This window comes from Pseudomonas sp. H2_A10 (assembly GCF_054680085.1).
Genome location: NZ_CP162821.1, coordinates 3,268,137 through 3,324,122 on the forward strand (window position 1 = coordinate 3,268,137; position 55,986 = coordinate 3,324,122).

General features: G+C 60.6%; 52 protein-coding genes, 1 tRNA gene and 2 pseudogenes (2 of these 55 running past the window's edge). 39 read left to right on the forward strand and 16 right to left on the reverse strand.

Features of this window, described 5'->3' with window-relative positions; all coding sequences use genetic code 11:
* Positions 1-1,444: the 5' portion of a response regulator gene (locus AB4O23_RS15195; RefSeq protein ID WP_065877403.1), read on the reverse strand. The gene continues 1,310 nt to the left of window position 1, outside the view; only the first 1,444 of its 2,754 coding nucleotides appear in the window; it begins with the start codon at positions 1,442-1,444; its stop codon lies off the left edge, out of view.
* A 204-nt stretch (positions 1,445-1,648) separates the two neighbouring features.
* Between AB4O23_RS15195 and AB4O23_RS15200 the strand changes: the two genes are divergently transcribed.
* Together AB4O23_RS15200 and AB4O23_RS15205 are read left to right on the forward strand one after the other, a co-directional pair.
* The gene (locus AB4O23_RS15200) at positions 1,649-2,377 is read left to right on the forward strand and encodes a response regulator transcription factor (RefSeq protein WP_065877401.1); all 729 of its coding nucleotides are present in this window, start codon (positions 1,649-1,651) and stop codon (positions 2,375-2,377) included.
* Entirely contained in the window at positions 2,361-3,734 is a 1,374-nt protein-coding gene (locus AB4O23_RS15205; RefSeq protein ID WP_460069565.1) for a histidine kinase sensor domain-containing protein, read from the forward strand. Before AB4O23_RS15200 ends, AB4O23_RS15205 begins: the two co-directional genes overlap by 17 nt.
* Positions 3,735-3,737: 3 nt before the next feature.
* Here AB4O23_RS15205 and AB4O23_RS15210 read toward each other — a convergent pair whose 3' ends face one another.
* Positions 3,738-4,253: a DUF2062 domain-containing protein gene (locus AB4O23_RS15210; protein WP_017527221.1), complete on the reverse strand. Its 516-nt coding sequence runs from the start codon at positions 4,251-4,253 to the stop codon at positions 3,738-3,740.
* A 135-nt stretch (positions 4,254-4,388) separates the two neighbouring features.
* On the opposite strand from AB4O23_RS15210, the gene AB4O23_RS15215 reads away from it, so the two are divergent.
* The 8 genes and pseudogenes from AB4O23_RS15215 (at position 4,389) to murB (ending at position 11,246) form a co-directional block, all read left to right on the forward strand.
* The gene (locus tag AB4O23_RS15215; protein WP_460063826.1) at positions 4,389-6,614 is read left to right on the forward strand and encodes a DNA internalization-related competence protein ComEC/Rec2; all 2,226 of its coding nucleotides are present in this window, start codon (positions 4,389-4,391) and stop codon (positions 6,612-6,614) included.
* Positions 6,615-6,723: 109 nt separating this feature from the next.
* Positions 6,724-7,359, forward strand: coding sequence for a MotA/TolQ/ExbB proton channel family protein (locus AB4O23_RS15220; RefSeq protein WP_017527223.1), 636 nt, complete (start codon positions 6,724-6,726; stop codon positions 7,357-7,359).
* The gene (locus tag AB4O23_RS15225; protein WP_017527224.1) at positions 7,356-7,784 is read left to right on the forward strand and encodes an ExbD/TolR family protein; all 429 of its coding nucleotides are present in this window, start codon (positions 7,356-7,358) and stop codon (positions 7,782-7,784) included. The genes AB4O23_RS15220 and AB4O23_RS15225 overlap by 4 nt, the downstream gene beginning before the upstream one ends.
* Positions 7,784-8,794: a tetraacyldisaccharide 4'-kinase gene (lpxK, locus tag AB4O23_RS15230; RefSeq protein ID WP_460150188.1), complete on the forward strand. Its 1,011-nt coding sequence runs from the start codon at positions 7,784-7,786 to the stop codon at positions 8,792-8,794. The genes AB4O23_RS15225 and lpxK overlap by 1 nt, the downstream gene beginning before the upstream one ends.
* Positions 8,795-8,818: 24 nt before the next feature.
* Positions 8,819-9,004 (forward strand): Trm112 family protein, encoded by a 186-nt coding sequence (locus tag AB4O23_RS15235; protein WP_003174668.1) that lies wholly within the window; start codon positions 8,819-8,821, stop codon positions 9,002-9,004.
* Positions 9,001-9,762: pseudogene (kdsB, locus tag AB4O23_RS15240) on the forward strand (3-deoxy-manno-octulosonate cytidylyltransferase); the annotation flags it as partial. The gene AB4O23_RS15235 and the pseudogene kdsB, both read left to right, overlap by 4 nt.
* A 3-nt stretch (positions 9,763-9,765) precedes the next feature.
* Positions 9,766-10,230 carry a low molecular weight protein-tyrosine-phosphatase gene (locus tag AB4O23_RS15245; RefSeq protein ID WP_017527227.1) on the forward strand — a complete coding sequence of 155 codons (465 nt, stop codon included), beginning with the start codon at positions 9,766-9,768 and terminating at the stop codon, positions 10,228-10,230.
* Entirely contained in the window at positions 10,227-11,246 is a 1,020-nt protein-coding gene (gene murB / locus AB4O23_RS15250) for a UDP-N-acetylmuramate dehydrogenase (protein WP_065877393.1), read from the forward strand. Before AB4O23_RS15245 ends, murB begins: the two co-directional genes overlap by 4 nt.
* A gap of 67 nt (positions 11,247-11,313) precedes the next feature.
* Here the strand turns inward: murB and AB4O23_RS15255 are convergent, their stop codons facing one another.
* A complete protein-coding gene (locus AB4O23_RS15255) occupies positions 11,314-11,985 on the reverse strand; it encodes a Bax inhibitor-1/YccA family protein (protein WP_017527229.1) in 672 nt (223 codons plus the stop codon).
* A 152-nt stretch (positions 11,986-12,137) separates the two neighbouring features.
* Between AB4O23_RS15255 and AB4O23_RS15260 the strand changes: the two genes are divergently transcribed.
* The 3 genes from AB4O23_RS15260 (at position 12,138) to AB4O23_RS15270 (ending at position 14,763) form a co-directional block, all read left to right on the forward strand.
* A tRNA-Ser gene (locus tag AB4O23_RS15260) sits at positions 12,138-12,228 on the forward strand.
* A gap of 161 nt (positions 12,229-12,389) precedes the next feature.
* Positions 12,390-13,022, forward strand: coding sequence for an ABC transporter permease (locus tag AB4O23_RS15265; RefSeq protein ID WP_065877392.1), 633 nt, complete (start codon positions 12,390-12,392; stop codon positions 13,020-13,022).
* A 724-nt stretch (positions 13,023-13,746) separates the two neighbouring features.
* Positions 13,747-14,763 carry a hypothetical protein gene (locus tag AB4O23_RS15270; protein WP_065877390.1) on the forward strand — a complete coding sequence of 339 codons (1,017 nt, stop codon included), beginning with the start codon at positions 13,747-13,749 and terminating at the stop codon, positions 14,761-14,763.
* Between the two features lie 119 nt (positions 14,764-14,882).
* Here AB4O23_RS15270 and AB4O23_RS15275 read toward each other — a convergent pair whose 3' ends face one another.
* Positions 14,883-15,128 carry a hypothetical protein gene (locus tag AB4O23_RS15275; protein ID WP_017527230.1) on the reverse strand — a complete coding sequence of 82 codons (246 nt, stop codon included), beginning with the start codon at positions 15,126-15,128 and terminating at the stop codon, positions 14,883-14,885.
* Between the two features lie 394 nt (positions 15,129-15,522).
* Here AB4O23_RS15275 and AB4O23_RS15280 point away from each other — a divergent pair, with 394 nt between their 5' ends.
* The 7 genes from AB4O23_RS15280 to AB4O23_RS15310 all read left to right on the forward strand — a co-directional run bounded on the left by AB4O23_RS15280 (position 15,523) and on the right by AB4O23_RS15310 (position 23,054).
* Positions 15,523-16,152, forward strand: coding sequence for a hypothetical protein (locus AB4O23_RS15280; protein ID WP_017527231.1), 630 nt, complete (start codon positions 15,523-15,525; stop codon positions 16,150-16,152).
* Positions 16,153-16,552: 400 nt separating this feature from the next.
* On the forward strand, positions 16,553-17,302 hold the full coding sequence (locus tag AB4O23_RS15285) for a hypothetical protein (RefSeq protein WP_065877388.1): 750 nt from the start codon (positions 16,553-16,555) through the stop codon (positions 17,300-17,302).
* 155 nt (positions 17,303-17,457) lie between these two features.
* On the forward strand, positions 17,458-17,724 hold the full coding sequence (locus tag AB4O23_RS15290; RefSeq protein WP_068937023.1) for a hypothetical protein: 267 nt from the start codon (positions 17,458-17,460) through the stop codon (positions 17,722-17,724).
* Positions 17,725-17,832: 108 nt separating this feature from the next.
* Positions 17,833-19,146: a methyl-accepting chemotaxis protein gene (locus AB4O23_RS15295; RefSeq protein WP_068937022.1), complete on the forward strand. Its 1,314-nt coding sequence runs from the start codon at positions 17,833-17,835 to the stop codon at positions 19,144-19,146.
* Positions 19,147-19,391: 245 nt separating this feature from the next.
* Positions 19,392-21,503: a TonB-dependent receptor family protein gene (locus AB4O23_RS15300; protein ID WP_460089802.1), complete on the forward strand. Its 2,112-nt coding sequence runs from the start codon at positions 19,392-19,394 to the stop codon at positions 21,501-21,503.
* Positions 21,504-21,582: 79 nt separating this feature from the next.
* Positions 21,583-22,122 carry a sigma-70 family RNA polymerase sigma factor gene (locus AB4O23_RS15305; RefSeq protein WP_116077882.1) on the forward strand — a complete coding sequence of 180 codons (540 nt, stop codon included), beginning with the start codon at positions 21,583-21,585 and terminating at the stop codon, positions 22,120-22,122.
* On the forward strand, positions 22,122-23,054 hold the full coding sequence (locus AB4O23_RS15310) for a FecR family protein (protein ID WP_065877378.1): 933 nt from the start codon (positions 22,122-22,124) through the stop codon (positions 23,052-23,054). The genes AB4O23_RS15305 and AB4O23_RS15310 overlap by 1 nt, the downstream gene beginning before the upstream one ends.
* Here the strand turns inward: AB4O23_RS15310 and AB4O23_RS15315 are convergent.
* The gene (locus tag AB4O23_RS15315) at positions 23,051-24,862 is read right to left on the reverse strand and encodes a sigma-54-dependent Fis family transcriptional regulator (RefSeq protein WP_137219756.1); all 1,812 of its coding nucleotides are present in this window, start codon (positions 24,860-24,862) and stop codon (positions 23,051-23,053) included. The two genes, AB4O23_RS15310 and AB4O23_RS15315, sit on opposite strands and share 4 nt — an antisense overlap.
* A 269-nt stretch (positions 24,863-25,131) precedes the next feature.
* Between AB4O23_RS15315 and AB4O23_RS15320 the strand changes: the two genes are divergently transcribed.
* The 8 genes and pseudogenes from AB4O23_RS15320 to AB4O23_RS15355 all read left to right on the forward strand — a co-directional run bounded on the left by AB4O23_RS15320 (position 25,132) and on the right by AB4O23_RS15355 (position 33,102).
* Positions 25,132-26,226, forward strand: a complete 1,095-nt coding sequence (locus AB4O23_RS15320) for an ABC transporter ATP-binding protein (RefSeq protein WP_065877376.1) — start codon at positions 25,132-25,134, stop codon at positions 26,224-26,226.
* Positions 26,226-27,323, forward strand: a complete 1,098-nt coding sequence (locus AB4O23_RS15325; RefSeq protein WP_460063837.1) for an ABC transporter ATP-binding protein — start codon at positions 26,226-26,228, stop codon at positions 27,321-27,323. Before AB4O23_RS15320 ends, AB4O23_RS15325 begins: the two co-directional genes overlap by 1 nt.
* Positions 27,320-28,186, forward strand: a complete 867-nt coding sequence (locus tag AB4O23_RS15330) for a carbohydrate ABC transporter permease (RefSeq protein ID WP_017527241.1) — start codon at positions 27,320-27,322, stop codon at positions 28,184-28,186. Before AB4O23_RS15325 ends, AB4O23_RS15330 begins: the two co-directional genes overlap by 4 nt.
* 10 nt (positions 28,187-28,196) lie before the next feature.
* On the forward strand, positions 28,197-28,997 hold the full coding sequence (locus AB4O23_RS15335; protein ID WP_017527242.1) for a carbohydrate ABC transporter permease: 801 nt from the start codon (positions 28,197-28,199) through the stop codon (positions 28,995-28,997).
* Positions 28,998-29,007: 10 nt separating this feature from the next.
* Positions 29,008-29,280: a DUF2160 domain-containing protein gene (locus AB4O23_RS15340; protein ID WP_003232363.1), complete on the forward strand. Its 273-nt coding sequence runs from the start codon at positions 29,008-29,010 to the stop codon at positions 29,278-29,280.
* A gap of 32 nt (positions 29,281-29,312) precedes the next feature.
* Positions 29,313-31,055, forward strand: a complete 1,743-nt coding sequence (locus AB4O23_RS15345) for an ABC transporter substrate-binding protein (RefSeq protein ID WP_065877374.1) — start codon at positions 29,313-29,315, stop codon at positions 31,053-31,055.
* A gap of 624 nt (positions 31,056-31,679) precedes the next feature.
* A pseudogene (locus AB4O23_RS15350) lies at positions 31,680-31,979 on the forward strand (isocitrate lyase/phosphoenolpyruvate mutase family protein); the annotation flags it as partial.
* A gap of 31 nt (positions 31,980-32,010) precedes the next feature.
* Positions 32,011-33,102 (forward strand): bifunctional transcriptional activator/DNA repair enzyme AdaA, encoded by a 1,092-nt coding sequence (locus AB4O23_RS15355; RefSeq protein ID WP_026067219.1) that lies wholly within the window; start codon positions 32,011-32,013, stop codon positions 33,100-33,102.
* A 301-nt stretch (positions 33,103-33,403) separates the two neighbouring features.
* Here AB4O23_RS15355 and AB4O23_RS15360 read toward each other — a convergent pair whose 3' ends face one another.
* A complete protein-coding gene (locus AB4O23_RS15360) occupies positions 33,404-33,898 on the reverse strand; it encodes a DUF6622 family protein (protein WP_080598133.1) in 495 nt (164 codons plus the stop codon).
* Between the two features lie 817 nt (positions 33,899-34,715).
* Here AB4O23_RS15360 and AB4O23_RS15365 point away from each other — a divergent pair.
* The 4 genes from AB4O23_RS15365 to AB4O23_RS15380 all read left to right on the forward strand — a co-directional run bounded on the left by AB4O23_RS15365 (position 34,716) and on the right by AB4O23_RS15380 (position 39,509).
* Complete coding sequence (locus tag AB4O23_RS15365; protein WP_017527247.1) at positions 34,716-36,095, forward strand: iron-containing redox enzyme family protein; 1,380 nt, start codon at positions 34,716-34,718, stop codon at positions 36,093-36,095.
* An 11-nt stretch (positions 36,096-36,106) separates the two neighbouring features.
* A complete protein-coding gene (locus tag AB4O23_RS15370; RefSeq protein WP_017527248.1) occupies positions 36,107-37,051 on the forward strand; it encodes a methyltransferase in 945 nt (314 codons plus the stop codon).
* Between the two features lie 6 nt (positions 37,052-37,057).
* A complete protein-coding gene (locus AB4O23_RS15375) occupies positions 37,058-38,176 on the forward strand; it encodes a carboxylate-amine ligase (protein WP_068935779.1) in 1,119 nt (372 codons plus the stop codon).
* An 85-nt stretch (positions 38,177-38,261) separates the two neighbouring features.
* Positions 38,262-39,509, forward strand: a complete 1,248-nt coding sequence (locus AB4O23_RS15380) for a zinc-dependent alcohol dehydrogenase (protein ID WP_137219754.1) — start codon at positions 38,262-38,264, stop codon at positions 39,507-39,509.
* Positions 39,510-39,560: 51 nt separating this feature from the next.
* Here the strand turns inward: AB4O23_RS15380 and AB4O23_RS15385 are convergent, their stop codons facing one another.
* Together AB4O23_RS15385 and AB4O23_RS15390 are read right to left on the reverse strand one after the other, a co-directional pair.
* Positions 39,561-39,992: a hypothetical protein gene (locus AB4O23_RS15385; protein WP_135196997.1), complete on the reverse strand. Its 432-nt coding sequence runs from the start codon at positions 39,990-39,992 to the stop codon at positions 39,561-39,563.
* Positions 39,993-40,178: 186 nt separating this feature from the next.
* Complete coding sequence (locus AB4O23_RS15390; RefSeq protein WP_017527252.1) at positions 40,179-40,967, reverse strand: AraC family transcriptional regulator; 789 nt, start codon at positions 40,965-40,967, stop codon at positions 40,179-40,181.
* Between the two features lie 85 nt (positions 40,968-41,052).
* Between AB4O23_RS15390 and AB4O23_RS15395 the strand changes: the two genes are divergently transcribed.
* From AB4O23_RS15395 to AB4O23_RS15410, 4 genes are all read left to right on the forward strand, one after another.
* Positions 41,053-42,051: a bile acid:sodium symporter family protein gene (locus AB4O23_RS15395; RefSeq protein ID WP_017527253.1), complete on the forward strand. Its 999-nt coding sequence runs from the start codon at positions 41,053-41,055 to the stop codon at positions 42,049-42,051.
* Between the two features lie 87 nt (positions 42,052-42,138).
* Positions 42,139-43,323, forward strand: coding sequence for a sugar transporter (locus AB4O23_RS15400; protein WP_460106048.1), 1,185 nt, complete (start codon positions 42,139-42,141; stop codon positions 43,321-43,323).
* 76 nt (positions 43,324-43,399) lie between these two features.
* The gene (locus tag AB4O23_RS15405) at positions 43,400-43,864 is read left to right on the forward strand and encodes a hypothetical protein (RefSeq protein WP_460084785.1); all 465 of its coding nucleotides are present in this window, start codon (positions 43,400-43,402) and stop codon (positions 43,862-43,864) included.
* A complete protein-coding gene (locus tag AB4O23_RS15410; protein ID WP_460084782.1) occupies positions 43,854-44,369 on the forward strand; it encodes a hypothetical protein in 516 nt (171 codons plus the stop codon). Before AB4O23_RS15405 ends, AB4O23_RS15410 begins: the two co-directional genes overlap by 11 nt.
* On the opposite strand, the gene tal is transcribed toward AB4O23_RS15410, so the two are convergent.
* From tal to AB4O23_RS15445, 7 genes are all read right to left on the reverse strand, one after another.
* Positions 44,366-45,289, reverse strand: coding sequence for a transaldolase (gene tal / locus AB4O23_RS15415; protein WP_017527256.1), 924 nt, complete (start codon positions 45,287-45,289; stop codon positions 44,366-44,368). The two genes, AB4O23_RS15410 and tal, sit on opposite strands and share 4 nt — an antisense overlap.
* Positions 45,290-45,311: 22 nt before the next feature.
* Complete coding sequence (locus AB4O23_RS15420) at positions 45,312-46,265, reverse strand: sugar-binding transcriptional regulator (protein ID WP_017527257.1); 954 nt, start codon at positions 46,263-46,265, stop codon at positions 45,312-45,314.
* 45 nt (positions 46,266-46,310) lie between these two features.
* Entirely contained in the window at positions 46,311-47,111 is an 801-nt protein-coding gene (locus AB4O23_RS15425; RefSeq protein ID WP_017527258.1) for an SDR family oxidoreductase, read from the reverse strand.
* Between the two features lie 9 nt (positions 47,112-47,120).
* Entirely contained in the window at positions 47,121-47,885 is a 765-nt protein-coding gene (locus AB4O23_RS15430; protein WP_065878695.1) for an SDR family oxidoreductase, read from the reverse strand.
* Positions 47,886-48,033: 148 nt separating this feature from the next.
* Positions 48,034-49,542: a sugar ABC transporter ATP-binding protein gene (locus tag AB4O23_RS15435; RefSeq protein ID WP_017527260.1), complete on the reverse strand. Its 1,509-nt coding sequence runs from the start codon at positions 49,540-49,542 to the stop codon at positions 48,034-48,036.
* A 15-nt stretch (positions 49,543-49,557) separates the two neighbouring features.
* The gene (locus AB4O23_RS15440; protein WP_460063848.1) at positions 49,558-50,490 is read right to left on the reverse strand and encodes a substrate-binding domain-containing protein; all 933 of its coding nucleotides are present in this window, start codon (positions 50,488-50,490) and stop codon (positions 49,558-49,560) included.
* A gap of 50 nt (positions 50,491-50,540) precedes the next feature.
* Positions 50,541-51,548 (reverse strand): ABC transporter permease, encoded by a 1,008-nt coding sequence (locus tag AB4O23_RS15445; RefSeq protein WP_017527262.1) that lies wholly within the window; start codon positions 51,546-51,548, stop codon positions 50,541-50,543.
* 361 nt (positions 51,549-51,909) lie between these two features.
* On the opposite strand from AB4O23_RS15445, the gene AB4O23_RS15450 reads away from it, so the two are divergent.
* From AB4O23_RS15450 to AB4O23_RS15460, 3 genes are read left to right on the forward strand one after another with little or no spacing between them, the layout of a single operon-like run.
* Entirely contained in the window at positions 51,910-52,746 is an 837-nt protein-coding gene (locus AB4O23_RS15450; RefSeq protein ID WP_116077891.1) for a transketolase, read from the forward strand.
* Positions 52,736-53,668: a transketolase family protein gene (locus AB4O23_RS15455; RefSeq protein WP_460063852.1), complete on the forward strand. Its 933-nt coding sequence runs from the start codon at positions 52,736-52,738 to the stop codon at positions 53,666-53,668. The genes AB4O23_RS15450 and AB4O23_RS15455 overlap by 11 nt, the downstream gene beginning before the upstream one ends.
* A 4-nt stretch (positions 53,669-53,672) precedes the next feature.
* The gene (locus tag AB4O23_RS15460) at positions 53,673-55,148 is read left to right on the forward strand and encodes an FGGY family carbohydrate kinase (RefSeq protein ID WP_017527265.1); all 1,476 of its coding nucleotides are present in this window, start codon (positions 53,673-53,675) and stop codon (positions 55,146-55,148) included.
* Positions 55,149-55,177: 29 nt separating this feature from the next.
* Here the strand turns inward: AB4O23_RS15460 and AB4O23_RS15465 are convergent, their stop codons facing one another.
* Positions 55,178-55,986, reverse strand: the 3' portion of a protein-coding gene (locus tag AB4O23_RS15465; RefSeq protein ID WP_065878824.1) for an aliphatic sulfonate ABC transporter substrate-binding protein. Its footprint extends 136 nt past the window's final position; 809 of the gene's 945 nt are visible here — the last part of the coding sequence; its start codon lies beyond the right edge, outside the window; the stop codon is at positions 55,178-55,180.

Sequence of the window (55,986 nt, forward strand, 5' to 3'; positions counted from 1 at the left end):
TGGAAATCACCAGGCCCAGCCCGGTGCCGCCCGGCTGGCGCGACAGCGAGTTGTCGGCCTGGCTGAATGCCTGGAACAGCGCGCGCACGTCCTGGCTGGACAGGCCGATGCCCGTGTCCTGCACGCTGATGCGCAGTTGTACGCTGTCTTCCTGTTGGTCCTCGATCATCGCGCGGGCCACGATAGTGCCCTCGCGGGTGAACTTGATCGCATTGCTGATCAGGTTGGTGAGGATCTGCTTGAGCCGCAGCGGGTCGCCCACCAAGGCCAGCGGCGTGTCGCGGTAGACCAGGCTCACCAGTTCCAACTGCTTGGCGTGCGCGGCGGGGGCGAGGATGGTCAGGGTGTCTTGCAACAAATCGCGCAGGTTGAACGGGATGCTGTCGAGCACCAGCTTGCCGGCCTCGATCTTCGAGAAGTCGAGGATCTCGTTGATGATGCCTAGCAGGTTATCGGCGGATTTTTCGATGGTGCCCAGGTAGTCGAGTTGGCGCGGTGTGAGTTCGCTTTTTTGCAGCAAGTGGGTAAAGCCCAGGATGCCGTTGAGCGGTGTGCGGATTTCGTGGCTCATATTGGCCAGGAACTCCGATTTGATACGGCTGGCCTCCAGGGCCTCCTTGCGTGCCAGGTCCAGCTCGATGTTTTGGATTTCGATGGTTTCCAGGTTCTGGCGCACGTCTTCGGTGGCCTGGTCGACGCTGTGTTGCAGTTCTTCCCGGGCGTTTTGCAGGGTTTCGGCCATGCGGTTGATGCCCGAAGCGAGTTGATCCAGCTCCTGGCTGCCCAAGGCGGGCAAGCGGGTTTCCAGGTTGCCGTCCTTGAGTTGAGCCACGGCTTGTTTGATCAAGCCAAGCGGCGAGTTGATGGTGCGGCTGATACGCAACGCCAGGGCCGCGGTAAAAATCAGGCCGATGGCAATCAGCAACAGGCTGGCGAACAGGCTGCGATAGCCGCGCAGCAACATGCCGTTATGGGACAGCTCCACCTCGACCCAGCCCAGCAGGCGGTCGGCCTCATCGGGAATCCAGTCGCCCGCCAGGTTGCGGTGGCGGCCAAATACCGGCATGAGATAGCGAGTGGCGTCGTTGCCGGTGCGCTGCAACAGATGCGCACTGTTGCCGACCGGCGGCTGGTTGAGCATGGTCGGGCCGGCGTGGGCGAGGGGCGCGCGGTCTGGCGCAAGGAAGGACACGGCGCGTACGTCCGGTTGTTCCAGCGATTGGGTGGCGATGCGCTCCAGCAGGTCGGTGTTTTTGCTGCTCAAGGCAGGCGCCACCAGGGGCGCCAATTGCTCGGCGATCATTTCGCCACGTTGCAGCAGTTGGGTCTGCAACTCCGAGAGCTGCATCCAGGTGAAATACCCGCCCAACAGCAAGGCCATCAGGCTGGTCGGTAATAAGGTCAGCAACAGTACGCGGCCTTTTATCCCCATTCTTCTAAGCACGCCACTCTCCTGCTACGACACTGATATCAATCTTCCGCGCCGGCATCCGGCCCGCGCCACCTGCGCAGTGTAGCCATTTGCACGGGGTGGAATCTTGCAAATTAACGACCGAGCGCAATCTTCGGGCACTCGGTGCCCGGCAGCGATTGCCTGCGGCGGGGTAATCTTGAATAATCAGCGATTGAGAATGACTTGCAGACGCTAATGAATCCCGCAGCCGTTGGCCTACCCAGTATCCTGACCATTGAAGATGACCCTGTGCTGGGCGCGTATGTGCACGAGCACCTTGGGCGCTGCGGCTTTCAGGTGACGTGGTGCCAAAACGGCCAACAAGGCCTGGAGATGGCACGCGCGCAGGCTTTCGACGTGGTGTTGATGGATATCCTGCTGCCGGGGCTGGATGGCTTGTCGGTCCTCACCCATTTGCGCCGCAGTCATTCGATCCCGGTGATCCTTATGTCGGCCCTGGGCGCCGAGGCCGACCGCATCAGCGGTTTTCGCCTGGGGGCCGATGATTACCTGCCCAAACCCTTCAGCATGGTCGAGCTGCGCGTGCGCATCGAGGCCATCCTGCGTCGGGTGGCCCTGGATCGCCGCCCCGCGCCGACCCTGGCACCGCTACGTGAGGATGCGCACAGCCTGCGTTTGGACGATGAACAGTGGGATGTGTTTTATCAGGAGCGCTGGGCCGGCCTGACCCGCAGCGAATATCGTCTGCTGGAAACCCTGCATCGCAATGCCGAAGAAGTCCTCAGCAAGGCTTTTCTTTATCAACAGGTGCTGCAACGTGGTTATGCACCCCATGACCGCAGCCTCGACATGCATGTCAGCCAGATCCGTCGCAAGCTCAAGGCCATCGGCTATAGCGAGCGCGAAGTGCGCACGGTGTGGGGCAAGGGCTATGTGTTGAGCGGTCATGACGACGGGCTTTAAGGCTTCGCTCAAACGGCTGCCGGGCAAGCACTCGTTATTCTGGAAGCTGGCCTGCCTGTTGATCGCCTTCTGTTTGCTGATGATTTGGCTCAGTTGGTCCTGGGGCCGGTACATGGAGCAACAGAACGCGTACCTGTCCGACGAGGCGAGGGTCACTTTGAGTGGTTATGCCGTCGGCGCCGAACAGGCCTGGAACCGTGACGGCAACGCCGGCGTTGACGCGTGGTTGCAGGCGATGCGCCAGCGTGAAAGCACCTGGGTGGGCGTGATCGGCAATGACTTGCAGTCGTTGAGCAGCTATCCACTGAGCGACACCGAAAGCCAGCGCCTGACATTCCTGCGCGGCCTGGATTGGCCGGTGAGTCGTCACATAAAGGGCTTGCCGTGGTTGAAGATCCCATTTGCGGTCGACCCAGGTGTCGGCTCGCTTGTGATCGAATTGCCGCAGCGCTTTATGCCCGGGCGTTACCAAGTGTTCTGGCGCGTCGTAACCAACGGCGTGATTCCCGGCCTGTTTACCTTGCTGCTGTGCATTGGCTTGTATCGGTTGCTGATCATGCCCCTCAATCAGTTGCGCGAGCAGGTCAATGCCTGGCGTGCCGATCAGTTGAACACGCGGCTGTCCCATGACGCGACCAGTCGCCAGGATGAATTGGGTGAGCTTGGTCGGGCCTTTGACCATATGTCCGAGCGCTTGCAGGGGACGATGGTTTTGCAGCAGCAGTTGCTGCGCGACATGTCCCATGAACTGCGCACGCCATTGAGCCGCCTGCGCGTGGCGTGTGACAGTGAGCAGGACCTGACGCAACTGCGCGACCGGCTGGGGCGGGAGATAGACGCCATGCAACGCCTGGTGGAAGACAGCCTGCAACTGGCTTGGCTGGATGCCGAGCGGGCACCGCTGCCCAAGGAGGATATTCAACTACAGGCCCTGTGGGACATGCTGCGCGAGAACGCGTGTTACGAAAGTGATTGGCCTGCGTCACGCCTGCCGTGCCTATTGGCCACTGACTGTTGGGTGCGGGGCAACCTGAATGCCCTGGCCCAGGCCCTGGAAAATATCCTGCGCAACGCTATCCGCCATTCCCCGGACGGCGGCGTCGTGTGCCTGGATGGACGGCGCGATGGCGCGTATTGGCACCTGTGGCTGGAAGACCAGGGTGCAGGGATCGATGAGCGGGATCTTGAGCGGATCTTTGCGCCGTTTACTCGCTTGGATGGCTCGCGGCCCGGCCACGGAGGGTTTGGGTTGGGGCTGAGCATTGCACGCAACGCGGTGCAGCGTCAGGACGGCAGCCTATGGGCGGAAAATACCGGCCAAGGCCTGCGGGTGCACCTGCGGTTACCGGCACGCTAGGCGTCAACCGCGACGCTGCTTGCGTTTCTTCCACTGGTGCGCGACCCACCAGCGCCAGTAACCCATGGTCAGGCAGTAGGCCAGTGCGCCCAGCACCAGCCCCAATACCACGGAGCCGAGGAGGAAGGGCTGCCACAACGTACTCAACTGGCCGCTGATCCATTCCCAGGTCAGGTCATCGGGCAGGCTGCGCGGCGGTACATTCATCAGCCAGGCGCCGGTCATATAGGTGCAGATAAACACTACCGGCATGGTGATCGGGTTGGTCAGCCAGACCAGGCTGATCGCGATGGGCATATTGCCACGTACCGTAATCGCCAATATTGCCGCCAGTAACATCTGCAACGGAATCGGGATAAACGCCGCGAACAGCCCCACTGCCATGGCGCGCGCCACTGAGTGCCGGTTCAGGTGCCAGAGGTTAGGGTCATGCAGCAACGTACCCAGAAACTGTAATGACTTGTGTTCCCTGATACTGGTGGGGTCGGGCATGTACCGTTTGAATAAGCGCCGGGGCATAAGGGGTCCAGGTCAGTTCGAGGGGCAAGTATGCGCGCATTCTATAAACAGAAAATTCAGACTTTGTGACAAAACATCATTGGGCGCGCTGAACCCCCCGCTATGACTGAATGGGTCACTTGAAAAGGATGATCCATGAAAACAGGGATGTTTACGTTGGCGCTGGGGCTACTTGCCTTACGTTTCCTGCCGGCGCTGCCGTCAGTGGGGTGGCTTATAGCCATGTTGGTGTTGGCGTTGATGTTGCTGCCTTTTCGCACCTTTGCACTGGCGTTTTTCCTGCTGGGGCTGAGCTGGGCGTGCATCAGCGCGCAGTGGGCATTGAATGATCGCCTGCAGCCTGCGCTCGATGGTCAGACGCGTTGGCTCGAAGGGCGTGTGATCGGCTTGCCGCAGCAGACCGCTACGGGAGTGCGTTTCGACTTGGCCGACAGCCGGTCGCGCAATGCGCGGCTACCTTCGCGTATCCGGGTGTCCTGGCACGGCGGGCCAGCGGTGCGCAGCGGGGAGCGCTGGCGCCTGGCGGTGACACTCAGGCGACCGTCGGGGCTGCTTAATTTTCACGGGTTTGATCATGAAGCCTGGCTGCTGGCCCAACGCATCGGTGCCACCGGGTCGGTCAAGGACGGCGAACGCCTGACGCCGGCGCGCCATGCCTGGCGCGACACGGTGCGCCAACGCCTGCTGGCGGTGGATGCCCAGGGGCGCGAAGCCGGTCTGGCGGCGTTGGTGCTGGGAGATGGTTCCGGGCTGGAGGCCAAGGACTGGCAGGTGTTGCAGGATACCGGCACGGTGCATTTGCTGGTGATTTCCGGCCAACACATCGGCTTGCTGGCAGGGTTGATCTACGGGCTGGTCGCGCTGCTTGCGCGCTACGGTTGCTGGCCCCGCGCCTGGCCATGGCTGCCGTGGGCGTGCGGCCTGGCATTTGCGGCGGCACTGGGCTATGGCGTGTTGGCGGGGTTCGGCGTGCCGGTGCAGCGGGCCTGCGTCATGGTGGGGTTGGTGTTGTTGTGGCGTTTGCGCTTTCGTCATCTGGGGTTCTGGTGGCCGCTGTTGCTGGCGCTGGTCGCGGTGCTGATCCTTGAACCATTGGCCAGCCTGCAAGCCGGGTTCTGGTTGTCCTTTGCGGCCGTCGCTGTGCTGGTGCTGGCATTCGGGGGCCGCCTGGGGCCTTGGAGTGTCTGGCAGGCCTGGACGCGACCGCAATGTTTGATTGCCATCGGTTTGTTTCCGGCGCTGCTGGTGTTGGGGTTGCCGATCAGCGTCAGTGCGCCGCTGGCCAATTTGGTGGCTGTGCCGTGGATCAGCTTGGTGGTGTTGCCTCTGGCGTTGCTGGGGAGCGTGCTGTTAGGAGTGCCCCTTGCAGGAGAGTGGCTGCTGTGGCTGGCGGGTGGGGCGCTGGATGGGTTGTTCAGAGGTTTGGCATGGCTTGCGGGGCACGTGCCTGCGTGGATACCGGCTGAGGTGCCCCTGGTTTGTTGGTGGGTGAGCCTGGCGGGCGCGGTGCTGTTGCTGCTGCCCAAGGGCGTACCGTTTCGGGTGTTGGGTTGGCCGATGCTGCTGTTGGCGGTATTTCCCCCGCGCGAGCAGGTACCCCATGGACGGGTGGACGTGTTGCAGTTGGATGTGGGGCAGGGGCAGGCGTTGATCCTGCGCACGCGCCATCACACCTTGCTCTACGATGCGGGCCCGCGCTCGGGGGCGATGGACCTGGGCGCGCGCGTGGTGGTGCCGGCATTGAAAAAGCTTGGTGTAGGTGCGTTGGACATGATGCTGCTCAGTCATGCCGATGCCGACCACGCCGGTGGCGCGGCGGCCGTGGCCCGCGCACTGCCGGTCAAGCGTGTCGTGGGCGGCGAAACCGGGGGGCTACCGGCATTGCTCGACACCCAACCCTGTAGCAGCGGCGAGCAGTGGACCTGGGACGGCGTGATCTTCGAACTTTGGCAATGGCCTGATGCCACTGCCGGAAACCCCAAATCCTGCGTGTTGCAGGTGCAGGCCAATGGTGAGCGGTTACTGCTGACGGGGGATATCGATCGTGCCGCTGAGCGGGCGTTTCTCGACTCTCCCTTGGCGCTGCGCACCGATTGGCTGCAAGCCCCTCACCATGGCAGCCGCAGTTCATCGTCGTGGCCTTTTCTTCAGCGGCTGGCGCCTGGGTCGGTGTTGATTTCCCGGGGGCGTGGCAACGCGTTCGGTCATCCTCACCAGCAGGTCATGCAGCGCTATAAGGCCTTGGGCAGTCGGGTATACGACAGCGCCGAACAGGGGGCCGTGCGCCTGCAATTGGGGGCCTTCGCACCCCCGGTTGTTGCGCGCGGTCAACGCCGTTTCTGGCGTGAAGCGTTACCCTGATCCAGCGTTAACCGGCGCTGGAGCCTGCGACAGGCGGCGCCATGGCCGACAGACCCCGCTGCCAAACCTATATGGTAAAGTGGCGCACTTTTTCGAGGGGACATTCACTGTGTGGGAATTGGTCAAATCCGGCGGCTGGATGATGTTGCCGATCATCTTGAGTTCCGTCGCCGCACTCGGCATCGTTGCCGAACGCCTGTGGACTCTGCGCGCCAGCCGCGTCACCCCCGAGCATCTGCTGGGGCAGGTCTGGGGCTGGATCAAGAACAAGCAGTTGGACAAGGAAAAACTCAAGGCCCTGCGCGCCGACTCGCCGCTGGGTGAAATCCTCGCAGCGGGCCTGGCCAACTCCAAGCATGGCCGCGAGATCATGAAGGAATGCATCGAAGAGGCCGCCGCCCGGGTTATCCATGAGCTGGAGCGCTACATCAACGCCCTCGGCACCATCGCCGCCATGGCCCCGCTGCTCGGTTTGCTGGGTACGGTACTGGGCATGATCGATATTTTCAGCTCGTTCATGGGTTCGGGCATGAGTACCAACGCCGCTGTGCTGGCCGGTGGTATTTCCAAGGCGCTGATCACCACGGCGGCGGGCCTGATGGTCGGTATTCCTTCGGTGTTTTTCCATCGTTTCCTGCAACGGCGCATCGATGAACTGGTGGTCGGCATGGAGCAGGAAGCCATCAAGTTGGTGGAAGTGGTTCAGGGCGACCGTGACGTGGACCTCGTCGGGGGCACAGCGTGAAATTTCGCCGCAAGCAACGGGAAAACGTTGATATCAACCTCGCGTCGCTGATCGACGTGGTGTTTATCCTGCTGCTGTTTTTTGTCGTCACCACCACCTTCACCCGGCAGACCGAGCTGCGTGTCGACTTGCCGGAAGCGGTGAGCGGTTCGCCGGCCGAAGACCAGGAGGTCAAGCAGATTGACATCGCCATCAGCGCCGACGGCGTGTTCTCGGTGAATAACCAGGTGCTGGAGAAAAACGACCTCGCCAGCCTGATGGTCGCCTTGGAAAAAGAGTCCGGGGGCGATACCAAGATGCCGTTGTCCATCAGTGCCGATGGCAAGACCCAGCATCAGGCCGTGATCACCGCGATGGATGCCGCCGGCAAGCTGGGTTTCAGCCACCTGCGCATGAGCACCGTCGAGGCGGCGAGCCAACCCTGATGGCCATGTCCGATCGTTTGCTCAAGACCTGGTACGAGGGGCATCCGGCGCTCACCCTGTTGCGGCCGCTGGAGTCACTGTATCGCCGTATTGTGGCGCGCAAGCGCGCGCGGTTCGTGGCGGGCGAGGGCGATATTTATCAGTCGCCGGTGCCGGTGGTGGTGGTCGGTAACATTACCGTGGGGGGCACCGGCAAGACGCCGTTGATCCTGTGGTTGATCGAACACTGCCGGCGCAGCGGCGTACGCGTGGGCGTGGTGAGCCGTGGGTATGGTGCCAAGCCGCCGCGCTTGCCGTGGCGCGTCGAGGCCAGCCACAGCGCCGACGTGGCGGGGGATGAACCTTTGCTGATCGTACAGCGTTGCGGCGTGCCCTTGATGATCGACCCCGACCGCAGTCGCGCGGTCAAGGCACTGCTGGCCAGCGAACCTCTCGACCTGATCCTCTCTGATGACGGCCTACAGCACTACCGTCTGGCTCGCGACCTGGAGTTGGTGCTGATCGATGCCGCCCGTGGCCTGGGCAACCGCCATTGCCTGCCGGCCGGGCCATTGCGCGAGCCGGTGGAGCGTTTGCAGAGTGTGGATGCGCTGCTTTATAACGGCGCCGGCTCAGATCGCGACGATGGTTTTGCCTTTCGCCTGCAGCCCAGCGCGCTGATCAACCTGCAGACCGGCGAGCGCCGCTGCGTCGAGCACTTCGCTCCGGGCCAGCGGGTGCATGCGGTCGCCGGTATCGGCAACCCGCAACGTTTCTTCAACACCCTTGAAACGCTACACTGGCAACCCATCCCCCATGCGTTTGCCGACCATGCGCCGTACAGCGCCGAGGTCCTGAATTTTACGCCGTCGCTGCCGCTGGTCATGACCGAAAAAGACGCGGTCAAGTGCCGCGCCTTTGCCCGGCCCGACTGGTGGTACCTTGCGGTGGATGCGTTGCCGTCGCCGGCGTTCGTCGCCTGGTTCGACACGCAACTGATGCGCCTGCTGCCTGACCGACTCTTGCCTTAAAACGCTTCTTTCCAGGAAACACTCATGGACACCAAACTGCTCGACATCCTCGCTTGCCCGATCTGCAAAGGCCCGCTCAAGCTCAGCGCCGACAAAACCGAGCTGATCAGCAAAGGCGCCGGCCTGGCGTACCCGATCCGTGACGGTATCCCGGTGATGCTTGAAAGCGAAGCACGCACCCTGACCACCGACGAGCGTCTGGATAAATGACCACTGCCTTTACTGTTGTCATTCCCTCACGCTACGCATCGACCCGCCTGCCGGGCAAGCCGCTGCAACTGATCGGCAGCAAGCCGATGATCCAACTGGTGTGGGAACAGGCCTGCAAAAGCAGCGCAGAGCGCGTGGTGGTGGCCACCGATGACCCGCGTATTATCGAAGCCTGCAAAGGTTTTGGTGCCGAGGCGGTACTGACCCGCGAAGACCATAACTCCGGCACCGACCGCCTGGCCGAAGTCGCCACTCAGCTTGGCCTGGCGCCTGACGCCATTGTGGTCAATGTGCAAGGTGACGAGCCGCTGATTCCGCCAAGCGTGATCGACCAGGTGGCCGCCAACCTGGCGGCCCATGGTGAAGCGCGCATGGCGACCCTGGCGGAGCCGATTGAAGACATTGAAACGCTGTTCAACCCGAACGTGGTCAAAGTGGTCAGCGATATCAACGGCCTAGCGCTCACCTTCAGTCGCGCGACCTTGCCTTGGGCGCGTGACGCCTTCGCCAAAAAACGTGATGTGCTACCGGCAGGCGTGCCTTATCGCCGCCATATCGGCATCTACGCCTACCGCGCCGGTTTCCTGCATGACTTCGTCAGTTGGGGCCCATGCTGGCTGGAAAACACCGAATCCCTGGAGCAACTGCGTGCCTTGTGGCATGGCGTGCGCATCCACGTGGGCGATGCCCTGGAAGCGCCGCCGGCGGGTGTCGACACCCAGGAAGACCTTGATCGCGTTCGTCGCCTGCTGGGGGGCTTGATGGAGGTTCTGTTTGTCTGTCTGGGCAATATCTGCCGCTCGCCCACTGCTGAAGGTGTGCTGCGGCACAAGTTACGCGAAGCGGGGCTGGCCGGCCGGATCGAGGTGGCATCCGCCGGTACCGGCGAATGGCATATCGGCAACCCGCCGGACCAGCGCAGCCAGCGTGCGGCGCTGGAGCGCGGTTACGATTTGTCGGCCCAACGTGCGCAGCAGGTCTCCCGCGCCGATTTTGCGCGCTATGACCTGATCCTGGCCATGGACAACAGCAACCTGCGCAACCTCAAGGCGCTGCAACCGGGGCAAGGCAAGGCTGAGCTGGATTTGTTCCTGCGCCGCTACGACTCGGAAGTGGACGAGGTGCCAGACCCTTATTACGAAGGCGAGCAAGGTTTCGAGCGGGTCTTGGACCTGATCGAACGAGCCTGTGATTTATTGGTGATCGAATTGAAGGGGCGGTTATGACCTTGCAAGTACGTGCGCAGGTATCGCTCAAGCCATTCAACAGCTTCGGTATCGACGTGCGCGCCCGGCTGTTCGCCGAGGCCCATAGCGACGCGGATGTGCGCGAAGCCCTGGCCTGCGCCGCCGCGCAGGCGCTGCCGCTACTGGTGATTGGCGGTGGTAGCAACCTGCTGCTGACTCAGGATATTTCAGCGCTGGTTTTGCGCATGGCCACTCAGGGCATTCGCGTGCTGCACGATGATGGCGTGCATGTGGTGGTCGAGGCCGAAGCGGGCGAGGCATGGCACCCGTTCGTGCTGTGGACGCTGGCGCAGGGCTTCTGCGGTCTGGAAAACCTCAGCCTGATTCCCGGCACCGTCGGCGCAGCCCCGATGCAGAACATCGGCGCCTACGGTGTGGAGATCAAGGACGTATTCGCGGGCCTCACTGCGCTGGATCGCCAAACCGGCGAGCTGCGGGAGTTCACCCTGCAAGAGTGTAACTTTGCCTACCGTGACAGCCTGTTCAAACACGAGACCGGGCGTTGGCTGATCCTGCGCGTGCGCTTTGCCCTGAGCCGCGCCAGCCACCTCAAGCTAGACTACGGCCCGGTGCAACAACGCCTGGCCGGGCAGGGGATTACCGAGGCGACGCCGAGCGATGTCAGCCGCGCGATTTGCAGCATCCGCAGCGAAAAACTGCCGGACCCGGCCGTGCTGGGCAATGCCGGCAGCTTCTTCAAGAACCCGTTGGTACCCGAGGCCCTGGCCGAAAAGCTGCGGGCGCGGTACCCGGATCTGGTGGCCTACCCTCAGGCTGACGGGCAAATGAAGCTTGCCGCAGGCTGGCTGATCGACAAGGCCGGTTGGAAGGGCTTTCGTGACGGCGATGCGGGCGTACACAAATTACAGGCGCTGGTACTGGTCAATTATGGCGGCGCCACGGGGCAAGACATTGCCAACCTGGCCCGGTGCATCCAGCGTGACATCTCTGAGCGTTTTGAGGTCGAGCTGGAAATGGAACCCAACCAGTACTGACGTCCTGCTCTTTGATAAAAAAATGCCCCGCATCTTTCGATACGGGGCATTTTTATGTGGCTGGCAATCAGTCGTCGCGGCTCATGATGCCGAAGATCTGCAACAGGCTGATAAACAGGTTGTAGATCGACACATACAGGCTGATGGTCGCCATGATGTAGTTGCGCTCACCGCCGTGGATGATGGCGCTGGTCTGGAACAGGATGCACACGGAGGAGAACAGCACAAAACCCGCGCTGATCGCCAGTTGCAGGCCGCTGATCTGGAAGAACATGCCTGCAACCACCGCCGCCAGCAATACGAAGAAGCCCGCGGTGATGAAACCGCCCAGGAAGCTCATGTCCTTACGGGTGATCAGCACATAGGCCGACAAACCACCAAACACCAGGGCCGTCATGGCAAATGCCGAACTCACCACTTGCGCGCCGCCGGCCATGCCGAGGTAACGGTTGAGGATAGGGCCGAGGATAAAGCCCATGAAACCGGTCAAGGCAAACGCCGATACCAGGCCCCAGGCCGAGTCACGCAGCTTGTTGGTCAGGAAGAACAGACCATAGAAGCCGATCAGCACCACAAAGATGTTCGGGTAGCCGACGCGCATCTGCTGCGCCACGAACGCCATTACTCCGCTGAAAGCGAGGGTAAGGGCGAGCAGGCCATAGGTGTTGCGCAATACGCGGCTGACTTCAAGCTGCTCAGCCTGCGCGTTACCATTCACTGCGTAATTCTGTTCGCGCATGGCGACACTCCTTCGGTTTTGAAACGTTCAGTCGCAAAGATCATAACAGACGCTCTGTAACAAGCTATGGCGAGAGTTTGACAGTGTGTTTCATTCGGGTATTATGGCGCCCGCTGAGACAGGATGGCCTACAATAATCCTGCAATGCACAAGGGAAATTGGCAGAGTGGTTGAATGCACCGGTCTTGAAAACCGGCGAACGTTAATAGCGTTCCCAGGGTTCGAATCCCTGGTTTCCCGCCAAGATTCAAACGAAAGCCCCGCAATGCGGGGCTTTTGTGTATCTGGGGTTTGGGTGGAGCACGACGGTTACTCCTAAATATATGAGAAGGCCCAATGCCTCTTGGTCCGAATGTCTGGCGGTAGTGGTACTGTCTACGCAGCCCCCCCCTGGAGCCTGCTAGATGAATCGTCAACGTTCACCTCACCGCGCCGCAGCGTCTCTAGTCGCATCAAGCAATGGCAGCCCCGCCGCCCATCCCCCTATTTGGCATCGCGGCCCGGACTTACTGACCTTTGGCAGCACGGGTGCGGCCATTCTGGGTTTCTGCTTTGTGGTGCTTGGGTTGTTGCCGGGCTTAGTACTGATGATTTTGCTCCTTCTCGGGTTCGAAGCGATGCAAGGCGAACCGAGCAGCGATGAGTCGGGTCTCACAATGTCGACGCTCATTCTGGGGCTGATTGGTTGTGTTGTGCTCATGGGGCTGGTCTTCGCGTGGGTTTTCTCTGCGGCTAGAGTGCTGGCCTTCACATTCGATGAAAACCAACAACTGCTTACCCTCACTGTCACCCGTCGCGGCCGTAAACCAACCGAAGTGCAGGTGCCATTTGACGACATTATTTGTATTTGTCCTTACGTGTTAGCCAGTTATGACCGTGATGGCTATTTTAGCGTTGTGTGTCAGGGGCCGAGGGACAAGGAGTTCGTATATCGATTGGCTGAGGGAACTTCTCTGGAAGACATGGAGTTTCATGCCGCTTGGTTGCGAGGAATCATTGGCGTGCGGATGCAGGAACTACTGAATATGGACAAATGAACTACTACGCCGTCTGATACAGGCTATGCGGCACATAAAGTGGTGCTAGGGATCAGCGCAATATTCGACCGTAACGCCTCTTATGGGAAAGGCCTCGACTTTGGAACAGTACGCTTTGGTGGGGGAGACGCGACTGGAGCCTCTAAGGGGTTGGACGCACCTGCAGCTCGCATGTGCCATCAAGGAACGTCGTATCGAGCCACGACTCGGGTTCGCGACATCCCATGCTCAAGCGCTCTATCGCCTGTTAGATCGCTGAAATCTGCGCTTGGCTGATGCTGCTGAAACAGTAGATCCACTTTCTGACTGTCGGCACAGAACCGGCCAGGCTTACATTGGACAACTTCGCAATGAGCGGACCCATTCTCGAAGTACTCGACGGAGGGAAGCAGCCATCCGGCATCTACAAAAAGGCGGAGCGATTGAATCTGTTTTTTGCGTCTTCTTTAAGCTTGGTCAGGACTGATCACGGCATCAGGCGGGCTTCTGTCGATTCACTCTCGTAGGGTTTCTGGTGAGTAGTAGGCCGATTCAAGGGGGGCGCGCAGTTGATTGCGGTTGATCTACGTGATACATGACGTAGCGACTTACCGGAGGTGTGCCCAGGCGGAGCCAGGGTACGATCCAAAAAAGCATGTCAACACTGTTTCTACGGCGTGAAAATTGATTTTAAATCAGTTGTTACGACGTGTACGGCTAGAAAAATGATATTTAAGGGAATGAAATGAGCACATGGTTCAGTAATATCCAGCTTGGCTTTGATATGGCGACAAGCTTGACAATTGTAGGTGCGGCAATTACTTGGACTGTTCGTCAAAAGAAACAAGCCGAAGCTGAAAAGATTCGTGGAATCAATCAGTACGCAAGATCAACAGGTCTTCAAAAAGTTCAAGATGTGCTTTTTGAAATAGAAGATAAGTATTCGATACTGGTTAGCAAGACACAAGCCTTTGAAAAAAGTATCGACCTGCGCGTGCTCTGGTCTAACGATGTATTGGACTTCACTCGCTTGAATAAAGCGATAAGAGATGACAGTAATTTTTTAGCAGCGTCGGTGGAGCGCTTGCAAGATATTCGTGAAGAGCTGGGCCAGTTTTATGAGCTGATACAGGTTAGACGCTACAGCTTGATTCCTCTCCTTGATGCTATTAAAGAGGGTGATAAATATATTGGCGTATTCAAACGTAATATTGATGAGGTTGGCGAAGCATATAATGAAATGGGCTCTGGCAATGTATCCCTGCTCAAAGAGCTTCACGCAATGATCACCTTGCTTAATAATGAATACGGCGATGAATTGATTGACGTGTCTGATGAGTTCGCAGCCGTTATATTTAATAAAATAGCTACCAATGAAAAAATATTAAACGCCATCAAATCCATTATCTTCGATGAATCCTATTTTTATTGGGTTCAAGAATTTGTCCCTGCGGGTAAAGAAAAGGATTTTTTAGAAAAGGTTGTTAGGCCGAAAGAAATCGAAGATATGGATTTGTGCTATAAGGTAACTTACAATTTTATTGTGTGCCTGATTGAAAAGAATCATGAATTGCTTTCTCAAGTTCTCACAACCGCCTCAAGTTCAGTCATGCAAGCACGTATTGAATGTAAGGATATCTTAATTGCGCTCAGCGCAATCTCACACAAATTGGTAATGGACAATAACCACGAGACCTTGGAGCAAGTGATCGGAAAGTATGACGCCGAGCAATACTTCGGTAGGGACATCACTATCCGCTAAGTGGGACTGTTAATAGCGTTCCCTGACTCCCCGCCAAGATTCAAACGAAAGCCCAACGAAAGCGGGGCTTTTGCGTTTCTCGTGTCCAAAACACGCGCGCAACTCAGGCAAAGGGAACGCTACCCAACTCTCCCTCCCTTGGACATATCAATCTCGAAAACCAATTCGTCAGCAAGCTTCTGAATGCTTGAATTGTCTGTCAGTTGGGCCAGGTTGATTCCCGTCGTGCAAAACATTGAGTCATGTTCGAGCTGTCGGACGAAGACGGTAGCGTTCCAGCCGTTGATCAGGATGCAATCGACCTGATGCCCCGGCAGGCTCCGCTGCAGATCTTCGGTCAGCGAGATTTTCTTCCAGCTGTGCATGATGACGTACTACTTCGGCCGTGATGTGCGATTGACAGGCGGCGGTTGAAAAAGTGCCAATTGGCCATCACTTTGCCGCTCAACGCTTAGATATCATCGTCCCGGCTCAATGCTGTCAGTGCAAACGGTGCGCCTTGAGCCTGACACAGCTGGGAATAGGTATTGGCCTGATGCCATAGAAAATCGCGGACAAAGAAAAGCCCGCGATGGGGGGGAGCGGGCTTAAAGGGATGTTCACTAGGAGCTGGAAATGACCATAAGCGCCCGGCTGTGAAAAGAATGTGAAAGAGCCGCAGTCGCCAAGGCCGCCCCTCAATCGTAAATCATCAACGGCTGCCGATACCCGCGATCCATCAGTGGTACTGTCTGCGCTGCAAACCCCGGAGCCCGTCAGATGGATCGTCAACGCCCACCTCGTCTTGTCGCAACGCCTTTAGCCGCGCCAAGCACCGAAACCGTTGCTACCCACCCACCTGTTTGGCATTACGGCCCGAGTATCCCGATCATTGGCGGCAATGGCTACGCAGTTTTTGGATTCTTCCTTGGGCTGCTTTTGCTTTTACCGGGCTATGGGTTGGCGATGTTGCTTGTGGGGATGGGCGATATACACGGTGAGCCCCCCAGCGCTGGATCGAAGCTCAGCGAGTCGTCGTTCATGCTGCTCATGCTGGGTGCTGCAGTGTTCATTGCCGCGATGTTTGCGTGGGTGACGTCTGAGCCTCAAGTGCAGGCGTTCACGTTCGACGAAAACCAGCAACTGCTCACCCTCACGGTCACGCGTCGTGGCCGCAAACCCATGGAAGTGCGTGTGCCTTTCGACCACATTCTTTCCATCCGCCCCTACGCGGTCGCCCTGTTTGACCACGATGGCCATTTTTACGTGACGTATAAGGGCCCCAAGGGCAAGGTGTTGGGATATCAAATGGGTGACGGGACTTCTCTGGCAGACATCGAGTTTCATGCCGCATGGTTGCGAGGAATGATAGGCGAACGTATGCAGGAACTGCTGAACCTGGACAAATGAAGACGGGCCCCGCCACGCCCGCAGCCCTTTCAAAGGCAGTTTCCCCTCCGGATCAGCAAAAAAGCTGAGCCACCGAAAGCAGGCAAATCACCTGGACAAACATTTGTGCTCGAATTGGATGTTTCATTGCCGTCACCTCATTTACAGCGGCTGCTGATAGTGCCGCGGGCGCTGCGAACCACCCGCAAGGCCACGTAAAAGTGAAAATGCCATCCTGGCTCGCCAACAACGCACGCAACTGAAGTATAGGCGCTGAAACGAATTCGTCACGCGGCGCTCTGGCAGGCACCTCTTACAACTATCTGCTGCTGTCTTTCGCACTTTTTTAGATTTATCCGCTCTATTTCTGTCCCAGCCCCACCGATTTCCCGCGTGGGCAGAAGAACAAGATCGGGTGCCGATGGATCGCACGTTTCCTTTTTTCCGAGTTCGCGCCAGGCGCCAGCTGTTGCTCCTGGCCGCTGCATTAGTGTTTTTTGCTACCGGCTGCACTCAGCAACAAGGCCGCGATATTGCCAAGCAGTTCACCAATGGCAAGCCCGACGAGTTCTTTCAAACCAGTGTCGATCGCATGGCCACGCTGGGCATGCGCGACAACCTGCAAAGCCTGTACGTGCTGATGAGCAAGCTTTACCTGCGTAACCCCAGCCAATGGCGGCAGTCGGGTTACCCGGATGCGGCGAGTGCCGAGCGGGAAATTCGCCAGGCGATCGAGCAGCGCCGGCCGCTGCCAGCCTTGGGTGAACGTCGCGACCTGGTGGCCTTGAGCTATTCCTTGAGCCCGGAATTCCAGGGCGATCGGGTCGGGGCGTTTATCTACGCGATCGGCAGCATGCTGGTGACCGCCCACGGTGGGCGCACCGAGTTCTATATGACCGACTCGATCAACCCGCAATTCGTCAGCAACGCCGCGCGCAATATCGAGAAGGCCACGTGGTTGCTCAGCAAGCGTCAGGATGCCAATGGGGTGCTGCTGTTGTTTTCCAACGAGATATCGGAGGAGGGCAGTAACCTCAGTTTTGCGGTGGAGTTCGGCAAGATTGTCGCGCGGCTCGACCTGTTGACGCAGATGCTTGACGAGCGCTACCGGCGCATTGGTCTCAATTATGCGCAAAGTCTGTTGCTGATGAATTTCCTTCCGGTGCAGTGAGCGCTATTGGCAACGCAAAGCGGCAGCACAGCTATCCGTACAGGTACAGCGTTTCGTTTTCCTCTGTAGGAAGTGGCCTATCTTGCCTTCCCTTGCTTGAATCGCCCCGGCGTCGGCAATAGCCTCGGACTTTTCTGAAAAATGAGGCCCTACCCTTGAGTAAGCAAAAAACGGTGTGGCCTACGGATCGCGAAATACGCCTGCGCTTTATTCTCTTCGCGGTGATCGAGACCGCCAGTGCCGAAGGCGTTGCTGCCGAATTGTTATTGCCTGCACACAAGCTGCTGCGCGTCTCGCCAAGCGAGCCGCAGTTGCTTGAGGCACTTGGGCAGATACTCGCGGCAGATGAGATGTATGGTTTCCGGTTTCCCGCGGGCTCGGAGGCGCACGAGCTGATGCAGGGGGTGGAGCTGCCCGGTTAGGTCAATCACTTGCTTGGGGTCAGTGGCGCCGGCGTGACCGTTCGTCGTCTATGCTCAGCTTGCCGGCCACCTGGCCGATGCAGTGATGACCACAGCAGGGACGCCACCATGTTCAATCGCCTCTTGAAGAAAAATCTACAGGACCAGGACGACGAGCTTTTTCATTTGCGACAGCTCGTTGCGCAATTTGACCGTGGCAGGCTTTCCATCGCCCTGGATGCGGAGTACCGCATTACGGCGGTCAATGACGCATTCGCGCGGGTGCTTGGTTATCCCCCAGAGCACTTGCAAGGTCGCTTGCTGGGTGAAGTCGTTCCCCCTTACGTCAAGGACTTGCCCTGCTTTCGCAATTTTCACGCAGCGGTTGAGCGCTTTGAACCGGTGACTGACGACTACCGCTATTTGCGCAGCGATGCCAGCCTGGCCTGGCTCAACCTGACCTGGTGCCCGATCAAAGGGCGTGACGGTCGGCTGTCGCATATCCAGGGCTACGGTGCCGATGTGAGCCGTGTCATTGAGCAATCCAAGGAAAACGAGGCGTTCATCAACGCGTTGATCCGCTCGACTGCCGTTATCCAGTTCAAACTGGATGGGACGGTGGTCACCGCCAATACTCAGTTCCTCGATGCCATGGGGTATAGCCTGGATCAGATCGTCGGCAAAAAACACAGCATGTTCTGCAGCCCGCAAGAGGCGGCATCGAGCGGCTACGTTGATTTCTGGCAGACCCTCAATCGTGGAGAGTTTGTCGCCAGCCGCTTCAAGCGGGTGGACAGCCGCGGTAATGATGTATGGCTCGAAGCCACTTACAACCCGGTGCACGACGCAGAAGGCAATCTGTGCAAAGTGGTGAAGTTTGCCAGTGTGGTCACCGGCCAGGTGTTGCGCGAGTCCGAGGTCAAGGCCGCGGCCGGGGTGGCTTACGAAGTGTCGCTGCAAACCGATGTCACGGCCGAGCGCGGCGCGGCCGTTGTACAGAACACGGTACAAACCATGCAAAACATTGCCGTGCAGATGCAATCGGCTACCGGCAGCATCGAAGCACTGGGTAAGCAGTCATTGCTGATCAGCGCGATTGTGCAGACCATCGGGGGTATCGCCGCCCAGACCAACCTGTTGGCGCTCAATGCGGCCATCGAGGCCGCCCGCGCCGGTGAACAGGGGCGGGGCTTTGCGGTCGTGGCCGATGAGGTCAGGCAGTTGGCTAGCCGAACCAGTACGGCAACCGAAGAGATTGTCAGCGTGGTCCAGCAAAACCAGCGTCTCGCCGACGAAGCTATTACCGAGATGTTCAGCAGCCGCGAGCAGGCAGAGCAAGGCTTGACCCTGGCCAACCAGGCCGGCGCGGTGATCACCGAGATCCAGGGGGGCGCCAAACAGGTGGTGAGCGCGGTCGGGCGCTTTGCCAATGAACTGCAATAACGTGCTGGGTTAGATCGTTTGTTTGCTTAAGGGGGGCTTCACAGTAGGGGCACTGTTTGTTTCGTCGGATATTGAGTGTGCATGCGCGGACTCGATGTAGGACTTAATAAAAAAGCAGCTTGGCGTTGGTGTAGAAAGAAGCGGGTCCGTTAACAAAGCGTGACTTGGTGGGCCGCGTTGGCTTCCCATCACTGTTCGCGTGGTGGGCCAGGCCCTTCATGCCCCCGACTCCCAAGGACCTGCCCATGCTGTTGCGCCAACCTCCGTTGCTGTTTGCCGCCCTGACCTTAAGTTCGCTGGTGCACGCCGAAGACGTGCAACTGGCGCCGCTCGAAGTCACCACGGCCGAGGCCAGTGCCGGCGAAGTGGCCCAGGCGCAGCTGAAGAGCGTGCCCGGCGCCACCAATTACATCGACATGAGCAGCGTGCAGCAGGGGCGGGTGAGCACCAACGAAGATGTGTTCAAGTACCAGCCCGGGGTGTACGCCAAGGCGGCGAATAACGAAGGGGTGAAGTTGTCCATTCGCGGTTCGGGCCTGAACCGCAGCCCCGGCGCGCATGCTTCCGGGCTCTATGAGATGTTCGACGGCCTGCCCCTGACCGGGCCTGGCGGCACACCCTACGAACTCAAGGACCCACTGTGGCAGAGCCGCGTCGAAGTGCTGCGTGGCGCCAACGGTTTTGATCAGGGCGCGCTGGCCCTGGGCGGCGCGGTCAACTACGTGACCCGCACGGGTTACGACGCGCCCAAGCTGCAAGTGCGCTATGAGGCCGGCAGCCGTGGTTACGCCCAACGCGAAATCAGCTCGGGCCAGGTACTGGGGGATGCCGATTACTACATCAGCCTGACCGACTCGGAATCCGATGGTTATCAGCACCAGAGCGCCGCCACCGGCAAGGGCGTGGCCGCCAACTTCGGCTACCGCTTCAATCCGAATCTGGAAACCCGCTTCTATTTCCGTTACCGCGAGACGACCAACGACACCCCCGGCAAACTCACCCGCAGCCAGATCAGCCACGACCCGCGCGCAGCCAACAGCCTTAACGCCAGCCGTGACTCCAAGCGCCTGCAACCGGGATCGACCTGGATCGCCAATAAAACCACCCTGCAACTGGACGACAACTCGCGCCTTGAAGTCGGCCTGGCCTATCACGATTACCCGATGGACCTGCGCGAAGGCACCAACCGCCTTAAAGTCGCCTACACCGACCTCAGCGGCACCCTCAATTACATCCGCCAGGACATGTTGTTCGGCCACGACAGCAAAACCACCGTTGGCCTGCGCACCACCCAGGCGATGCCCAGCAATGGCGCGTCGGAATATGTACGCGTACCTGCCGGCAACACCGTCACCTATGCCCCCGGCACCAAGACCCGCGACTACAGCTACCTGGGCTCCGACACCGTGCTGCACATCGGCAACGAGCTGGAACTGGTGCCGGACCTCTGGCTGACCACCGACCTGGCCGCGATCTACACCCGCCGCGAAACCCAGGTCACGTACCCTCAAGGCCAGGCGCCGCTCAGCCAGCATGATTGGGACTACGCGCCGCGCATCGGCCTGCGGTATGACGTCAACCCGCAATTGCAGGTGTACGGCAACGTGAGCCGCTCGGTCGAGCCGCCGCATGCGTGGTCGATGATCTGGGGTTCCAACAAATACTTCGCCGGCGGTGCGGCCACGGGGTTGGCGCGAGAAGGTGTCAGTTTGAAAAACCAGACCGCCACCACCCTGGAAATCGGCGGGCGAGGAGAGGCATGGCTTGGCCAATGGGACCTGGCGCTGTACCGCTCCGAAGTACGTCACGAACTGCTCAGCGTGGAAACCCAGCCCCAGACCCCAACCAGCAATGCAATCATCGCCGAATCCAACGCCAGCCCCACCGTGCACCAGGGCGTTGAACTGGGCCTGCTCAGCCCGCTGTGGGACGGCGGCCACCGCGGCATACTCAACCTGCGCCAGGCCTACACCTACAGCGACTTCCACTACCGCGACGACGACCGTTTCGGCGGCAACGCCTTGCCCGGTATCCCCAAGCACTACTACCAGGCGCAACTGCGCTACGACCACCCGACGGGCTTCTACACCAGCCTCAATACCGAGCATGCTTCACGGGTGGCGGTGGACTACGCCAACTCCTACTACGCGGCGCCCTACACCGTTTATGGTGCGACGTTCGGTTACGACGCGCCCCAACAGGCCTGGCAAGCCTGGGTCGACCTGCGCAACCTTGCCAACCGCCGCTACGCCAACACCGTTACACCGGCTTACGACGACAAGGGCGCGGATTTAGCCCGTTCTACACCCGCGGAAGGTCGTGGCATCTACACCGGCGTGTCGTGGAGTTGGCGTTAATCCGGCCCTTGCCCCGTCATCGTTTTACTGGCATTGTTTGCGCAATTGGTAACATTTCCCATTTGAGAAATTTTTGCGCATGCATGACATTCCGGCCGCGCTGGGCGACTCCGTGCGCCAGCAGACCCTTACGGCGATGTACCGCGAGCACCACGGCTGGTTGCATGGCTGGCTGCGCAGAAAACTCGGGTGTTCCCAGCACGCCGCCGACCTGGCGCACGATGCGTTCATTCGTGTGCTGATGCTGGCCGAGCCACAACACATCCAGGAACCTCGGGCCTTCCTGGCCACCACGGCGGGGCGCCTGTTGATCGATGGCGCGCGTCGACGCCGTATCGAAAAAGCCTACATGCAAGCGCTGGCCATCCAGTGTGAAGACGCCGGCATGCCCGACCCGGCCGCGATCCACGTGGCGCTGCAAGCGTTGGAGCGTATCGCGGAAATGCTCGCCGGTTTGCCAGCCAAGGCCCGCGAGGCCTTCCTGTTAAGTCGCCTCGACGGGCTGACCTACAGCGAAATCGCCAGCCGCCTGAGCGTGTCCTCCGGCACCGTCAAAAACTATATTTCCAGCGCCCTGGTGCACTGTTACCACAGCCTGCATGCGGCCGACCCGCTGTGATGAGTTCCGAACAGATCATTGAGCAAGCGGCGAATTGGCTGACACGCCTGCACGACGAAGACGTCACGGACGCCGAGCGCCAGGCTTTCAACACCTGGTGCCAGGCCGACCCGCGTCACGCGGTGGCAATTGAACGCATGCGCGGCCTTTGGTGCAGCCTCGATACCTTGCCCGCGCAGCCGACGCGCGTGGCCCTGAATCGCGCGTTTAGCGCGCAACGCCCACGCAGTGCCCAAGTGTTGGGCTTGCTTGGCGTGTTGCTGTGCGGTTGGTGGGGCCTGGAGCACCTGCCGGTGTGGATGGCCGACCAGCGTACCGGCGTCGGCGAGCGTCGGCAGATCGCCCTCGAAGACGGCAGCCAATTGCAGCTCAACAGCAACTCTGCAGTGGATGTGCAATTCGACGGCCACCAACGGGTCCTCCAATTGCTGCAAGGCGAACTCTGGGTGGACGTGGCCAAGGATGCCCAGCGGCCGTTCGTGGTTCGCACCGACCAGGGCACGGCGACCGCGCTGGGTACGCGTTATCTGGTCAAGCGCGCGGCAGACGGCAGCACGGTGGTCACGGTGATCGAGTCCACCGTGGCGGTCAAAGGTCAAGCGCAGGACGCAGTCAAGGTCACCGCCGGCCAGCGCGCCGTGCTCAAGGATGGCCACGCCATGCCCGCGCAAAACACCGGCAATGCCGACCCGGACGCCTGGACCCGTGGCCTGCTCAAGGTCAACGACCAGCCCCTGAGCGAGGTCTTGCAGACGCTGGCCAGCTACCGTCACGGGGTGGTGCGCTTCGACTCCCAGGCCTTGGGCGATCTGCGTGTGTCCGGCGTGTTCAAGCTGGACGACACGGCGGCGGCGCTGGCGGCCCTGGCGGATAACCTGCCGATCCAGGTGGAGTACTTCACCGACCTGCTGGTGGTGGTCAAGCCGCGCTAACCTTGGCGCAACCGCTTGTACAAGGTGTTGCGACTCACCCCCAACTCGCGCGCCAGGTGGGAGATATTCCCGCCCGCCGCCTTCAGGCGCTCGTTCAGGTCGATGCTGTCATCCAGGTATTCACTGGCAGTTGGCGGCGGGGCCACATTCAAGTCCACAAAAAAATCATCCGGCAGATGCTCCGGGCGGATCGGTTGTTCCTCGGCCATTGCCAGCGCCACCTGCAGCACGCTGCTGACCTGGCGCAAATTCCCTGGCCATGGATGCTGTTCGAAAAGCGCCAGCACCTCGCTGCTCAGGCCGGCCCATTGGGTCGGTTCGCGGTGTTGCTGCCACAGTTGCTGAAACAGCGCCTGCTTGTCGCTGCGCTCGCGCAAGGGCGGCAACTCCAGCGTCAGGCCGCCGATGCGGTAGTACAAGTCTTCACGGAAGCGCCCGGCCTGCACCCATTCGCGCAGGGCGCGGTTGGTGGCCGAAATAATGCGCAGGTCCACCGCAAACAACTCGCTGCTCCCCACCGGTTGCACGCAACGCTCCTGCAATACGCGCAGCAAGCGGGCCTGGGTCGGCAGCGGCATATCGCCGATCTCGTCGAGAAACAATGTGCCCTTGTCGGCCTTGCGGATCAGGCCGATGCTGCCTTTTTGGTTGGCACCGGTGAACGCACCTTTTTCATAGCCGAACAGTTCCGATTCCACCAGTTCTGCGGGAATCGCCGCACAGTTCACCGCGATAAAGGCCTGCCGGCTGCGGGAACTGGCTTGGTGCAGGGCTTTGACGAACACCTCTTTGCCCACGCCGGTTTCGCCGTGGATCAGCAGCGGGATGTCTTTTTCCAGCAGGCGCTCGGCCTGACGCACGGCTTTTTCCACGCGAACATCGCCGAAATGCAGGGTCTTGAGGCCAATCGCCGCTGGTTTTGGCGCAGCAGGCTCGCTGAACACCCGCGCCTGCACCGGCATTTGCTGGGGGCGTTTCAACACGCACTGGAACCGATTGCGTCCCGCCGCCTGCAACGAAAACGGCAAGCCTTCCGGCTGGTTGAGCAACTCCAGCAATGACACCTTGAACAAACTGTCGATCATCACCCGCGACAGACTGATGCCCAGCAGGTTGTCGGCGCGCCGGTTGGCCGACAGCACCTGGCCGCTTTCATCGAAGATCAACAGGCCGGCCCACTGGCTGTCGAGGTTGCTCAAGCCAGTATTGAAGGTCAGTTGAAAATGCTCGCCGCGAAACAGGTTGAGGATCAGCCGGTTTTCCACGGTCTGGCTCATCATCTTGACCATGCCCAGGGTGTGGGAGGGCGGCAGGTAGCTGTCGCTGGACACATCCAGCACCGCAATGATTTCACGTTGCGCATCGAAGATCGGCGCCGCCGAGCCGGTCATGAAGCGGTTGGCCTTGAGGAAGTGTTCGTCGTGTTCGATATGCACCGCCTGGGCGCAGGCCAGTGCGGTGCCGATCGCGTTGGTGCCGCTGCAGCGCTCCTTCCAGCTGGCGCCGGCGCTGAAGCCACGGGCCAGTTTGGGCTCGATAAAGCGTTGAGTGCCCCACGACGTCAACACCTGGCCCTGATTGTCGGCCAGCATGATCAGGCAATTGGAATTACTGAGGATGTTCTCGTAGTAGGGCAGCACCTCCTGGTGGGTGGTCTGCACCAGGGAGTGCTGGCTTTCCAGCAATTGGCTGATGCCCTCGGCCGGCAACTGGTCGAAGCTGGGCGTGCTCTGGTGGTCCAGGCCAAACGCGCGGCAACGGCGCCAGGAGTCCTGAATGATGATGTCGTGGGGCAGCGGTTCGGCCATAGTGACCTTCTTTTTATTGTTATGGGGGCTTGCACGATCTACTGGTTGGATCCGGGGCTTGCCCCTCCCAGTTGTGCTCCAGTGCCCATAAAGTGTTGTTCAGAAGTGTTCATTGTCAACCCCCAACCTGTTCAGTTGTTCAGCCAGATTGTTCACTCTCGAACACCGCTTTTACCCCATTTCCTTACGGATCAAGCACCTGCCGTTTTTGGCATGAAATTCGCTCTGACGACTGGCCAGTTTCATTCCAATAATAAAAAGGTCGTGTCATGTCATTGACCCTGGAACATGTCTCCCGCGTCGTCTCCGGCCAAACCTGGATCGACGACGCCACCCTGCGTTTCGAGCCCGGCTCCTTCAACGTATTGCTTGGCCGCACCCTGTCCGGCAAGACCAGCCTGATGCGCCTGATGGCCGGCTTGGACAAGCCCGACAGCGGCCGCATTCTGATGAACGGCGTTGATGTCACCCACAAACCGGTGCGCCTGCGCAACGTCTCGATGGTGTATCAGCAGTTCATCAACTACCCGACCATGACCGTGTTTGAAAACATCGCCTCGCCGTTGCGCCAGGCCGGTGTGTCCAACGAGATCATCCAGAGCAAGGTGCAGGAAACCGCCAGGATGCTGCGCATCGAGAAATTTCTCCAGCGCCACCCGCTGGAATTGTCCGGTGGCCAGCAGCAGCGCACGGCCATGGCTCGCGCACTGGTCAAGGATGCCGAGCTGATCCTGTTCGACGAGCCTCTGGTAAACCTGGACTACAAACTGCGCGAAGAGCTGCGTCAGGAAATGCGTGAGCTGTTCCAGGCCCGCCACACCATCGCCATCTATGCCACCACCGAACCCAACGAGGCCCTGGCATTGGGCGGCACCACCACCATCCTTCACGAAGGCCGGGTGATCCAGAGCGGCAAGGCCGCCGAGGTGTACCACCAGCCGCAGACGGTGCTGGCGGCCGAACTGTTTTCCGAACCGCCGATCAACCTGATGCCGGGACGTATCAGCGGCAACGAGGTGAGCTTCGCCAACTTTGTGCACTTCCCGCTGAATGTCGACCTGCGCCCCATCGGCGAAGGCGAATTCCGCTTCGGTGTGCGCCCCAGCCACATCAGCCTGGTGCCGAGTAACGACGACGACCTGGAGTTGGCAGTCACCGTGGAAGTCGCCGAGATCAGCGGCTCGGAAACCTTCCTGCATGTGCGCAGCGAGCACTTCCTGCTGGTGCTGCACTTGCCGGGGGTGCACGAATACGACGTCGACGCGCCGATCCGCGTGTATATCCCCACCCATAAACTGTTTGTGTTCGATGGTCAGGGCCGTTTGGTCCAGGCCCCCGGACGCCGTGTCGCGAGGGTTGCCTGATGGCCGAGATCCACTTGCAGAACCTGGCGCACAGCTACAGCCCTACGCCGAATGGTCCGGAGGACTACGCCATTCGGGAAATGAACCACGTGTGGGAGCAGGGCGGCGCCTACGCATTGCTCGGCCCGTCCGGCTGCGGCAAGTCGACCCTGCTCAATATCATCTCCGGCCTGCTCAGCCCGTCCGAGGGCCAGGTGCTGTTTGACACCCAAGTGGTCAACGACCTCACGCCGGAGAAACGCAATATCGCCCAGGTGTTCCAGTTCCCGGTGGTGTACGACACCATGACGGTGTTCGACAACCTGGCCTTCCCGCTGCGTAACCAGGGCATGGCCGAGGCGAAAATCCACAGCAAAGTGCAGGAAATCGCCGAAGTCCTCGACCTGCAAAACCTGCTGACCAAAAAAGCCCGCAACCTCACCGCCGATGAAAAACAAAAAGTCTCCATGGGCCGCGACCTGGTGCGCGACGACGTATCGGCGATCCTGTTTGACGAGCCGCTGACGGTGATCGACCCGCACCTGAAGTGGAAGCTGCGGCGCAAGCTCAAGCAGATTCACGAGCAGTTCAATATCACCATGGTCTACGTCACCCACGATCAGCTTGAGGCTTCCACCTTCGCCGACAAGATCGCGGTGATGTACGGCGGGCAGATCGTGCAGTTCGGCACGCCACGGGAACTGTTCGAGCGACCCAGCCACACCTTTGTCGGTTATTTCATCGGCAGCCCTGGGATGAATCTGATCGAAGTGCGGGCCGAGGCGGGCGGGGTGCAATTTGCCGGTACCCATCTGCCGTTGCCCGAGGCGTTGCAGCGACGCATTGCAGCGACGGACTACACCAAGCTGCAGGTGGGCATCCGCCCGGAATTTATCCACGTGTGGGACGAGCATAACCCCGACGCCATGCAGGCCAACGTCACGCACCTGGAAGACCTTGGCACCTACAAGATCATGACCCTCGACCTCGACGGCGCAACGCTCAAAGTGCGCCTGGCCGAAGACAAACCGGTGCCCGAGGGCCAGGCCTCCATCAGCTTTCCCGCGCAATGGCTGATGCTGTATGCCGACGACTACCTGCTGGAGGTGCAGCCATGAACAAGGTGCAGAACAACAAGGCCTGGTGGCTGGTATTGCCGGTATTCCTGCTGGTGGCATTCAGCGCGGTGATCCCGATGATGACCGTGGTCAACTACTCGGTGCAGGACATCTTCGACCAGTCCAGCCGCTACTTCGTCGGTGCCGACTGGTACAAACAAGTGCTGCTCGACCCGCGCCTGCATGACTCGCTGCTGCGCCAGTTCATCTACTCGGCGTGCGTGCTGCTGATCGAAATACCGCTGGGCATCGCCATCGCCCTGACCATGCCCACCAAGGGCCGCTGGTCGTCGTTGGTGCTGATCGTGCTGGCAATTCCGCTGCTGATCCCGTGGAACGTGGTGGGCACCATCTGGCAGATCTTCGGCCGTGCCGATATCGGCCTGCTGGGTTACAGCCTCAACGCCCTGGGCATCAGCTACAACTATGCGGCCAACACCATGGACGCCTGGGTCACCGTGCTGGTGATGGACGTGTGGCACTGGACCTCATTGGTGGCGCTGCTCTGCTACTCGGGCTTGCGCGCCATTCCGGACGTGTACTACCAGGCCGCGCGCATTGATCGGGCCTCCGCCTGGGCGGTGTTCCGACATATCCAACTGCCGAAGATGAAGAGCGTGTTGCTGATCGCGGTGATGCTGCGCTTTATGGACAGCTTCATGATCTACACCGAACCGTTCGTCCTTACCGGCGGCGGGCCGGGTAACGCCACTACGTTCCTGAGCCAGACATTGACCCAGATGGCCGTAGGCCAATTCGACCTGGGCCCGGCGGCGGCGTTTTCCCTGGTGTACTTCCTGATCATCCTGTTGGTGTCCTGGCTGTTCTACACCGCCATGACCCACTCCGACGCCAACCGCTGAGGCCGCCAACATGAGTAAGCGCAAAGTCGTACCGCTGCTGATCTACATCCTGTTCCTGCTGGTGCCGATCTACTGGCTGCTGAACATGTCCTTCAAGAGCAACACCGAAATCCTCGGCGGGCTGACACTGTTTCCGCAGGATTTCACCCTGGCCAACTACAAGGTGATCTTCACCGACCCGAGCTGGTACACCGGCTACCTCAACTCGCTGTACTACGTGAGCCTGAACACGGTGATCTCCCTGACCGTGGCGCTGCCGGCAGCCTATGCCTTCTCGCGCTACCGCTTCCTGGGCGACAAGCACCTGTTCTTCTGGCTGTTGACCAACCGCATGGCGCCGCCGGCGGTGTTCTTGCTGCCGTTCTTCCAGTTGTATTCGTCCATCGGCCTGTTCGATACCCATATCGCGGTGGCCCTGGCGCATTGCCTGTTCAATGTGCCGTTGGCGGTGTGGATTCTGGAAGGTTTCATGTCTGGCGTGCCCAAGGAAATCGACGAAACCGCCTACATTGACGGCTACTCGTTTCCCAAGTTTTTCGTGAAGATTTTCATCCCGTTGATCGGCTCCGGCATCGGCGTCACCGCGTTTTTCTGCTTCATGTTTTCCTGGGTCGAGCTGCTGCTGGCGCGCACGCTGACCTCGGTCAACGCCAAGCCCATCGCGGCGGTCATGACGCGCACGGTGTCGGCATCGGGGATCGATTGGGGCGTGCTGGCGGCGGCGGGGGTGTTGACCATCCTGCCCGGCATGCTGGTGATCTGGTTTGTTCGCAACCACGTGGCCAAGGGCTTTGCCCTGGGCCGGGTCTGAGGAGTCGATGATGGAATGGATGGCCTGGACCACCCCCACTGCACTGTTCTTTGGCGGCATCGCGCTGATTCTGGCGGGCATGACCACCTGGGAACTGCGTTCGCCGAGCATCCCTCGGCGTGGGTTTCTACCGATCAGCACCACCCGTGGTGATCGCCTGTTTATCGGTCTTCTCGGCAGCGCCTACCTGCATTTGCTGGTTATCGGCGTTACCGACTGGAGCATCTGGGTGGCGTCCGCGCTGTCCCTGGTATGGCTGTTGAGCGTGATGCGTTGGGGCTAATGCCCTTATGAATAAACCCCCAGGAGGTCTCTATGTTGAATAAAAACAATAAGCTGCGACATAGCATTTCATTGGCCGCCGTACTGGCCCTCAGCGGTTTGAGCGCCACGGCGTGGGCCGATGCGTATGAAGATGCCGCGAAAAAATGGATCGGCAGCGAGTTCAAACCGTCCACTCTCACCGAAGCCCAACAGCTCGAAGAGTTGAAATGGTTTATCAAAGCGTCGGAACCGTTCCGTGGGATGAAGATCAACGTGGTGTCGGAAACCCTCACCACCCACGAGTACGAATCCAAGGTGCTGGCCAAGGCCTTCACGGAAATCACCGGGATCAAGCTGACCCACGACCTGCTGCAGGAAGGCGACGTGGTGGAAAAGCTGCAAACCCAAATGCAGTCCGACAAAAATATCTATGATGGCTGGGTCAACGACTCGGACCTGATCGGCACGCACTTTCGCTACGGCAAGACCGAATCCATCACCGACCTGATGGCTAACGAAGGCAAAGACTTCACCTCGCCGACCCTCGACCTCAAGGACTTTATCGGCCTGTCGTTCACCACCGCGCCGGACGGCAAGATCTACCAGTTGCCCGACCAGCAGTTCGCCAACCTCTACTGGTTCCGCGCCGACTGGTTCGAGCGTCCGGAGCTCAAAGCCAAGTTCAAGGCAAAGTACGGCTACGACCTCGGCGTGCCGGTGAACTGGTCGGCCTATGAAGACATCGCCAAGTTCTTCACCGAAGACGTCAAGGAAATCGACGGCAAGCGTATCTACGGGCACATGGACTACGGCAAGAAAGACCCGTCCCTGGGCTGGCGCTTCACCGATGCGTGGTTCTCCATGGCCGGTGGCGGCGACAAGGGGTTGCCCAACGGCCTGCCGGTGGACGAGTGGGGCATCCGCGTGGAGGACTGCCACCCGGTGGGCTCCAGCGTCACCCGCGGCGGCGACACCAACGGCCCGGCCGCTGTATTTGCCACGCAAAAATACGTGGATTGGATGAAAGCCTACGCGCCACCGGAAGCGGCGGGCATGACCTTCTCCGAATCCGGCCCGGTGCCGTCCCAGGGCAATATCGCCCAGCAGATCTTCTGGTACACCGCGTTTACCGCCGACATGACCAAAGCAGGTCTGCCGGTGGTGAACGCCGACGGCACGCCGAAATGGCGCATGGCACCATCGCCTGTCGGACCTTACTGGGAAAAGGGCATGAAGAAGGGCTATCAGGACGTAGGCTCCTGGACCTTCCTCAAGTCGACGCCGGAAAAACAGAAACTCGCGGCTTGGCTGTATGCGCAGTTCGTGACCTCCAAAACCGTGTCGCTGAAGAAAACCATCGTCGGCCTGACGCCGATTCGTGAGTCCGACATCAATTCCCAAGCCATGACCGACATGGCGCCCAAACTCGGCGGCCTGGTGGAGTTCTACCGCAGCCCGGCACGGGTGGAATGGACCCCGACCGGCACCAACGTGCCGGACTACCCGCGCCTGGCGCAACTGTGGTGGAGCAATATCGCCGCCGCCGCCAGCGGCGAAAAAACCCCGCAACAGGCGCTGGACAACCTGGCCAAGGAACAGGACGCGATCATGACGCGCCTGGAACGCTCCAAGGTGCAACCGGTGTGCGGCCCGAAAATGAACCCCGAGCGTGACGCGCAATACTGGTTCGACCAACCGGGTGCGCCGAAGCCGAAACTGGCCAACGAGAAGCCTAAAGGCGAGACGGTGACCTACAGCGACCTGCTCAAATCGTGGGAGGCGGCGCGTAAGTAAACGCGGCGGGAAAGGCCTGAATGGCACGCTAGCGTGCCGTTCAGGCCAAGTTGCTGGCTTGGAGAAGCTGGCAGAAATCTAAATGTGGGAGCAACTGTCTGGATGACCCTAACGTTGGCATCGCTTTTTAAGACAGCCAAGCTCCCACAGCTCTCAAGCCGTGTGACCTTCAACCACACATCGCTGCCGATTTAGGCTAGCCGCCGTAAATGAGCCCGATGCCCCTAACTGAGCAGGCGTTCGACCTTTTCGCGGTCTAGCCTGTTGACGCTTTCGCGAATCAGCTGCTCTATCGCGTTCACAGCCTTGCTCAAGTAGTCGATATGGCTCTGCAAAGCCGGTTACTTCGCCGCAGGAGGCTGTTTTCAGGCGCCTTTTGTTATCGTCCCTCTGCTGAGCGAAGGTAAGCGTCCGGGGAAGTCATCTATCCGATCCCTGCGATGACTGGATGTGTACGGCAACGTCTTTCAGCACGCTTTTGCTTAGGTATTCACCCCTCCCTAACCCGCAAAAACTATATTCGCTAGCTCTTAAATCACTGTCGATTTCTCGGTGGAGACGTCGCTGCAGTCAGCTTACGATAGCGCGATCTGCACCTGTCTTCTCTCACCGGGGTACCACTGAATGACGCCACTAAGTGCGGTTTTCCGCAAACTTCACCCAGCTAATTTGTTGGTACTCGCCAACGTGAGCGATGCTGGCAGCGCACGTATTGTCGAAAGTGTTGGGAGTAAGGCAATCGCGACCAGCAGCGCCGCCGTTGCTTGGGCGCATGGATACCAAGATGGCAATCAACTTCCCCTAAAACTGCTGACTACTACAGTTGAGTCAATGGTTCGAGTGCTTACAGTTCCCCTCACGGTCGATGTCGAAGGGGGCTATTGCGACGACCTCGCCGCTGTTTCCCGCATCTCGAAAGCGATTTTTACACCCATTCGATGACGAGGCTACGGTCATGAGATCTTACAATCACGCTCTTCCGCCCAGAAGCGAGATGGTGAATGCGATGCTATGCAGTGATACCGCCTATGAGGGCGTTTTTTTCACTGCTGTCAAAACTACAGGTATTTTTTGCCGCCCTACATGTAGTGCACGTAAGCCAAAGCCCGAGAATGTAGAGTTTTTTTCGCAGGCTAACGAAGCGATGGCAGCAGGTTATCGGCCTTGCTTACGATGCAAGCCATTGGATCTCGCAGCTTGCGCGCCAGATTGGGTCAAGGCGCTACTGGCCTCTGTATCTGCATCACCTGACGCTCGCTGGAGTGATGCTGACCTAACTACGCGTGGTATCGATCCGTTACGCTTACGCAGGTGGTTCAAACAAAATTTTGGCATGACTTTTCATGCATGGATCCGTTCTAGAAGGCTCGGTGTTGCCCTAGGCCGGATTTCTTCGGGCGAAACGCTGGATAACACCGCATTTGACTTAGGGTACGAGTCATTGAGTGGCTTTAGAGATGCTTTCAAAAAAACATTTCAGATGCCCCCTGGTAAGGCAGCTGAAACGTCGCTCCTGCTATATCGCCATTTGACTACACCGTTGGGCCCAATGATCGCCATGGCAGAGGAGCGAGGTTTGGTACTCCTCGAATTTCTTGACCGCCCGGCCCTAACCGCTGAATTAAACGAACTGCGTGGGCGTCATGGGTATTCAATCGCACCTGGTGAGCATGTCTACATCAAGCAGATCGAAGTTCAATTAAAACTTTATTTTGATGGAAAGCTAAAAAGGTTTTCAGTACCGCTCCATATGCCAGGCAGCTCTTTTGACAGGCTTGTGTGGGCAGAGCTTCTAAAAATCGACTATGGAACTATTTCAAGCTACGGTGCCATCGCTAGGGGCATCGGTAAGCCAGGTGCAAGCCAAGCAGTGGGCAATGCAAATGGACACAATCGCTTATCCATTGTCGTCCCCTGTCACCGTGTCATAGCGACAAATGGTGCACTCGCCGGATATGGCGGAGGACAGCCCCGGAAAGAGTTTTTACTGCATTTGGAAAAAACTGCTTTGCAGATGACTCAACAGAACGAACTCCTGTTGAGTTAGTTGCTAGTCAGAATATACGCAGACACAAAGACTCCTCAGCGCGTCTTTTGTAAAGCTCCTTGGGTGTCGACCTTGGGCATCAACTGCGCAGCCAGTGTGCGTAGTTGTTCGGGGTCGAGTTCGACCTCCGTCCCACGATGGACGCCTGGCCAATGAAACTAACCTTGGTTCAAGCGCCATCCCGCAAGCCGCATAGCTCAAGCGTTTGAAGTTTGCCAAGCGCAGTGAGCAGATGAGTCCTGATCAGGCCGGCCTGCTTGACCTGATCGATACTGATATCGCGGTGATTGAGGCCGAGCTATTAGATAACACGAAGCTCTAACCATTTACGGTAAAAGCTTGTAGCACGACCGCAAAAAAGACCTACGGTAAATCCCGATACAGTGCAGGCGATTAAGAGGATTTGGACATCATTCGAGCGCTCGGGATGAACGGCTGCTTGATAGCCAATAAAATATCTCACGGCAAAGAAAAGCAGGTATATCGCGAGAATTTTCCAAGTCCCCGGCACGACAAGTCGCCTTCCGGCATCGTCAAGAGTTAGGCAACGCGTAGGGAACAACAATAATGCAGTGGCGCTCCCTACAGCTATACCTGTTAACCACGCGCTTAACGTCATCGTGAGATGACCGCTGTAGTTAAGTGAAAAAAGTGACCAAAATACAAAGATACAAGGTGTAATAAGCAGAAAGGTCGGGCTCTCTCGGGTAGGCCGTAGAGCTTTGACTCCGTAATAACAGATCAGTAGAAAAACGCCGAAAACCCAGAGGGGGGTACCTTGTAGAATTTCAAGCATCGCCTTTGGAGTCCTTGTCACTCTTTCGTGACTTTATGCTTACATCAGCTTGGGGGCGCAGTCACGTAAAAGCTTGTCTGGGAGCTAGCACGCTGAGAGTATTAATGGATTTCGTAGCGCGATGTTAACCGACAACCAAACAGACAAACAGACGCGTTTAAGGCCTCGTCAAGGCGTATTCACCACCCGCTTACCGTTAGCGCAATTTACCCCAACGTCAACCTGATGAACTCGAGCTTCAAGGCTGTCCTTGGAAACATCAATGCCTGGTGAATAGGAAAACATAGCCAAACCCACTTGCTCCCGATGGCTGCTTGTCAGGCGCCTATTTTTTGGATCTGACTGAGTACATATCCGTTGCTGCGGTAACGGCTGATATGGGTTCCGCTTTTACAGCGGCTCACTTTTGAAAAGTGCAAAAGTAAGCAAAACGCTCTTGCCCCAACACTCGGCACCTCGCCCAGGCTCGGTGTGCCCGTAATCCGACATTGATTTGAGGGGCCGCCACCACGCGCCATTCATGGCGCGGGGCGGCTAAACCGGCATCCCTGCCGGTTTACCCCAAATCAATGTCGAATTACGGCCAGCGTGTTTGACGGGGCGCCTGAGATCACAATCAAAAGCAACAGCCAAAGCAACAGCAAACAGTCCCCTGCGCGCTTCACCCATTGACCGCCTATCCCCACCCTCCCAAACCCAATTGAATTTTCCCCACCTGCCCATGCTCTTTCCTATAGAAGCGCCGCACGGCGAGCGCTCTTGCGGGGCCTTCATGCAAGAAGGCCGGGTTGTATAGGACATTGCGGGAACTGCCATCATGACGCTACTAACGGCGCTGTCGGGCCAGCCGGCCTCTGTGCATCACTCGGGCTACGGTGAGTATCAGCGAGTCTATCAACAGCTGTATGACGAAGTGCCGGACGCCGGCGCGCTGGCGCGCGAGTTTCTGCAAGCGCAGTTGGCGCAGGTTCGGCACGCGGCCAACGAGCTGCCCGACGAACCGCAGCATTTGTGTGCCTGGGTCGAACAGCGCTGCGCCGTCGTCGCCCAGGCCTACGCCGAGTACCTTGAACAACGCCAGCAAGGCCGACCACGTCGTTACTTTCGCAACAAAGCCCATGCGCTGTATGTGCTGCAACGCGTGGCCCCGACCAAACAGGTGGATGGCGCCTGGCTGTACGGTTTACTGCACCACTGGCAAGACCAGCGTTTCGACGGCCTGATCACCACCTATCTCGAAGAGTTGGGCGACGGTGAGGCCGCGCAGAATCATGTGGTGATCTACCGCAAGTTGCTCAGCGAACACGATGCTGACAGCGATGCCGGCCTTGAGGATGAGCACTATGTGCAAGGCGCCCTGCAAATGGCCTTGGGCCTGTGCGCCGAAGAGTTCTTGCCGGAGGTGATCGGCTACAACCTGGGCTACGAACAGCTGCCGCTGCACCTGTTGATCAGCGCGTATGAACTGAGTGAGTTGGGCATCGACCCTTATTACTTCACGCTTCACGTGACCATCGACAATGCCAGCAGCGGCCACGCCTGCAAGGCGGCGCAGTCGGTGCTGAACCTGCTGCCGCTGGGCGAGGGCAGGGCGCAGTTCTATCAGCGTGTGGCCCAGGGCTACCGTCTCAACGATCTCGGGCCGGGCACCACGGCCGTGATCGAGCGTTTCAACCTGCACGACGAAGTGGTGGCGATGCTCGAACGCAAGCGCACTTTCGGCCAGCACATGCATTCGGACTATTGCCGCTTCGAAGGCAAGACCGTCAATCAGTGGCTGACCACGCCGGGGCAAATCCCCGGGTTTCTCCAGGCCCTGCAAGACAAGGGCTGGATCCGACTGAACCAGGACCCCGCCGACAGCCGTTTCTGGCAGTTGATCGAGGGCGCCGGCGCGGCGATGTTCGGCGTGTTCAGCGGCTATGAAAAACAACTGCTGCACGATTGGATTGCCGGGGAGTGGGCCAGCGACCAACGCGTGCCACCCGCCAGGCCTGGACGCGGCAGCCCGTTTTCCCGCGAGCAACAGCGCCCCACCGACCCGGACACCCAGGCCTTGGTGAACGCGCTGTACAACCTGACCGACGAGCAGCAGCTGCAGGCGCTGATCCCGTGGCTGTCCGCCCGCCGTCATTGCACCCCGGCCGGTCTGTACGCCACCCGCCGTTTTATCCAGCTGCGCACGCGTCTACGCTAAGGAGCGACCCCATGTCCGCACAACAACTCGCCGACCGCGCCTTACTGAACCTGGGCAGGGGCTTGAAAGAAAGTGGCTACCGGTTCATCACCCCCACCCCTTTGACCCACGAGCGGGTGTACCGGCGCCTGGGGACACCGCTGGCGATGAACGTGCGCGATGTGTTCGGCTGGTCGATGCCGTTTGACAATGACCTGCTGCCCGCCGCGTTTCGCGATGAGTTGCAGCAAGCGGATGTGATCGAAAAACACGACGCGCTGTGGCGCAGTAACGTGCGCTGGTCGAGCCTTGGGGACCTGCTGTTCGCCCATTCGCCGTACCCCACCACTCAAGCGGACGCGGTGTTTTTCGGGCCTGACAGCTATCGTTTTGCGCAGGTGATCGAAGCCCATCTGCAACAGCGTTTCGAGCCGCTCAAATGCGCGGTCGACATCGGCTGCGGCGCGGGCGTGGGCGCGCTGGTCATTGCCCATGCACGGCCTGATGCGCAGGTGGTGGCGGTGGACATCAACCCGCGCGCCCTGCGTATGACGGCGGTGAACGCCGAGTTGGCCGGCCTGGGCAACGTCAGTGTGTACCAGAGCGACCTGCTGGCGAGCCTGCAAGGTTCATTCGACTTGATCGTCGCCAACCCGCCCTACATGAACGACGATCGGCAGCGCGCCTACCGGCATGGCGGCGGTGCATTGGGGGAGCAACTGTCGGTGCGCATCGTCAGTGAATCCCTCGGGCGCCTGGCCCTGGGTGGCAGCCTGGTGCTGTATACCGGCGTGGCGATGGTCGCGGGCGAGGATCCGTTCCTGGAGGCGGTCAGGCCCTTGCTGGCCAGCGACGCCTACGGCTGGACCTACCGCGAACTGGACCCTGACGTCTTCGGCGAAGAACTCGATAAACCTGGCTATGAGCGCGTCGAACGGATCGCCGTGGTCGCGCTCACCGTCACCCGGTTGCGTTGACGGCCCATGCTCACCTTCGGCATCGAAGAGGAATACTTCATCACCGACCTGCACAGCCGCCGAATGCTCAGCGAGCCGCCGGCAGCGGTGTTGACGGCCTGTCAGCGGGCGATAGGCGCGGGGTTTGCCTTCGAAATGTTCCAGGGGCAGATCGAAGTGGCGTCGCCGGTGTTCAAGGCCAGCCGCGACGCCGCCGATTACCTGGCGACCGTGCGGCATAACCTGGCGCAATCGCTCGGCGACTTCGGCCTGGGCATCGTCTGCGCCGGCAGCCATCCGCTGGCCGCCTGGCGCGAGCAGACGCCCACGGTGCACGCGCATTTCGAGCAGTTGTTCGAGGACGTTCAGCAGGTGGCGCGCCGCAGCGTGTTGTGCGGTTTGCATGTGCATGTGCAGGTGCCGGAGCAGCTCGATCGCATTGCGGTGATGAACGAGGTCTCGCCGTGGCTGCCGTTGTTATTGTTGCTCAGTTGCTCGTCGCCGTTCTGGGAGGGGGCGCCCAGTGGCTTCATGAGTTACCGCCAGGCCGCTTGCGATGAGTGGCCGCGCATGGGGGTACCGGAGCATTTCGAGGACTGGGCGGCCTACCAGCGGTATTTGGGATTGCTGCGGCGCATGGGTGTGATCAAGGCCGACGGCAACGGCTGGTGGGGCATTCGCCCGGCGGCGCGTTATCCCACCCTTGAGTTGCGCATGACGGATGCATGCCCCCGGCTGGAGGATGCGCTCACCCTGGCCACGCTGTTTCGTGTGATGGTCACCCATGCCTGCGGCATGGCTCGGCCCGGCGCCACGTTTACCGCGCAGACGCGTTGGCTGCTCCAGGAAAACCGTTGGCAGGCCAAGCGCTATGGCGCGCAGGGCGCCTTCGCGCTGGACGACGAGGGCGCCACCGGCACTGCCGAGCAATGGTTGGAGCGGGCCTCGCGACGGTTTCGAACGACCGCCGCCAACATGGGTGAACCCGCCGTGTTCGACCACGCCCTGGCGCTGTTGCGTCGGGGCAGCAGCGCGGTCGATCAACTGCGGTGTTTTGCAGACGCCTCGGCCAAAGGCGCGGATGCGCATGCCGGCCTACAAGAGGTCGTCGACCGCTTGCTCGCCCAGAGCCGTGGCGACCTTTGATCGGCTGCCCGCGAACGCCAACGGAACACTCGCCATGAGCGCTGCCCCTAATGAATGACGCTACTCAACAACCGGAGTGCAGCCCATGCGAGCCATGACCTATCAAGGCGCCCATAAGGTGCAGGTGGACACCGTTCCCGACCCCATCATCGAGCAACCCGACGACATCATTCTGCGGGTCACCGCCACCGCTATCTGCGGTTCGGACCTGCACCTGTACCGCGGCAAGATCCCCACCGTGGAGCATGGCGATATCTTCGGCCATGAATTCATGGGCATCGTCGAAGAGACCGGGCCAGGGGTGACGGCGGTGCAACGCGGTGACCGCGTGGTGATCCCGTTCGTGATTGCCTGTGGCGAGTGTTTCTTTTGCCAACTGCAGCAGTTCGCGGCCTGTGAAACCACCAACGACGGACGCGGTGCGATCCTGAATAAAAAGGCGATCCCACCGGGCGCCGCGCTGTTCGGCTACAGCCGCCTGTATGGCGGCGTTCCGGGCGGCCAGGCCGAACTGGTGCGGGTGCCCAAGGCCAACAGCGGGCCGTTCAAAGTGCCCGGCGTGCTGGCGGATGAAAAAGTACTGTTTCTCTCCGACATCCTGCCCACCGCCTGGCAGGCTGTGACCAACGCCGGCATCGGCCAAGGCTCCAGCGTGGCGATCTATGGCGCCGGGCCGGTCGGGTTGCTGAGTGCGGCGTGCGCGCAAATGTTGGGCGCCGAGCAAATCTTCATGGTCGACGATCACCCGTATCGGCTGGCGTATGCGCAGCAGATGTACGGCGTGATCCCGATCAACTTCGAAGACGACGATGACCCCGCCGACACGATCATCCGCCAGACCGCAGGCATGCGCGGCGTCGACGGCGTGGTGGATGCGGTGGGTTTCGAAGCCAAGGGCAGCACCACCGAAACCCTGCTCACCACCCTCAAGATCGAAGGCAGCAGCGGCAAGGCGTTGCGCCAGTGCATCGCCGCCGTGCGCCGGGGTGGGGTGGTCAGTGTGGCGGGGGTGTATGCCGGGTTTATCCACGGGTTCATGTTTGGCGACGCCTTCGACAAGGGCCTGACCTTCAAGATGGGCCAGACCCACGTGCAGCGCTTTCTACCGCAGTTGCTGGAGCATATCGAATTGGGGCGGCTGAACCCGGAGGCGATCGTCACCCACCGGCTGCCTCTGGAACAGGCGGCGCGGGGTTACGAGGTATTTGATAAAGGCGAGGAGCAGTGCCGCAAGGTGATTCTGGTGCCGGGCATGGAGGATCGGCCGCTGACCGAGCCGCTGGAGCCGGAACCGACCCCCGGCCTTCGCGTACAAGGCGTACCCGGTTTCTAGGCCAAATACCTCTGAATGTGGGAGGGCCTGCTCCCACATCGGGGCCTGGTGTCAGGCCGTCGCTTGCGGCTGCAGGCGCAGCTCACCGTCCACGTCCTTGACCAACCCGCTGGCCAGAAACAACGGCGCCAGGCGTTTGTGTAGTTGCGGCTCGACGAATTCCTTCACCGTCTCCAGCACCAGAACGCCACTGAGCGGCAGCTCGGCCTTGGAGTATGACAACCACGCCTTCTTCAACGCCAGCAGCACATCACTGCCCGCCGTGGAGGCAAAGCGGCGGTGGGTGGGTTTGCCGTCGAAGTTGAACGTGTGCTGGAACTCATAGCCGCTTTCATCACCGCCGCCGGCGGTGCAGCGGATGCAGGTGCAGGTGCCGTCGCCGAAAGCGCTGCGCAGGTAGGCGTTGAAGTCCATCACGGGCTTGAGTGACAGGCGCTTATCCACCTCGAACAGGTCCCCGGTCATTTTTTCGTCAGTGTTCAACGTCCATTTCCTCGCAGGTTTACCGCAGTTTTTCAAAGCGCGGCACAATACCAGCCACGCGCGGGTTTGGGGATTATTTGCATAACCATTGAGACGCCGGCGGTGGGTCAGTCGGCTTATTTTCAACTGACCCACCGCTATCGGGAGCAAGCCCCCTCCCACAGGGGGGCGTCATCGTCTGTAAGGTCAGCGAAAGAACTCCCCCGGCGTCGCCTCAAACTGCTGGCGAAATGCATTGATAAACGCCGACGTCGATTCATACCCACAGTTCAGCGCCACATCTGTCACCCGTTCGCCTTGTTCCAGGGCGGGCAGGGCGCTGAGCAGGCGCAAGCGCTGGCGCCAGGCGCGGAAGGTCAGGCCGGTGTCTTTCAAAAACAAGCGGCTGAGGGTCTTTTCGCTGAGCCCCAGTTTTTCGCTCCATTGCCCCAAGGTGGTCTGCTGCTCGGGGCGCAGGTTGAGGCTGCGGTAGATCTGCCGTAAACGGGCGTCGTGGGGCAGGGGTAGCATCAGGTCCACCTGGGGCGCGGCGGCGAGTTGGTCGAGGATCACCTGGGCCAGGCGCCCGTCCGGGCCGTCCTCGGCATACTCCACCGGCAGTTCGCTGAAGCTGCGGATCAGCTCGCGCAACAGGCTGCTCACCTCCAGCACATGACACTGCTCGACCGCCCAGGCGGTCACGCTGCAATCCAGATACAGGCTGCGCATCTCGGTATGGGGCGCGCTGTAGACGCGGTGCGGCATGCCCGCTGGAATCCATACCGCGCGTTGCGGCGGCGCGACAAAGCGCCCGGCGCTGGTCTGGATCTCCAGCACCCCGCTAATCGCGTAGGACAATTGCACCCACGGATGGCTGTGGCGACGGGTCAACGCGCGGTTGGGCAGCGATTCGGTACGCCCATACACCGGGCGTGGCAGGCTGGACAGCCCGGGAATGCTGCGGCGCACGGTTTTATCATGTCCTTTGGGCGGCATTTACTGGCTCATTGGCGTTAGTCGGTAACAAGCGGTTACGTTAGAGTCGCGGTGACGCTCTTGGCAACCCCTGGAAGATTCGCTCATGACTCGCCCCCGTTTCCTGCCCGACAACTTCACCCTGACGCTGATCGCCACGGTGATCCTGGCCTCCCTGCTACCCGCCAGCGGCCAGACCGCCGTGGCGTTCGGCTGGGTGACCAACCTGGCTATTGCGCTGCTGTTTTTCCTGCATGGCGCCAAGCTGTCACGCCAGGCCATCGTCGCCGGGGCCGGCCACTGGCGCCTGCACTTGCTGGTGTTCAGCCTGACCTTTGTGCTGTTCCCGCTGTTGGGCCTGGCGCTCAAGCCGGTGCTGTCGCCGCTGATCGGCAACGACCTGTACATGGGCATGCTCTACCTCTGCGCCTTGCCGGCCACGGTGCAATCGGCGATTGCCTTCACCTCGCTGGCGCGCGGCAATATCCCGGCGGCGATTTGCAGCGCGGCGGCGTCGAGCCTGTTTGGTATCTTCCTCACGCCGTTGCTGGTGACGCTGTTGCTGAATGTGCACGGTGACGGCGGCAACACCCTCGATGCCATTGTGAAAATCAGCGTGCAATTGCTGCTTCCATTTGTCGCAGGGCAAATCGCTCGTCGTTGGATTGGCGAGTGGGTAGGCCGCAATAAAGCGTGGCTCAAATTCGTCGACCAGGGCTCGATCCTGCTGGTGGTCTACGGCGCCTTCAGCGAAGCGGTCAATGAAGGTATCTGGCACCAGATCCCGCTGTGGGAACTGGGCGGCCTGGTGGTGGCCTGTTGCGTGTTGCTGGCCCTGGTGCTGATGGCGTCCGCCTTGCTGGGCAAGGCTTTGGGCTTTAGCCAGGAAGATCGCATCACCATCCTGTTTTGCGGCTCGAAGAAGAGTCTCGCCACCGGCGTACCGATGGCCCAGGTGCTGTTTGCCGGTGCAACCATGGGCGTATTGATCCTGCCGTTGATGCTGTTTCACCAGATCCAGTTGATGGTCTGTGCGGCGTTGGCGCAGCGGTATGCCCAGCGACCGGAAGCGATTTCGGAGCTGATGGGGCAGGTCGATCCTTGAAGCGTCGTGTTACTATTTTTCTGCGCTGCTCAAGGGCTGGCATTGGGCCGGATTGATCAGCGCAGGAACTGAGTACGACGCCCGTCAATGAGCATTTCTGCCGCAACTCCCCAAGCCAATTGGCAACCGGTCATCGCCCTCGCGCTGGCCGCGTTCGTCTTCAATACCACTGAATTCGTGCCGGTCGGGCTGCTCAGCGCCATCGGCGCCAGCTTCGACATGCAGGTGTCCAGCGTCGGCCTGATGCTGACTATTTATGCCTGGATCGTGTCCCTGACCTCGCTGCCGGTGATGTTGCTGACCCGCAACGTCGAGCGCCGCAAGTTGCTGATCGTGCTGTTCGGCCTGTTTATCGCCAGTCATATCCTCTCCAGCGTGGCCACCAGCTTTGGCCTGCTGATGGTCAGTCGCGTCGGCATTGCGTTGTCCCATGCGCTGTTCTGGTCGATCACGGCGTCGCTCGCGGTGCGCCTGGCGCCGGCGGGCAAACAGGTACAAGCCCTGGGGCTGCTGGCTACCGGCACGTCATTGGCGATGGTCCTGGGCATTCCCCTCGGCCGCTTGCTGGGCGAGGCCATGGGCTGGCGCACCACCTTTCTGGTGATCGCCGCGTTTGCGGGCGGGCTGGTGTTCTGGCTGGCGCGCACCTTGCCGCTACTGCCGAGCCAGAACTCCGGCTCGCTGCGCAGCCTGCCGCTGCTGTTCAAGCGCCCGGCGCTGGTGGCGCTCTACGTGCTCACCGCGATGACCGTGACCGCGCAATTCACCGCCTACAGCTACATCGAACCTTTCGTCGAAGGCGTCGCTGACCTGGGGGGCAGTGCGGTCACCTTGATCCTGTTGGTATTTGGCGGCGCGGGCATTATCGGCTCGCTACTGTTCAGCCTGGTGCACCGCTTCAACCCCCACCTGTTCGTGGTGGGCGCGGTGTTTATCCTGGCGGCGTGCCTGGCGCTGTTGCTGCCCTTGAGCGGCGCCGAATCCTACCTGGTGATCCTGAGCATGTTCTGGGGCATGGCGATCATGGGCTTCGGCCTGGCCATGCAGTCCAAAGTGCTGGTGCTGGCACCGGACGCCACCGACGTAGCCATGGCAATGTTCTCCGGCATCTACAACATCGGCATCGGCGGCGGCGCCCTGATGGGCAGCTGGGTCGGCAGCCACTTCGGCTTCGCCTGGATCGGCGCGGCGGGTGGGCTGCTGGCGGCGGTGGCGTTAGGTGGGTATTGCCTGGCGATTCGCCGGTTTGGGACGGGGGTGGCCGCTGCTTGAGTGCGGCACTCGCGGATAGGCCCCGACAATAGGATGCGAAAGCGAGTCATGGATTTTTAGAGAGAGCGTGGTGGATATGGATAGGCAGGAACAAGAACTTAAGCGTTTTCTTGAGGCGCAGACCCGCTTTTCGTTTGCGGATGTAGGGACTGCCTATACGGCAAAGGATTTTTGGACGTGGGCCTTTTCCAACATGGAGGTCCCTGTTCTACGAGGTGTGTTGATCGAATACCTAGTGGCCCGCCACCTGATCGCCCACAACGACGCAATCGTTGGGGACACGGTAAGGTCACTCACTACCGAAACGCCTGGCCCCGGTGATTTGACCAAGAGTATCGAGCGATTCTACCGGCAGCAGCCCCATGGCGATGTGTTTGATCTGCAACTGACATGGGGCGTTACGCTGGAGATTAAAAAGCACGGCGTCGCCAAACAGCTGGCGGATCAAGAAAACCAGTCGCTGGAACTGTATCGAGGACAAAAACCTCAAGCAGACCGTGTTTCCAGCACACTTCTACGTCCTCGCCCATATGGCCGATGACGCGGTGATCAAGGACGGTAAGCTCGATTTGGGCGCGGTGGTTTTTCACGTCCGAACCGGTCGTGAAATGGACGCGCTCGCGGGCACGCATGAGTCGGTGGGGTTTTCCACGTTTGTTGGAGAGGGTGCAGGTGTTCGCTCGTGCAGTTTTGATCAGCTTCCCGACGTATTGCTTGCGCTGCAAACCCAGCGGCTTGCCGATATCCGGGCAAAAATGCTGCCCGACTGGCAGCTTGAGCCTCTCAAGCAATGCCACGATCAGGTTTACCTCCCGCTGGCGGTCGAGCAGGACGGGAAAGTGGAGGCTTGTTGGTATATAGAATTCAAGTACGAGCTTGGAGGTAAAAAGGGCAGGCGAGTGGTCCCTCTTGAACCCATTCACTCATGCTGGCTCCCCGGGGTGATACCCGACTGGCGCGACTGGGAGGCTGCGGGCTTCTGCTACGTCGCGCAGGGGGAAGCGATTGTAGAAGTGGGCGAACCCACTTCGGTAACGGCTTCTTAACGCCCAGCCAACACCTTCTCCAATTTCTCCTGGTCCCGCGCAAACTGGCGAATCCCTTCCGCCAGTTTCTCGGTGGCCATCGCGTCTTCATTCGAGGCCCAGCGGAACTGCGCTTCGCTCAGCGGTTGACGGGCCTCGCCCTCGGTGCCCGGCACCAGTTTGCGCGCCAGCGGGCCATGGTCGTCAGCGAGCGTTTGCAGCAGGTCCGGGCTGATGGTCAGGCGGTCGCAACCGGCCAGTTCTTCGATCTGGCTGAGGGTGCGAAAGCTTGCGCCCATGACCACGGTCGGGATGGCGTTGGCCTTGTAGTAGTTGTAGATGCGCGTCACCGACTGTACGCCCGGGTCTTCGGCGCCGGTGTAGTCCAGGCCGGTGTGCTTGCGGTACCAGTCGTAGATGCGACCCACGAACGGCGAGATCAAAAATACCCCCGCATCGGCGCAGGCCTGGGCCTGGGCGAAGGAGAACAGCAGGGTCAGGTTGGTCTGGATGCCGGCTTTTTCCAGGCGTTCGGCGGTGCGGATACCTTCCCAGGTGGAGGCCAGTTTGATCAGCACGCGGTCGCGGCTGACACCGGCCTGGTCGTACAAGGCGATCAATTGGTTGGCCTTGGCCCATAACGCGTCTTCATCGAAGGACAGGCGCGCGTCGACTTCGGTGGAGATACGCCCCGGAATCACCTTGAGGATGCCGCAGCCCACCGCCACCGCAAAACGATCGCAGGCCAGGTCGACATCGCCCTTGGACGCGCTGACGGCATTGCGCAGCAACTCGGCGTATGCCGGGATGGCGGCGGCCTTGAGCAGCAGCGAAGGGTTGGTGGTGGCGTCCACCGGGCGCAGGCGGCTGATGGCTTGCAGGTCGCCGGTGTCGCAGACCACGGTAGTGAATTGCTTGAGTTGTTCGAGTTTGGACGTCATGAGCGGCGGTCTCCAAATAAGGTTAGCGGTTGAGGGCCTGGGCGGTGTCGAGGTCGGTGACCAGGATGTCGAGGTAGCCGCCGGTGAGCGCGCCACGAATCGCCTGGACCTTGTTCAGCCCGCCGGCCAGGCCGAGCACGCGGTGGATGTTGCGCAACTTGGGCAGCGCCACCGACACCACGAACTCTTCATCTTCCTCCAGCACCGGCTTGCCCTGGGCGTCGAAGTAGCGCAGGCAGATATCGCCCACCGCGCCGCGCTCGGCCAGCAGGCGCAGCATGTCTTCAGTGTAGTAATTGCCGCTGTTGCGCAGCAGTTGCGAGGGCTCCAGGTCGCCGATGCCGACAATCGCCAGGGTGATGCTGTCAAAGCGTTGCAGCACCTCCTTGACCTCTTCCATCTGCACGATGCGCTGCTTGCTCTGCACCGATTGCTCGATACTTTGCGACGGCAGTAAATACGCCGGGCAATTGAGCAGGGTGGCCAGGCGCTGGGTGAGCAGGGTGGCCTCGAACGCGCCTTTGTTGCCGACGCCGCCGAGCAGTTGCACGACTTCCTCGGCGCCTTGCTTGCCCGGTTGTGCATGCAGGTGGCCGACCATCGCGCGAATGGTGCTGCTCCACGACGAAATGCCGATGCGGTCCTGGGGCGACAGGCTGGTTTCAAGATAGTGCGCGGCGGCTGAGCCGATGGCTTGCTTGATGCTTTCATCATTGCCGGGCTCGGTGGCTTCCACCACGATCACCCGGCGCACGCCGTAACGGCGTTGCAATTGGTTCTCCAACTCCAGATGCAGGCCTTGCAAGCGCATCACGCTGATCTTCACCACGCCTTCCTGCAACGCCCGGCGCAGGGCGCGGCTGATAAAGGACTGGGACAGGTCCAGTTGCGTGGAAATTTCGGACTGCTTGAGCCCTTCTTCGTAATAGAGGCTCGCAATCTTGGTGATCAGGCGCTGTTCTTCGATCTGGCTCATGAAAGCCTCAGTGGTTGACTCAATGGCCGTGAGGATACCAAACCCTCACGACATGATCAGGCCGCCATCAATATTGATCGCCTGGCCGGTCAGGTAGGCTGCGTCGTCCGACGCCAGGAACGCCACCAGCCCGGCGACATCCGAGGGCTTGCCGGCGCGGCGCAGGGGGATGTTCTTGACCCATTCGGCCATCAACTCACCCTTGGCGTAGCGTTTTTCGTCGGTGCTGAGGATCTCGCCCCATACGCGGTCGTTGTAGTCCCACATCTCGCTTTCGATGATGCCGGGGCAGAACGCATTCACCGTGATGTTATGCCGCGCCAGCTCCAGGGCCAGGCTCTGGGTGATGCCGATCACGCCCATCTTGCTCGCGGCGTAGTGCGGCGTGTAGATGAAGCCCTGGCGGCCCTGGCCGGACGAGGTGTTGATCAGGCGTCCGCTGCCTTGCTTGACCATGTACTTGGCCGCCTCCCGGCAACCCAGCCACACGCCGGTGGTGTTCACCTGCAGCACCTTGTCGAAGTCGGCGCGGGGCATGGTGTCGTAGTGGTCGATGGTGATGATGCCGGCGTTCTGCACCGACACGTCGATACTGCCAAACCGCGCGTGGCCTTCGCGGTAGAGGCGTTCGATATCGCTTTCGTTGGTCACGTCGATGCCGAGGGCGAGGGTGCTCACGCCATATTCACGGGCCAACTGGTCGGCGGTGAAGGTTACGCGCTCCAGGTCGTTGGAGGCCAGCACCAGGTGGGCGCCTTCACTGGCGAAGCGCTCGGCGATGCCGGCGCCGATGCCTCGGCAGGCGCCGGTGATAACGATGGTTTTACCGCTGAATCGTTGCGACATGACAGGCTCCTACCAGCACACAAAACCGCCATCGACCAACAGGTCGACACCGGTACAGAACGACGAGGCCTGGCTGACCAGAAAGATCGCCGGGCCGACCATTTCTTCCACGCCGGCCATGCGGCCCATGGGCGTGGTCTGTTCAAAGATCTTCACCTGCTCGGCGACTTCCGGGCGCGAATTCATCGGCGTCGCGGTGTAGCCGGGGCTGATGCAATTGACGCGCAGGCCCTTGTCGGCCCATTCCATCGCCAGGCTCTTGCTCAGGTGGATCACCCCGGCCTTGGAGGTGTTGTAGTGCGCTTGCAACAGGCCACGGTTGACGATGCTGCCGGACATGGACGCGATGTTGACGATGGCGCCTTTGCCACGCGGCAACATCACGGCGGCCTGGGCCTGGCAACTGAGGAAGATGCCGGTGAGGTTGATGTCCAGCATGGTTTGCCAGCGTTGCAGCTCCAGGTCCTCGGCGGCCTGGGCGTTGGCGATGCCGGCGCAGTTGACCGCGACGCTGAGTTCGCCCAGTTCGCGTTCGGTGCGTGCCACGGCGGCATCCAGCGCGGCGCGCTCGGTGACCGTGCCGCTCAAGGCCAGGGCGCGACGGCCCAGGGCCTGGATACGCTCGACGGTGCTGGCGATGCCGGGGCTACCGGCTAGATCAAAGCAGGCCACATCGGCGCCGGCTTGCGCGAGGCCGACGGCGATGGCCTGGCCGATGCCGCTGCCGGCACCGGTAACAAAGGCGACTTGGCCCTGAAGACTGAAAAGCTGCATGCAATTACTCCATTCTTGAATTCACAGCAGATCCCCTGTGGGAGGGGGCTTGCTCCCGATGGCAATCTGTCAGTTGATAAATCAGCTGGCTGATCCACCGCCATCGGGAAGCAAGCCCCCTCCCACATTGGATAGCGGTGATCTTTGGTCAGGCAGTGGCCATTTCCATTACGGAAACCGGTGTCGCCTCGCCCCGTTCCAGAATCCCCATCTGCCGCCCCCGGCTCATCACCATTACCCGATGGGACAGCCCGAGCACCTCATCCAGGTCCGAACTCACGACAATCACCGCCATGCCCTTGGCCGCGAGGTCGGCGATGACTTCATAAATCGCCGCCCGCGCGCCCACGTCGATGCCGCGTGTCGGCTCGTCGAGGATGAACACCTTGGGATTGCGCGCCAGCCACTTGGCAATGATCACCTTTTGCTGGTTACCCCCGGACAAACTGGAAATACGCGACTGCGGCGCACCTTTCACACCCAGGCGAGCCACCGCCGTGCGCGCGAATTCACGCAGCGGGGCAGGGAACACCCAGCCGCGCTTATCCAGCAGGTCGGTGTTGCCGTAGATCAGGTTGTCTTCGATGCGATGCTCCACCACCACGCCTTGCTGCTTGCGGTCTTCGGGCACCAACACCACACCGGCCTGGATCGCCTCGAACGGCGAACGCAACTGGCGCACTTCGCCATCCAGCAACAGATGCCCCTGGATGTCCTGGGCCGCACCGGCCAGGGTGCGCACCAGTTCGGTCCGCCCGGCGCCGACCACGCCGGCAATGCCGAACACCTCGCCAGCACGCACACTGAAGTCGATGCCGTGCAGGGCAAACTCGCGGCAACTCACATCCTTGACCTGCAACATCACCTTGTCCTGCGGGGGTTGCAGGGCGGGGAAAATCCGCTCCAGGCTGCGCCCGACCATCTGTTCCACCAGTTCCCGCACCGGCACTTGCGCAGTGGCATGCAAGGCGATCTGACGGCCGTCGCGCAGCACCAATACACGGTCGGCAATGCGCGCGATTTCTTCCAGGCGATGGCTGATATAGATAAATGACACGCCCTCGGCCTTGAGCCGCTCCACTTGCTGGAACAGCAGCTCGGTTTCCTCGCCGCCCAACGCGGCGGTGGGTTCATCCAGGATCAACAGGCGTGCCTTGAGGGTCAGCGCCTTGGCGATTTCCACCAGTTGCTGGGCCGCCACGCTCAGCCCTTCGACCTTGCGCGACGCCGGTACCTTGAGGCCCAGGCGCTCCAGCTGGATCTGCGCCTGGGCCTCGATGTAGGCACGGTCCACCCGCCCGTGACGCATGGGCAGGCGACCGACGAAGATGTTCTCGGCGATCGACAATTGCGGCAGCAGGCGGATCTCCTGGTGGATCAGGCCGATACCGGCGCCCAACGCCGCACCCGGCGAGGCGGGCGCGTAGGGCGCGCCAAGCCAGGTCATGCTGCCCCCGGCCTCCGGCTGCACCAGCCCGGCAATGATCGAGGACAAGGTCGATTTGCCCGCGCCATTCTCGCCGAGCAAGGCCAGGACTTCACCGGGGCGAATATCCACATTCACTTGCGACAACACCTGCACCGGGCCATAGGCCTTGCTGATGTTGTGCAGGCACAGCACCGCGTCGGCGGCTGTGTCCAGAGCTGCTGCGTGCATGACGACCTCCCAGGGTTACGGGTGCTGTTGCAGGAACGGCGCGACGTTTTCTTTGGTGGTCAGCACGGTGGGCAGCAGTTGCTCTTTGGGCAGGGTTTTGCCGGCTTTCAGATCGATCGCCGACGCCACCGCCAGACGGCCCATTTTCTGGGTCTGCTGGGTCATGGTCGCATTGAGCACGCCGCTTTCCACGGCCTTGAGCCCGGCGACATCGCCGTCGAAGCCGACGATTACCACCTTGTGATCGAGATTACCGACCTTCACCGCTTGCGCGGCGCCCAGCGCCATGGCGTCGGCGCGGCCGAAGAATACGGTGATGTTGGGGTCACGCTGGAGCAGGTCCTGGGCCACGGCGAAGCCTTTATCCTGCGCCCATTCGGCGGGTTGCTGGGCCACGACATTGAGGCCGGGGAAGGCTTTGAGGCCCTCGGCAAAACCCTTGGCACGATCGTTCTCGGGGGTGGTGCCGATCTGGCCTTGCAGGATCGCGATGCGGCCCTTGCCTTCGGTAACCTTGCCCACGTACTCGGCCAGGGTCTTGGCGCCGGCCACGCTGTCGCTGGCGATAAAGGTATCGCCCGGTGCGTCGGGGGCGTTGCGGTCTACGGCGATCACCGGGATGCCGGCGGCTTTTGCGGCCTTGACCGGTACACCGGCGGCGGTGGCGCCGGCCGGGATGTAGATCAGCACGTCGATCTGGCGGGTGATCAGGTCTTCAATCTGGCTGACCTGGGTGGAGGAGTTGCCCTGGGCGTCCACGGTGATCACCTTGATTCCCTTGGCCTTGCCCTCGGCTTCCACCGATTGCTTGATCTGGTTGAAGAAGTCGGCCTGCAGGTTGGCCACGGCCAGGTCGATGGTCAGGTCCTTGGCCCAGGTGGTGCCTGCGGCGGTGAGGGTGGCGGCTGCCAAGGCGGTGGCCAACAGCAATTTTTTGGGGCTGAACATGTCGGTGACTCCTGGTTTTATTGTTGGAGGGTGTCAACTGTCGAACAGGTTTAACGGGCAGTGCTGGAGCGGCGTCGCAGGGTGTCGATGGTGACGGCGAGGGCGATGACCACGCCGATCACCACTTGTTGAATAAAGGGCGAAACGCCCAGCAGGTTGAGGCCATTGCGCAACACGCCAATGATCAGCACGCCCACCAGGGTGCCGCCGATGCTGCCCACGCCACCGCTGAGGCTGGCGCCGCCGATCACTACGGCGGCGATGGCGTCCAGTTCCAGGCTCAGGCCGGCGCTCGGTTGCGAGGAGTCGAGGCGCGCGGCCAGGGTGACCGCGGCGATGCCGGCGAGAGCGCCGCTGATGGCGTACACCCACAGGGTAATCGCACGCACCTTGATGCCCGACAGGCGCGCCACTTCCGGGCTGCCGCCCATGGCGTAGAGGTTGCGGCCACCGGCGCGAAAGCGCAGGAACACCCAGGCCACCAGCAACATCACCAGGAACAGCCCGACAGTGGCGGATAAAAAGCCGAAATGCCGCACCGTGGCCAGGCTGGTGAACCACTCCGGGTAACCGACGATCTGCCGGCCTTCGGTGAGGATGTTCGCCAGGCCGCGGGCCACCGACATCATGGTCAGCGTGGCAATGAACGGCGGTAACTTGGCGTAGGTGATCAACCCGCCGGACACCAGACCGGCGAGCATGCCGGTGGCAATCGAGATCGCAATCGCAAAGCCCAGCGGCACCGCCTGGTCCTGATACAGCCAGCCGAGCATCATCATCGAGAAGGCCAGTACCGAGCCGACCGACAGATCGATGCCGCCGATCACGATCACCGCCGTCATGCCGATCGCCAGGATGCCCAGCACCGTGACCTGATCAAGAATGTTCAGGCCATTGCGCAAAGAGAAAAAGAATTCGGAGCTGAAGGAGAAGACCAGCACCAGCAGCACAAGCCCTATCAGTGGGCCGCCGATATTGCTGGGCAGCAGTTTCACCAGGCGGGGGCGGGGTGGCGGCTTGAGTTCGTCCGGGTGCTGGACAATCGCTTTGGCGTCCACAGTGTTCTCCTGAGTTGTTTTTTTTGGAGTGCTTTCAGGTCGCTTGAATATTTATGCGCGCCTGACTGTTAATTCAGATTCCAGTGACACCGTGGCAAAGTCAAGCGCTTAATTTTTCGGGTATGCCTCTAAAACGCCGGTTTAACGGCACGCAAAGCCACGGGGTAGACCGGCCCGTGTGGGATTTTGCCCGTTTGTCCGAGTGATATTTCTTCAGTTTTTTCATTTTTACAGCGATCGCTCCCTTGACCGCGCAGACGATCAGCGTCTAAATAGAAATATATTGTCATTGCTGAATAAATATTCAAACACAGCTTTCGGCACTTCCAACTCACGTGGTCAGCCCCACAGGAGCCGCTGCATGAATGCCTTCCAGTACAACGCCCACCAGATCAAGGAACAGGCCCGCCTGATCCGCCGCCATGTGATCCGTCTGAACGCCGATTCCCCGGCAGGCGGTCACACCGGGGCCGACCTGTCGGAAACCGACATCCTTGCCACGCTGTATTTCCGCATCCTCGATACCGGCCCGGAACGCACCGAAGACCCCGAGCGCGATATGTATATCCAAAGCAAAGGCCACGGTGTGGGTGGTTTGTACTGCTGCCTGGCGCAGGCGGGTTACATCCCCGAGGCGTGGTTGTCGACGTATCAGCACTTCAATTCGCACTTGCCCGGCCACCCGGTGCGCCAGAAAACCCCCGGCATCGAACTCAATACCGGTGCCCTCGGCCACGGCTTGCCGGTAGCGGTAGGGCTGGCCTTGGCGGCGAAGATGTCCGGCAGTAAAAAACGTATCTACGTGCTGACCGGCGACGGCGAGCTGGCCGAAGGCTCCAACTGGGAGGCTGCGATGGCGGCGGCCAAGTACGGCCTGGATAACCTGTTTGTGATCGTCGACAAAAACAAGCTGCAGTTGGCCGGATTGACCGCCGACATCATGCCGCTCGACCCGCTGGATGTGAAATGGGCCGCCTTTGGCTTTACGGTCAGCGAATGCGACGGCAACGATGTGGGCCAGTTGATCGACACCCTGGAGCGCATGCAAACCCGCACCGGCGCGCCTCAGGTGCTGATCGCCCACACCGTCAAAGGCAAGGGCGTGTCGTTTATCGAAGCCCGCCCCGAATGGCACCATCGCGTGCCCAAGGGTGATGAAATCAATGCAGCACTGGAGGAGTTGAACCATGGCGAGTGAACATTTGGCGAGCGTCATGGTGCAGGCCTTTATTGACGCGGTCGACGCCGGGTTGGACCTGGTGCCGGTGGTCAGCGACTCCACATCGACGGCCAAGATCGGCCCGTTTGCCCAGCGTTTTCCCGAGCGCTTGATCAACGTTGGCATCGCCGAGCAGTCGCTGGTCAGCGTCGCGGCGGGGCTGGCCCTGGGTGGCAAGATTGCTGCCACCTGCAACGCCGCGCCGTTTCTGATCTCGCGCGCCAATGAGCAGATCAAGGTCGACGTCTGCTACAACCAGGCCAACGTGAAGATGTTCGGCCTCAACGCCGGGGCCAGCTACGGCCCGCTGGCCAGCACCCACCACAGCCTCGACGATATTTCGGTGATGCGGGGCTTTGGCAATGTGCACATCTTCGCCCCGGTCGATGCCGCAGAGTGTCGGCAGATCGTCGATTACGCGTTGCGCTACCACGGGCCGGTGTATATCCGCCTCGACGGCAAAGCGTTGCCCGACCTGCACGACGCGAACTATAAATTCACGCCCGGCCAGGTGGATATCCTGCGCCAGGGGGCCGATGTGAGCATCGTGGCGCTCGGTTCGGTGGTGCATGAAGCGGTGGACGCCGCCAGTTTGCTGGCCGAGCAGGGCATCCAGGCGCAGGTGATCAACCTGTCGTCGATCCGGCCGTTGCAGCGCGATGTGTTGCTCAGCGCATTGAGTGGCACCCGCGCCGTGATCAGCGTGGAAGAACACAACATCAACGGCGGCGTCGGCAGCCTGGTCGCCGAAGTGTTGGCCGAAGCCGGGCTGGGCATTGCGTTGGTGCGCCTGGGCATCGGCGATGGCGAATACGCCGCCGCCGGTGCGCGCGAACCGACGCGCGCCTTGCATAACATCGACGCGGCTGGGATTGTGGCGGCTGCCACTCGGTTGCGGTGACCCCATGAATAACCACACTCCGCTGATCCTGGCGATAGACGAAGGCACCAGCAATGCCAAGGCGGTGCTGGTCAACGAACAGGGGCAGGTGATCGCCCGCGGTTCGCGGCCATTGAGCGTCAGCCACCCCCAGGCCGGTTTTTCCGAACAGGACCCGCTGTTTATCTGGCACAGCACCCTGGCCGCGATGGAAGACTGCCTGGCCCAGGTGGATCGCCCGATCACCGCGCTGGCGATCAGCAACCAGCGCGAATCGGTGGTGGCTTGGGACAGCCGTACCGGCGAGCCGCTGTCGCCATGCATCAGTTGGCAATGCCGACGCTCCACCGTGTTGTGCGCCCAGTTGCATCAGCAAGGGCACGAAGCCCTCATCCTGGAACGCACCGGGTTGGCCCTGGACCCCATGTTCTCGGCCGGTAAATTTCGCTGGATCCTCGACCACCTGGACAACGGCCACGCCCGCGCCGCTGCCGGTGAGATTTGCCTGGGCACCGTCGACAGCTGGCTGCTCTGGCAACTCAGCGGCGGCCAGGTGTTTGCCACTGACTATTCCAACGCGGCGCGCACGCAGCTGTTCAACCTGCACACCTGCGCCTGGGACCCGGTGCTGTTGGACCTGTTTGCGATTCCCCTGGCAGCGCTGGCGCCGATCCAGCCCAGCGCGGGGTTCTTCGCCGAAACCGTCGCGCTGGGCGGCTTGCCCGCCGGGATCCCGATCATGTCGATGGTTGGCGACTCCCACGCCGCGCTGTACGGGCAGGGCGGTTTTGCGCCGGGGTTGGTCAAGGCCACCCTGGGTACCGGCTCCTCCTTGATGACCCCCATGAGCGGCGCGATTGCCTCCACCCATGGGCTGTCGACCACCCTGGCCTGGCATGACGGCGTGAAACCCACGTTCGGTATGGAGGGCAATATCGTCCACACCGGCGCCGCCGTGCAATGGGCCGCGCGCCTGGTGGCCGGCGGTTCCCTGGACGCCTTGACCGAGCAAGCCGCGCAACTGCCGGATAACGGCGGTGTGTACTTTGTGCCGGCACTGTCCGGGCTGGGCGCGCCGCATTGGCAAGCCGATGCGCGAGGGTTGATGTGCGGGCTGACCGAGGCCACGTCCGGCGCGCATATCCTGCGCGCGTCGCTGGAGTCCATCGGCTATCAGATTCGCGACGTGTTCGACGCGATGCAGCAGGACATCGGCAGCCCGTTGAAAGAACTGTGGGTAGACGGCGGCGCCACGCGAAATAGCTGGCTGATGCAGTTTTTGGCCAACCTGCTGCAACGCCCGGTGGTGCGTAGCCTGTCACCGGAAGTCTCGGCGCTGGGCGCGGCGCATCTGGCCGGGCGGGCGTTGGGGCTGTGGGCTGATGATCAAGCGCTGAGGCAGTTGGAACGCCAGCGCGAGCGCTTTGAGCCGCAGGATGACCCGGCGATGGCAGGGCGTTATTTAGAATGGAAAAAGGCCCTGGCCCGCACGCTTCTCTAAAGATCGGTGGAGGTCAACTGTGTTCGGTCTCAAGGCTTCCACGTCTGCACATCCTTGGCATCCACGGCCCTGGGCAACAACCCCGCCCTGAAGAACGCATCGGCAATCTTCTGCTGTTCCCCTAACTGGTCCACCGTCACCGGCTGCACCTGATAACTGCGGTGCGTGTTCGCCGCTTCCACCGTGGCCACATCCAGGTTGCCCCACAACGGCCCCAGCACTTTCGCCGCCTCCTGGGGATGGGTTTTAACCCATTGCCCTGCCTGCTCCAGCTGCGCATACACCACCTTCAATACCTGCGGATGCGCCGTGGCGTAAGGCGTGCCCGTGAGGTAATAGCGCTTGTAACTCGCCAGCCCCGCGCCATCGGCCAGGGTGCGCGTGGGCAGTTGCCGCTGAACGCTGGTGAGGAAGGGCTCCCAGGTGACCCAGGCGTCGACCTTGTTGTTTTCGAAGGCAGCGCGGCCGTCGGCGGGAGACAGGTACGCCGGTTCGATATCCGCGAAGGCCAGCCCGGCCTTATTCAGCGCGGCGATGAGCAGGTAGTGGGTGCCGGCCGCCTTGGTCACTGCGATTTTCTTGCCTTTCAAATCCGCCAATTGCTCGATCGGCGAGTCTTTGCGCACCACGATGGCCTGGGCCGAAGGCGAGGGCGCTTCCTGGGCAAAGTAGGTGAGCTTGGCCTGGGCGGCCTGGGCGAAAATCGGCACGGTGTCGGCCACGTCGGCGCTGATGTCCACGTTGCCCACGTTCAGCGCTTCGAGCAGCGGCAGGCCACTGGGGAATTCGTGCCAACTCACGTCAATGTTGTCGGCCTTGAGGGCTTTTTCCAGGGTGC

What these genes read in the sequence shown, in the direction of transcription:
- AB4O23_RS15200 (WP_065877401.1), top strand. Translation starts at nt 1,649, where the DNA reads ATGAATCCCGCAGCCGTTGGCCTACCCAGTATCCTGACCATTGAAGAT.
- AB4O23_RS15205 (WP_460069565.1), top strand. Translation starts at nt 2,361, where the DNA reads ATGACGACGGGCTTTAAGGCTTCGCTCAAACGGCTGCCGGGCAAGCAC.
- AB4O23_RS15210 (WP_017527221.1), bottom strand. Translation starts at nt 4,253, where the DNA reads ATGCCCCGGCGCTTATTCAAACGGTACATGCCCGACCCCACCAGTATC.
- AB4O23_RS15215 (WP_460063826.1), top strand. Translation starts at nt 4,389, where the DNA reads ATGAAAACAGGGATGTTTACGTTGGCGCTGGGGCTACTTGCCTTACGT.
- lpxK (WP_460150188.1), top strand. Translation starts at nt 7,784, where the DNA reads ATGGCCATGTCCGATCGTTTGCTCAAGACCTGGTACGAGGGGCATCCG.
- AB4O23_RS15235 (WP_003174668.1), top strand. Translation starts at nt 8,819, where the DNA reads ATGGACACCAAACTGCTCGACATCCTCGCTTGCCCGATCTGCAAAGGC.
- AB4O23_RS15245 (WP_017527227.1), top strand. Translation starts at nt 9,766, where the DNA reads ATGGAGGTTCTGTTTGTCTGTCTGGGCAATATCTGCCGCTCGCCCACT.
- murB (WP_065877393.1), top strand. Translation starts at nt 10,227, where the DNA reads ATGACCTTGCAAGTACGTGCGCAGGTATCGCTCAAGCCATTCAACAGC.
- AB4O23_RS15255 (WP_017527229.1), bottom strand. Translation starts at nt 11,985, where the DNA reads ATGCGCGAACAGAATTACGCAGTGAATGGTAACGCGCAGGCTGAGCAG.
- AB4O23_RS15265 (WP_065877392.1), top strand. Translation starts at nt 12,390, where the DNA reads ATGAATCGTCAACGTTCACCTCACCGCGCCGCAGCGTCTCTAGTCGCA.
- AB4O23_RS15270 (WP_065877390.1), top strand. Translation starts at nt 13,747, where the DNA reads ATGAGCACATGGTTCAGTAATATCCAGCTTGGCTTTGATATGGCGACA.
- AB4O23_RS15275 (WP_017527230.1), bottom strand. Translation starts at nt 15,128, where the DNA reads ATGCACAGCTGGAAGAAAATCTCGCTGACCGAAGATCTGCAGCGGAGC.
- AB4O23_RS15280 (WP_017527231.1), top strand. Translation starts at nt 15,523, where the DNA reads ATGGATCGTCAACGCCCACCTCGTCTTGTCGCAACGCCTTTAGCCGCG.
- AB4O23_RS15285 (WP_065877388.1), top strand. Translation starts at nt 16,553, where the DNA reads ATGGATCGCACGTTTCCTTTTTTCCGAGTTCGCGCCAGGCGCCAGCTG.
- AB4O23_RS15295 (WP_068937022.1), top strand. Translation starts at nt 17,833, where the DNA reads ATGTTCAATCGCCTCTTGAAGAAAAATCTACAGGACCAGGACGACGAG.
- AB4O23_RS15300 (WP_460089802.1), top strand. Translation starts at nt 19,392, where the DNA reads ATGCTGTTGCGCCAACCTCCGTTGCTGTTTGCCGCCCTGACCTTAAGT.
- AB4O23_RS15305 (WP_116077882.1), top strand. Translation starts at nt 21,583, where the DNA reads ATGCATGACATTCCGGCCGCGCTGGGCGACTCCGTGCGCCAGCAGACC.
- AB4O23_RS15310 (WP_065877378.1), top strand. Translation starts at nt 22,122, where the DNA reads ATGAGTTCCGAACAGATCATTGAGCAAGCGGCGAATTGGCTGACACGC.
- AB4O23_RS15315 (WP_137219756.1), bottom strand. Translation starts at nt 24,862, where the DNA reads ATGGCCGAACCGCTGCCCCACGACATCATCATTCAGGACTCCTGGCGC.
- AB4O23_RS15320 (WP_065877376.1), top strand. Translation starts at nt 25,132, where the DNA reads ATGTCATTGACCCTGGAACATGTCTCCCGCGTCGTCTCCGGCCAAACC.
- AB4O23_RS15325 (WP_460063837.1), top strand. Translation starts at nt 26,226, where the DNA reads ATGGCCGAGATCCACTTGCAGAACCTGGCGCACAGCTACAGCCCTACG.
- AB4O23_RS15330 (WP_017527241.1), top strand. Translation starts at nt 27,320, where the DNA reads ATGAACAAGGTGCAGAACAACAAGGCCTGGTGGCTGGTATTGCCGGTA.
- AB4O23_RS15335 (WP_017527242.1), top strand. Translation starts at nt 28,197, where the DNA reads ATGAGTAAGCGCAAAGTCGTACCGCTGCTGATCTACATCCTGTTCCTG.
- AB4O23_RS15340 (WP_003232363.1), top strand. Translation starts at nt 29,008, where the DNA reads ATGGAATGGATGGCCTGGACCACCCCCACTGCACTGTTCTTTGGCGGC.
- AB4O23_RS15345 (WP_065877374.1), top strand. Translation starts at nt 29,313, where the DNA reads ATGTTGAATAAAAACAATAAGCTGCGACATAGCATTTCATTGGCCGCC.
- AB4O23_RS15355 (WP_026067219.1), top strand. Translation starts at nt 32,011, where the DNA reads ATGAGATCTTACAATCACGCTCTTCCGCCCAGAAGCGAGATGGTGAAT.
- AB4O23_RS15360 (WP_080598133.1), bottom strand. Translation starts at nt 33,898, where the DNA reads ATGCTTGAAATTCTACAAGGTACCCCCCTCTGGGTTTTCGGCGTTTTT.
- AB4O23_RS15365 (WP_017527247.1), top strand. Translation starts at nt 34,716, where the DNA reads ATGACGCTACTAACGGCGCTGTCGGGCCAGCCGGCCTCTGTGCATCAC.
- AB4O23_RS15370 (WP_017527248.1), top strand. Translation starts at nt 36,107, where the DNA reads ATGTCCGCACAACAACTCGCCGACCGCGCCTTACTGAACCTGGGCAGG.
- AB4O23_RS15375 (WP_068935779.1), top strand. Translation starts at nt 37,058, where the DNA reads ATGCTCACCTTCGGCATCGAAGAGGAATACTTCATCACCGACCTGCAC.
- AB4O23_RS15380 (WP_137219754.1), top strand. Translation starts at nt 38,262, where the DNA reads ATGCGAGCCATGACCTATCAAGGCGCCCATAAGGTGCAGGTGGACACC.
- AB4O23_RS15390 (WP_017527252.1), bottom strand. Translation starts at nt 40,967, where the DNA reads ATGCCGCCCAAAGGACATGATAAAACCGTGCGCCGCAGCATTCCCGGG.
- AB4O23_RS15395 (WP_017527253.1), top strand. Translation starts at nt 41,053, where the DNA reads ATGACTCGCCCCCGTTTCCTGCCCGACAACTTCACCCTGACGCTGATC.
- AB4O23_RS15400 (WP_460106048.1), top strand. Translation starts at nt 42,139, where the DNA reads ATGAGCATTTCTGCCGCAACTCCCCAAGCCAATTGGCAACCGGTCATC.
- AB4O23_RS15405 (WP_460084785.1), top strand. Translation starts at nt 43,400, where the DNA reads ATGGATAGGCAGGAACAAGAACTTAAGCGTTTTCTTGAGGCGCAGACC.
- AB4O23_RS15410 (WP_460084782.1), top strand. Translation starts at nt 43,854, where the DNA reads ATGGCCGATGACGCGGTGATCAAGGACGGTAAGCTCGATTTGGGCGCG.
- tal (WP_017527256.1), bottom strand. Translation starts at nt 45,289, where the DNA reads ATGACGTCCAAACTCGAACAACTCAAGCAATTCACTACCGTGGTCTGC.
- AB4O23_RS15420 (WP_017527257.1), bottom strand. Translation starts at nt 46,265, where the DNA reads ATGAGCCAGATCGAAGAACAGCGCCTGATCACCAAGATTGCGAGCCTC.
- AB4O23_RS15425 (WP_017527258.1), bottom strand. Translation starts at nt 47,111, where the DNA reads ATGTCGCAACGATTCAGCGGTAAAACCATCGTTATCACCGGCGCCTGC.
- AB4O23_RS15430 (WP_065878695.1), bottom strand. Translation starts at nt 47,885, where the DNA reads ATGCAGCTTTTCAGTCTTCAGGGCCAAGTCGCCTTTGTTACCGGTGCC.
- AB4O23_RS15435 (WP_017527260.1), bottom strand. Translation starts at nt 49,542, where the DNA reads ATGCACGCAGCAGCTCTGGACACAGCCGCCGACGCGGTGCTGTGCCTG.
- AB4O23_RS15440 (WP_460063848.1), bottom strand. Translation starts at nt 50,490, where the DNA reads ATGTTCAGCCCCAAAAAATTGCTGTTGGCCACCGCCTTGGCAGCCGCC.
- AB4O23_RS15450 (WP_116077891.1), top strand. Translation starts at nt 51,910, where the DNA reads ATGAATGCCTTCCAGTACAACGCCCACCAGATCAAGGAACAGGCCCGC.
- AB4O23_RS15455 (WP_460063852.1), top strand. Translation starts at nt 52,736, where the DNA reads ATGGCGAGTGAACATTTGGCGAGCGTCATGGTGCAGGCCTTTATTGAC.
- AB4O23_RS15460 (WP_017527265.1), top strand. Translation starts at nt 53,673, where the DNA reads ATGAATAACCACACTCCGCTGATCCTGGCGATAGACGAAGGCACCAGC.